General features: G+C 62.5%; 50 protein-coding genes and 2 tRNA genes (2 of these 52 only partly in view). 25 read left to right on the top strand and 27 right to left on the bottom strand.

Annotation, left to right across the window (positions count from 1 at the left end; genetic code table 11):
• Both MJ8_RS10180 and MJ8_RS10175 read left to right on the top strand, forming a co-directional pair.
• Positions 1-744: the 3' portion of an O-antigen ligase family protein gene (locus tag MJ8_RS10180; RefSeq protein WP_225248215.1), read on the top strand. The gene continues 549 nt to the left of window position 1, outside the view; only the last 744 of its 1,293 coding nucleotides appear in the window; its start codon lies off the left edge, out of view; the stop codon is at positions 742-744.
• The gene (locus MJ8_RS10175) at positions 741-1,685 is read left to right on the top strand and encodes an NAD-dependent epimerase/dehydratase family protein (protein WP_201414252.1); all 945 of its coding nucleotides are present in this window, start codon (positions 741-743) and stop codon (positions 1,683-1,685) included. The genes MJ8_RS10180 and MJ8_RS10175 overlap by 4 nt, the downstream gene beginning before the upstream one ends.
• A gap of 4 nt (positions 1,686-1,689) precedes the next feature.
• Here MJ8_RS10175 and MJ8_RS10170 read toward each other — a convergent pair whose 3' ends face one another.
• The 3 genes from MJ8_RS10170 to MJ8_RS10160 all read right to left on the bottom strand — a co-directional run bounded on the left by MJ8_RS10170 (position 1,690) and on the right by MJ8_RS10160 (position 5,355).
• A complete protein-coding gene (locus tag MJ8_RS10170) occupies positions 1,690-2,229 on the bottom strand; it encodes a sugar transferase (RefSeq protein ID WP_201414251.1) in 540 nt (179 codons plus the stop codon).
• A 3-nt stretch (positions 2,230-2,232) separates the two neighbouring features.
• A complete protein-coding gene (locus tag MJ8_RS10165; protein ID WP_263649653.1) occupies positions 2,233-3,144 on the bottom strand; it encodes a glycosyltransferase family 2 protein in 912 nt (303 codons plus the stop codon).
• 174 nt (positions 3,145-3,318) lie between these two features.
• On the bottom strand, positions 3,319-5,355 hold the full coding sequence (locus tag MJ8_RS10160) for a UDP-N-acetylglucosamine 4,6-dehydratase (RefSeq protein ID WP_201414249.1): 2,037 nt from the start codon (positions 5,353-5,355) through the stop codon (positions 3,319-3,321).
• A gap of 388 nt (positions 5,356-5,743) precedes the next feature.
• Here MJ8_RS10160 and MJ8_RS10155 point away from each other — a divergent pair, with 388 nt between their 5' ends.
• Together MJ8_RS10155 and MJ8_RS10150 are read left to right on the top strand one after the other, a co-directional pair.
• Positions 5,744-6,535, top strand: coding sequence for an ABC transporter permease (locus tag MJ8_RS10155; protein ID WP_201414248.1), 792 nt, complete (start codon positions 5,744-5,746; stop codon positions 6,533-6,535).
• 7 nt (positions 6,536-6,542) lie between these two features.
• Positions 6,543-7,265: an ABC transporter ATP-binding protein gene (locus MJ8_RS10150; RefSeq protein ID WP_201414247.1), complete on the top strand. Its 723-nt coding sequence runs from the start codon at positions 6,543-6,545 to the stop codon at positions 7,263-7,265.
• 37 nt (positions 7,266-7,302) lie between these two features.
• On the opposite strand, the gene MJ8_RS10145 is transcribed toward MJ8_RS10150, so the two are convergent.
• From MJ8_RS10145 to MJ8_RS10130, 4 genes are read right to left on the bottom strand one after another with little or no spacing between them, the layout of a single operon-like run.
• Entirely contained in the window at positions 7,303-8,217 is a 915-nt protein-coding gene (locus tag MJ8_RS10145; protein ID WP_201414246.1) for a lysylphosphatidylglycerol synthase transmembrane domain-containing protein, read from the bottom strand.
• Complete coding sequence (locus tag MJ8_RS10140; protein ID WP_201414245.1) at positions 8,204-9,193, bottom strand: glycosyltransferase family 2 protein; 990 nt, start codon at positions 9,191-9,193, stop codon at positions 8,204-8,206. Before MJ8_RS10140 ends, MJ8_RS10145 begins: the two co-directional genes overlap by 14 nt.
• Before the next feature lies 1 nt (position 9,194).
• A complete protein-coding gene (locus MJ8_RS10135; RefSeq protein WP_225248214.1) occupies positions 9,195-9,893 on the bottom strand; it encodes a class I SAM-dependent methyltransferase in 699 nt (232 codons plus the stop codon).
• Positions 9,890-11,626, bottom strand: a complete 1,737-nt coding sequence (locus tag MJ8_RS10130; RefSeq protein WP_201414244.1) for a hypothetical protein — start codon at positions 11,624-11,626, stop codon at positions 9,890-9,892. The genes MJ8_RS10135 and MJ8_RS10130 overlap by 4 nt, the downstream gene beginning before the upstream one ends.
• Before the next feature lie 574 nt (positions 11,627-12,200).
• Here MJ8_RS10130 and MJ8_RS10125 point away from each other — a divergent pair.
• Positions 12,201-13,025, top strand: a complete 825-nt coding sequence (locus tag MJ8_RS10125; RefSeq protein WP_201414243.1) for a class I SAM-dependent methyltransferase — start codon at positions 12,201-12,203, stop codon at positions 13,023-13,025.
• A 98-nt stretch (positions 13,026-13,123) separates the two neighbouring features.
• Positions 13,124-14,227 carry a rhamnan synthesis F family protein gene (locus tag MJ8_RS10120; protein ID WP_201414242.1) on the top strand — a complete coding sequence of 368 codons (1,104 nt, stop codon included), beginning with the start codon at positions 13,124-13,126 and terminating at the stop codon, positions 14,225-14,227.
• A 158-nt stretch (positions 14,228-14,385) separates the two neighbouring features.
• Here the strand turns inward: MJ8_RS10120 and MJ8_RS32270 are convergent, their stop codons facing one another.
• The 6 genes from MJ8_RS32270 to MJ8_RS10090 all read right to left on the bottom strand — a co-directional run bounded on the left by MJ8_RS32270 (position 14,386) and on the right by MJ8_RS10090 (position 21,018).
• A complete protein-coding gene (locus MJ8_RS32270; RefSeq protein ID WP_225248213.1) occupies positions 14,386-16,644 on the bottom strand; it encodes a class I SAM-dependent methyltransferase in 2,259 nt (752 codons plus the stop codon).
• Positions 16,641-17,624: a dTDP-4-dehydrorhamnose reductase gene (gene rfbD, locus MJ8_RS10110; RefSeq protein WP_201414241.1), complete on the bottom strand. Its 984-nt coding sequence runs from the start codon at positions 17,622-17,624 to the stop codon at positions 16,641-16,643. Before rfbD ends, MJ8_RS32270 begins: the two co-directional genes overlap by 4 nt.
• Entirely contained in the window at positions 17,621-18,754 is a 1,134-nt protein-coding gene (gene rfbB / locus MJ8_RS10105) for a dTDP-glucose 4,6-dehydratase (protein WP_225248300.1), read from the bottom strand. The genes rfbD and rfbB overlap by 4 nt, the downstream gene beginning before the upstream one ends.
• 14 nt (positions 18,755-18,768) lie before the next feature.
• The gene (rfbC, locus tag MJ8_RS10100) at positions 18,769-19,323 is read right to left on the bottom strand and encodes a dTDP-4-dehydrorhamnose 3,5-epimerase (protein ID WP_201414240.1); all 555 of its coding nucleotides are present in this window, start codon (positions 19,321-19,323) and stop codon (positions 18,769-18,771) included.
• A complete protein-coding gene (rfbA, locus tag MJ8_RS10095; RefSeq protein ID WP_201414239.1) occupies positions 19,316-20,206 on the bottom strand; it encodes a glucose-1-phosphate thymidylyltransferase RfbA in 891 nt (296 codons plus the stop codon). The genes rfbC and rfbA overlap by 8 nt, the downstream gene beginning before the upstream one ends.
• A gap of 221 nt (positions 20,207-20,427) precedes the next feature.
• Positions 20,428-21,018 carry a biotin transporter BioY gene (locus MJ8_RS10090; RefSeq protein ID WP_201414238.1) on the bottom strand — a complete coding sequence of 197 codons (591 nt, stop codon included), beginning with the start codon at positions 21,016-21,018 and terminating at the stop codon, positions 20,428-20,430.
• A 118-nt stretch (positions 21,019-21,136) separates the two neighbouring features.
• On the opposite strand from MJ8_RS10090, the gene MJ8_RS10085 reads away from it, so the two are divergent.
• Positions 21,137-22,045, top strand: a complete 909-nt coding sequence (locus MJ8_RS10085; RefSeq protein ID WP_201414237.1) for an MBL fold metallo-hydrolase — start codon at positions 21,137-21,139, stop codon at positions 22,043-22,045.
• Here the strand turns inward: MJ8_RS10085 and MJ8_RS10080 are convergent, their stop codons facing one another.
• Positions 22,046-22,831, bottom strand: coding sequence for a DUF1499 domain-containing protein (locus MJ8_RS10080; protein WP_201414236.1), 786 nt, complete (start codon positions 22,829-22,831; stop codon positions 22,046-22,048).
• A gap of 82 nt (positions 22,832-22,913) precedes the next feature.
• Positions 22,914-24,542: a fatty-acid--CoA ligase gene (locus MJ8_RS10075; RefSeq protein ID WP_201414235.1), complete on the bottom strand. Its 1,629-nt coding sequence runs from the start codon at positions 24,540-24,542 to the stop codon at positions 22,914-22,916.
• A gap of 190 nt (positions 24,543-24,732) precedes the next feature.
• Between MJ8_RS10075 and MJ8_RS10070 the strand changes: the two genes are divergently transcribed.
• Together MJ8_RS10070 and MJ8_RS10065 are read left to right on the top strand one after the other, a co-directional pair.
• Positions 24,733-25,089 carry a hypothetical protein gene (locus MJ8_RS10070; protein WP_201414234.1) on the top strand — a complete coding sequence of 119 codons (357 nt, stop codon included), beginning with the start codon at positions 24,733-24,735 and terminating at the stop codon, positions 25,087-25,089.
• Positions 25,090-25,213: 124 nt separating this feature from the next.
• Positions 25,214-25,603 (top strand): DUF427 domain-containing protein, encoded by a 390-nt coding sequence (locus MJ8_RS10065; protein ID WP_201414233.1) that lies wholly within the window; start codon positions 25,214-25,216, stop codon positions 25,601-25,603.
• Between the two features lie 161 nt (positions 25,604-25,764).
• On the opposite strand, the gene MJ8_RS10060 is transcribed toward MJ8_RS10065, so the two are convergent.
• The 3 genes from MJ8_RS10060 to MJ8_RS10050 form a co-directional block, all read right to left on the bottom strand.
• Positions 25,765-26,508 (bottom strand): polysaccharide deacetylase family protein, encoded by a 744-nt coding sequence (locus MJ8_RS10060; protein WP_201414232.1) that lies wholly within the window; start codon positions 26,506-26,508, stop codon positions 25,765-25,767.
• 134 nt (positions 26,509-26,642) lie between these two features.
• Positions 26,643-27,536: a glycosyltransferase family 9 protein gene (locus tag MJ8_RS10055; RefSeq protein ID WP_225248212.1), complete on the bottom strand. Its 894-nt coding sequence runs from the start codon at positions 27,534-27,536 to the stop codon at positions 26,643-26,645.
• A gap of 386 nt (positions 27,537-27,922) precedes the next feature.
• Positions 27,923-28,741 carry a glycosyltransferase family 9 protein gene (locus MJ8_RS10050; protein ID WP_263649652.1) on the bottom strand — a complete coding sequence of 273 codons (819 nt, stop codon included), beginning with the start codon at positions 28,739-28,741 and terminating at the stop codon, positions 27,923-27,925.
• A gap of 9 nt (positions 28,742-28,750) precedes the next feature.
• Here MJ8_RS10050 and MJ8_RS32265 point away from each other — a divergent pair, with 9 nt between their 5' ends.
• Positions 28,751-29,044, top strand: coding sequence for a hypothetical protein (locus tag MJ8_RS32265; protein ID WP_225248351.1), 294 nt, complete (start codon positions 28,751-28,753; stop codon positions 29,042-29,044).
• A gap of 222 nt (positions 29,045-29,266) precedes the next feature.
• Here MJ8_RS32265 and ppdK read toward each other — a convergent pair whose 3' ends face one another.
• Positions 29,267-31,948, bottom strand: coding sequence for a pyruvate, phosphate dikinase (gene ppdK, locus MJ8_RS10045; protein WP_201414230.1), 2,682 nt, complete (start codon positions 31,946-31,948; stop codon positions 29,267-29,269).
• Between the two features lie 213 nt (positions 31,949-32,161).
• Between ppdK and MJ8_RS10040 the strand changes: the two genes are divergently transcribed.
• The 5 genes from MJ8_RS10040 to MJ8_RS10020 all read left to right on the top strand — a co-directional run bounded on the left by MJ8_RS10040 (position 32,162) and on the right by MJ8_RS10020 (position 36,451).
• Positions 32,162-32,506: a VOC family protein gene (locus MJ8_RS10040; protein ID WP_201414229.1), complete on the top strand. Its 345-nt coding sequence runs from the start codon at positions 32,162-32,164 to the stop codon at positions 32,504-32,506.
• Positions 32,507-32,604: 98 nt separating this feature from the next.
• A complete protein-coding gene (locus MJ8_RS10035) occupies positions 32,605-34,017 on the top strand; it encodes a phosphomannomutase (protein ID WP_201414228.1) in 1,413 nt (470 codons plus the stop codon).
• 111 nt (positions 34,018-34,128) lie between these two features.
• Positions 34,129-35,112, top strand: coding sequence for a GDP-mannose 4,6-dehydratase (gene gmd / locus MJ8_RS10030; RefSeq protein ID WP_201414227.1), 984 nt, complete (start codon positions 34,129-34,131; stop codon positions 35,110-35,112).
• Between the two features lie 65 nt (positions 35,113-35,177).
• Positions 35,178-36,161 carry an NAD-dependent epimerase/dehydratase family protein gene (locus tag MJ8_RS10025; protein WP_201414226.1) on the top strand — a complete coding sequence of 328 codons (984 nt, stop codon included), beginning with the start codon at positions 35,178-35,180 and terminating at the stop codon, positions 36,159-36,161.
• Between the two features lie 215 nt (positions 36,162-36,376).
• Positions 36,377-36,451 (top strand) — tRNA-Gln (locus MJ8_RS10020).
• A 140-nt stretch (positions 36,452-36,591) separates the two neighbouring features.
• Here the strand turns inward: MJ8_RS10020 and MJ8_RS10015 are convergent.
• Positions 36,592-37,515 carry an acetamidase/formamidase family protein gene (locus MJ8_RS10015; protein ID WP_201414225.1) on the bottom strand — a complete coding sequence of 308 codons (924 nt, stop codon included), beginning with the start codon at positions 37,513-37,515 and terminating at the stop codon, positions 36,592-36,594.
• A gap of 119 nt (positions 37,516-37,634) precedes the next feature.
• On the opposite strand from MJ8_RS10015, the gene MJ8_RS10010 reads away from it, so the two are divergent.
• Positions 37,635-37,709, top strand: a tRNA-Gln gene (locus MJ8_RS10010).
• A gap of 80 nt (positions 37,710-37,789) precedes the next feature.
• Here the strand turns inward: MJ8_RS10010 and MJ8_RS10005 are convergent.
• Positions 37,790-38,299 (bottom strand): anthrone oxygenase family protein, encoded by a 510-nt coding sequence (locus MJ8_RS10005; protein ID WP_201414224.1) that lies wholly within the window; start codon positions 38,297-38,299, stop codon positions 37,790-37,792.
• A 252-nt stretch (positions 38,300-38,551) separates the two neighbouring features.
• Here MJ8_RS10005 and MJ8_RS10000 point away from each other — a divergent pair, with 252 nt between their 5' ends.
• Entirely contained in the window at positions 38,552-40,264 is a 1,713-nt protein-coding gene (locus tag MJ8_RS10000; protein ID WP_201414223.1) for an HAD family hydrolase, read from the top strand.
• Between the two features lie 31 nt (positions 40,265-40,295).
• Here the strand turns inward: MJ8_RS10000 and smc are convergent, their stop codons facing one another.
• From smc to MJ8_RS09985, 3 genes are all read right to left on the bottom strand, one after another.
• Positions 40,296-43,757, bottom strand: a complete 3,462-nt coding sequence (gene smc / locus MJ8_RS09995) for a chromosome segregation protein SMC (protein ID WP_201414222.1) — start codon at positions 43,755-43,757, stop codon at positions 40,296-40,298.
• A gap of 63 nt (positions 43,758-43,820) precedes the next feature.
• Positions 43,821-44,567: a DsbA family protein gene (locus tag MJ8_RS09990; protein ID WP_201414221.1), complete on the bottom strand. Its 747-nt coding sequence runs from the start codon at positions 44,565-44,567 to the stop codon at positions 43,821-43,823.
• A 154-nt stretch (positions 44,568-44,721) separates the two neighbouring features.
• On the bottom strand, positions 44,722-45,231 hold the full coding sequence (locus tag MJ8_RS09985; RefSeq protein WP_201414220.1) for a DUF721 domain-containing protein: 510 nt from the start codon (positions 45,229-45,231) through the stop codon (positions 44,722-44,724).
• Between the two features lie 32 nt (positions 45,232-45,263).
• Between MJ8_RS09985 and mutY the strand changes: the two genes are divergently transcribed.
• Positions 45,264-46,385 carry an A/G-specific adenine glycosylase gene (gene mutY / locus MJ8_RS09980; protein WP_201414219.1) on the top strand — a complete coding sequence of 374 codons (1,122 nt, stop codon included), beginning with the start codon at positions 45,264-45,266 and terminating at the stop codon, positions 46,383-46,385.
• Positions 46,386-46,395: 10 nt separating this feature from the next.
• A complete protein-coding gene (locus MJ8_RS09975) occupies positions 46,396-47,007 on the top strand; it encodes an HAD family hydrolase (protein WP_201414218.1) in 612 nt (203 codons plus the stop codon).
• A 54-nt stretch (positions 47,008-47,061) separates the two neighbouring features.
• Here the strand turns inward: MJ8_RS09975 and MJ8_RS09970 are convergent, their stop codons facing one another.
• Positions 47,062-48,195, bottom strand: a complete 1,134-nt coding sequence (locus MJ8_RS09970; RefSeq protein WP_201414217.1) for a site-specific DNA-methyltransferase — start codon at positions 48,193-48,195, stop codon at positions 47,062-47,064.
• A gap of 174 nt (positions 48,196-48,369) precedes the next feature.
• Between MJ8_RS09970 and MJ8_RS09965 the strand changes: the two genes are divergently transcribed.
• Complete coding sequence (locus MJ8_RS09965) at positions 48,370-49,059, top strand: HAD family hydrolase (protein ID WP_073987007.1); 690 nt, start codon at positions 48,370-48,372, stop codon at positions 49,057-49,059.
• A 20-nt stretch (positions 49,060-49,079) separates the two neighbouring features.
• Here MJ8_RS09965 and MJ8_RS09960 read toward each other — a convergent pair whose 3' ends face one another.
• The gene (locus tag MJ8_RS09960; protein ID WP_201414216.1) at positions 49,080-49,541 is read right to left on the bottom strand and encodes a cupin domain-containing protein; all 462 of its coding nucleotides are present in this window, start codon (positions 49,539-49,541) and stop codon (positions 49,080-49,082) included.
• A 109-nt stretch (positions 49,542-49,650) separates the two neighbouring features.
• Here MJ8_RS09960 and MJ8_RS09955 point away from each other — a divergent pair, with 109 nt between their 5' ends.
• The gene (locus MJ8_RS09955; RefSeq protein WP_201414215.1) at positions 49,651-51,213 is read left to right on the top strand and encodes a winged helix-turn-helix domain-containing tetratricopeptide repeat protein; all 1,563 of its coding nucleotides are present in this window, start codon (positions 49,651-49,653) and stop codon (positions 51,211-51,213) included.
• 41 nt (positions 51,214-51,254) lie between these two features.
• Here MJ8_RS09955 and MJ8_RS09950 read toward each other — a convergent pair whose 3' ends face one another.
• The gene (locus tag MJ8_RS09950) at positions 51,255-52,001 is read right to left on the bottom strand and encodes a hypothetical protein (RefSeq protein ID WP_201414214.1); all 747 of its coding nucleotides are present in this window, start codon (positions 51,999-52,001) and stop codon (positions 51,255-51,257) included.
• 128 nt (positions 52,002-52,129) lie between these two features.
• Here MJ8_RS09950 and thrC point away from each other — a divergent pair, with 128 nt between their 5' ends.
• The 4 genes in view from thrC to MJ8_RS09930 are tightly spaced (at most 14 nt apart) and all read left to right on the top strand, a layout consistent with a single transcriptional unit that may run on beyond the window.
• Positions 52,130-53,527 (top strand): threonine synthase, encoded by a 1,398-nt coding sequence (gene thrC / locus MJ8_RS09945; protein WP_201414213.1) that lies wholly within the window; start codon positions 52,130-52,132, stop codon positions 53,525-53,527.
• A gap of 14 nt (positions 53,528-53,541) precedes the next feature.
• Complete coding sequence (locus tag MJ8_RS09940; protein WP_041002362.1) at positions 53,542-54,834, top strand: M16 family metallopeptidase; 1,293 nt, start codon at positions 53,542-53,544, stop codon at positions 54,832-54,834.
• 13 nt (positions 54,835-54,847) lie between these two features.
• Positions 54,848-55,444: a GNAT family N-acetyltransferase gene (locus MJ8_RS09935; RefSeq protein ID WP_201414212.1), complete on the top strand. Its 597-nt coding sequence runs from the start codon at positions 54,848-54,850 to the stop codon at positions 55,442-55,444.
• A gap of 2 nt (positions 55,445-55,446) precedes the next feature.
• Positions 55,447-57,023, top strand: the 5' portion of a protein-coding gene (locus tag MJ8_RS09930) for an EAL domain-containing protein (RefSeq protein ID WP_201414211.1). It continues 1,312 nt past the right edge of the window; the window shows 1,577 of its 2,889 coding nt (coding positions 1-1,577); the start codon lies at positions 55,447-55,449; its stop codon lies off the right edge, out of view.

Raw genomic sequence — 57,023 nt, 5'->3', positions numbered from 1 at the left:
CTGGTCCTGGCGGCGATGGCCGGAGCCTTGGCGGTCGTCTACTCGGCGTCGCGCATGATCTGGGTCGCCGTGCCGATTGCCGGCATCGTCGTGCTTCTCGTCAATCGGCGCCGGTTCACCAACGCCAGTATGGCGCGGTTCGCGGTGATCGGCGTCGTGGTCGCCCTGGTGATCGCCGCCATCGGCTCCCGCGTCATCATGGATCGAACCGACTTCCTGGTCAGCGACTGGGATGCGCTGAACGCCAATGGCGACCATTCGACGGCGCTCGGCCTGCGCGTGGCGATGTGGGAAATCGGCTTTGCCGCGGTTCGCGAGATGCCGGTTTTCGGCCATGGCATCTCGGCCAGCCGGGCGCTGATGAAGCAGGGTTTTCACGAGCAGTTCGGTCTGAGCGCGGGCTTCAGCCATTTTCACAACGGCTTCCTGACCGCGATGGTGGAGGCCGGCCTGCTGGGGGCACTGGCCCTGGCATCGATTTTCATCGTTGCCGCATGGAACGCGGCAAGGACGCTGCGCCGCAGCGTCAATCCGGTGGAGCGATTCGGCGCGACGATGATCCTCGTCGCGGTCATTATCTATCTCACCGGCGGAATGACCGGCATCCTAGTCGGCCACGATATCCTCGACGCGACGCTGATGGTGTTCCTGATTTCGGGAACCTACCTTGCGTCCGGGCGGACGGTGGCGCCGACCGGCAAAGACGCGCCTGCGGTGGCGCCGGGCTCCAGCCGGCAACCATGAAGGTCCTGGTCACCGGCGCGACAGGCTTTATCGGGCGCCGGGTCGTCGGCCGGTTGCGCGGAGCCGGATTCGACATACGGATCGCTTCGCGCCTGCCGCAACGGCTGGCAGGCGCGGACGATGCCGTCGCGCTGCCCGGCGCTGGTGCGCCGCAGGAAGCCTTTCTGGCGCTGATGCGCGACGTGACGCATGTCGTCCATTGCGCGGCTCTCAACAATGACCGCGGTGCCGGCGCGGCCGACTTCCAGACGGTCAATGCGACGCTGACCGGACGGCTCGCCCAGGCAGCCGCAGCGCACACCGACGGGCGCTTCATTCATCTCTCCTCGATCCGCGCCGTGGTGGGCGCCGGCTTCAGCGGCACGATCGACGAAGCCACGACCCCTGCCCCGCAATGCGCCTACGGGCGCTCCAAGCGCGAAGGCGAGATCAAAATGCTGGAGGCTTTCGCAACGGCGGGGCGCGACGGCGCGACTGCGCTGCGGCTGCCGCCGGTCTATGGCGAAGGCATGAAGGGAAATCTGCGCGGCCTGATGCGGTTCGCGGCCACAAGCTTGCCATTGCCGACAGCCGCTCTGACGGCGGTTCGTTCGCTCGTCTCGCATGATGCCGTGGCGGGCGCCGTAGCGCATCTTTTGACCCGTCCCGCACCGCCGCGCCCGATCTATGTGCTCGGCGACGCTTCGCCGGTTGCGATGGCCGAAATCATCACCGCGTTCCGGCGGGGGTACGGCCGGCCCGCCCGGCTTCTGCCCATGCCAGCCTGGCCGTTCCGGATACTGGCCACGCTCGCCGGCAGACAGGCCGCCTGGCAGGCTCTGGTGGCGACGCAGGTCTGCGATTCGTCCTTGCTGGCCGCGGAAGGCTGGGAGCGGGAAACGGATACGCTCGGCCGGCTTGAGGAACTGGCACGACAGGGAAGCGGCCCGCCGCATCCGTGAACGGTCAACCTATGCGGAAGAATGTGCCCAGCAATATCTTGAGGTCCAGGCCGGTCGAGGCGGCTTCGACATAGGCCGCGTCGGTCTCGGCGCAGAGTCTCGGATCGGACATGTCGATCCCCTTGATCTGCGCCAGCCCCGTGATGCCTGGAAGTGCTGCAAGCACGCCCAGTTCCTTGCGCCGTTCGATCAGTTCCGCTTGCGTCGGCAGGCACGGGCGCGGTCCCACAAGGCTCATCTCGCCCCTGAGGACGTTCCAGAGCTGCGGCAGTTCGTCGATCTTGCTCGCGCGCAGCACCTTGCCGACCGCGGTGACCGAATCGGCCGGCGCCTCGTGCGTGGGCAAGGACGGCGTTGCGCGATACATCGTGCGCAATTTGAGGCACGCAAAGAGGTTTCCACCCCGTCCGACACGGATCTGCGAGAAGATGGCCGGGCCGGCCGATGTTGCCCGGATTGCCAGCATTGCGACAAGCAGGACGGGCGACGTCAGCGCCAACATCGGAACAGCGACCGCAAGGTCGAGAGCTCGCTTTGCCGTCATGGCTCAGATCCGGCGCCAGAGGAAAGCGACGTAGAGCCCGAGCGTGCCCATGAATGTCTGCCGGTAGACACCGCTTTTGCTAAGCAGGCCGAAGCGCCTGAAGACATTGCCCTTGCGCGCCCTGATGAACAGGCGAAGGCAAAGTGCTGCGTCGCGCGCGATGAGGTCGCGGTTGACGGCGAGGCCGCGCAAATTGCTGTCCGTCCAGGTGGCGAACTGGCCCTTGAACAGGCGTCCCAGCCTTGAAAGCCTCGCTTTCCACGAGACATTGGCGCCGACGAGATTTGCCGCGTGCTGGCGGTATCTGACCAGCGGTCGCGGCTCGTAGCGGACCTTGCCGCCGGCGGCGGTGACGATGAGATAGGCCCACCAGTCATGGCTGACGAACTCGGATCTGGCCGATGCTTTCGCCAGAAGGTCGCGCGCCGCGCGGTTGAAGAGCATGGTGTTGCCGCCGGCTATGCTTTGGACCAATGCATTTCGGAAGGACGGCGGGCGACGAAAGAGCGGCGAGTGGCCGACCGGAACGCCGGTCTGCGAGATGGTTGCCGTGCGCGAGCAGAACAGGAGCGGCGTTTCCATGTCCTCCCCCTCCATCCAGCGGATGCCGCTCTCCAGCCGATCCGGCTCCCAGATATCGTCCTGGTCGCAAAAGGCATAGTAGTCGGCCTCGATGCGCGGATCGACGATCATCGATCGGAAATTGGCGGCGAAGCCCCTTCGCGGGCCTTGCAAAAGCGTGAGGGACCCCTTGTTCCAGCGGGGCCGCCACGTCTCGACGATCGCGGTCGTGGCGTCCGACGAGCCGTCGTCGGAGACCCAGAGATCGACGCGCGGCCACGACTGCAAAGCCAAGGATTCCAATTGCTCGCCGATATAGGCCGCGCCATCCTTCGTGCCCATGAGAACGGCCACACGCTGATCTTTTCTGGTCACGGCTGTGGAATCATTTGACCGCAAGGTGCTTGAACGGGTTTCGATAGCCAATTGCGGACGCACGGCACAGGTCTAAAGCGCATAGCCGCTTTATGTCTTTGATTTTGTCAATGCCTTTATCCCGGAACCGGTTTCCACTTTCGGGAGACATGCCTAGCCGACCTGTCCGGCCGCTTTCGGCGTCGCCTCTTCGCGCAGGCCGCCAATGGCTTCGTCTTCTTCCGCCCTGTAGAGCCCGGCCAGGATGGCAAGGGCCGCGGCCTTGTCGCGATCGTGCATGGCGGCCACCAGCGCCGGCAAGACCGCCTCGATCCTGGGCCATTCGACGACGCCGGTCCTGAGGCCGAAGATCTTGGCGATGTCGAGCTTGACCACCTCCTCGCTCTCGGCGTGCAGCGTCTCGTGCAGCTTCTCGCCGGGCCTGATGCCGGTGAAGCGGATCGGAATATCGGTGTAGGGGCTTTTGCCGGCCATGCGGATCATGGTTTCGGCGACTTCGAGGATCGGCACGGGCTTGCCCATGTCGAGCATGTAAATGGCGTAGTCGTCCGCGCCCCGGCGCTGCTCGGCATCGGCGGCCGACATGATGACGAGATCGACGGCCTCGGCCACGGTCATGAAATAGCGGGTCATACGCCGGTCGGTGATGGTGACTGGACCGCCGGCCTCGATCTGCGCCTGGAAGATGGTCGCCACCGAGCCGTTGGAACCGAAGACATTGCCGAAGCGCACGGCGATGAACTTCGTGCCCGAATGACGCAAACTGGTGCCCCCGGCATGGCCGTTCACCGCCCCGGCGCGCGGCGGCGATGCCGCCTGGGCCTCATGCAGCGAGGAGACGATCTGTTCGGCCGCCCGCTTGGTGACGCCCAGCACCGAGGTCGGGTCGACGGCCTTGTCGCTGGAAATCAGCAGGAACTGCGGCACCCCGCATTCGGCGGCGATCTCGGCGCAGGCAAGCGTGCCGAAGACATTCGTCTCGATCGCCGCTTCCCAATTCTCCTCGAGCAGCGGCACGTGCTTCAGCGCCGCGGCATGAAAGATGATCGCGGGTTTGAACTCGGTGACGAGGCGCGTCATGTGAGGCCGGTCGGTGACGTCGACGATACGGCTGGTCAGCCGCTCGCGGTCGCCGTCATTGGTCTGCTGATCGAGCTGGAAGATGCCAAACTCGGAATTGTCGGCCACCAGCACCGCCTCGGCGCCCAGTTCCAGCGCGCGCTTGACGAGCACGCGGCCGATCGAGCCGGCGCCGCCCGTGACCATCACGCGCTTGCCGCCGACGAAGGCGCCGATGCGCGCGGTGTCGGTGGCGACCGCCGAGCGGCGCATGATGGTTTCCATCTCGACGGCATCGAGAACCAGCTTGCCGCCCTGCCCCAGTTCCGACAGGCCGGAAAACTGGACGACGCCGATGCCGCTGTGGCGGGCGACGCGCACCAGCTCGGCATAGTCCTCGATGTCGCGCTCGACCCCCTGGCCGAAGATCAGGAGGTCGAGGCTTTGCGTGCCCTTGACATAGTCTTCCAGCACCTCGACCAGGCGCGGCCTGAGCGCCACGACCGGGACGCCCTGGATCTGCGTGCCGAGCGGCGCGTCGCTCTCGGTGGCCATGATGCCGGCGATGGCGTATTCGGCGGGCTGGGCCGTTCGGGTGAAGCGCACGATCACGTCCGCCTCGCTCAACCGGCCGATGAACAGCGCCTGCTTGGTCGAGACGTCGCCGGCGGCGCGGCGCAGGATGCGCCAGCTCGCGCCGTCGCGCAGGAAGCGATAATAGAGCCTGGGCGCCGAGATGATGGTGAAGGAGACCAGGAAGAAGACGATGAACTGGCGCTCGTTGAGGCCCATGACAGGCTGAAAGAAGAAGCGGAAGCCAAGCGAGGCCAGATAGAGGACCACCGTAAGGCTGCCGCAGCCCTTGAGGATGTTGAAGAAGTCGGGCGTGGAGGCAAAGCGCCAGACGGTGTTGTAGAGGCCGCTGAAGCGAAACAGCAAATGGGCGATGAGCACGATGAGCGCCCAGCAGGCCAGCCCGCCGGAGGAGAACGCGTCGAACGACAGCCGCGACTGCGACAGGATGAGGCTAAGAGCCACCGCGACCAGGACCATGACGAGATCCTGGACCATGATGATGGCGCGCCGCATCCTCGGTCGAAGTTCCGATACGGCTTCTACATAGGCGGTCATTGGGTAGTACTGAACTCCAGGCGTGGGATGCTACCAGAATGGCGAAAAACCTCGTCCGCCGCCACTCTAGATTGCAAAACCCCCAAGCTCCGTCACCCGGCTACCGCATTAGCCCGGAGCGGGCGAGAGAGCCAGCGGTTTTTGGGGGATACCGATTGTGCGAATGATTTGATTACAAGCGCAATAACTCAGACCGGACTGTCAGTCGTTCCGAAAACTGTCGGGCACTCAACAGGGAAAGCTAATAAATGTCACGGTTTGACGATCCGGCTTCACTAAGCCGCAGCGCGCTGCCATAAGCTTGTCGCAATGGCTATGAAAGAGAGTGCACGGCGGTCGTGTGGGGCGAGGGACAAATCACCAGAACAGCTATTGTGGCACCACATCGATGATTTCGGTACTGAACGGCGCCCTCGACGACATCTTCGGGGCGATGAAGCTGCGAAGGGTATGGATTGCCCTCGCTCACGAAGATATTGGTGACCAGCACCGGCGAACCACGCTCGGACCACTCTGGCTTCTGGTCAACTATCTCGCCTTCGTAGGCACCTTCGTCTTCGTATTCCAGCCCGCCGGCAAGGATGCGGCGGGCTATTCCGCCTACGTCGCGATTGGCCTCATGGTATGGTTCTATCTCATGGAGGTCATAACCGTGAGCGTGTCGCTGTTCAAACGTGAGCAGAGTTTCATCGAAGGCACGACGCTGCCCTTGTTCGTCTATGTGATGCGGTTGACGGTGCAGTCAGCGATTCGGGCGGGCTATGCCATTGCCGGATGCATAGTCATTCTGCTGATCAGTGGACCGGCCCTCACGACGGCATGGCTGTGGTCGCTTGGGGGGCTGCTTCTGATTCTGCTGGCTACTCCAGCTATCATTGCAATCTTCGCGTTTACCGGCGCATTTTTCCCTGACAGCGAATTCATAGTCGGCAACCTGATGAGGGTTGGCATGTTCTTCACGCCGGTCTTCTGGGTCAACAACGGGCAAGACCCGATACAAACCTATGCATATAACTGGAATCCATTCACGAGCTTCTTGGAGGTTGTACGCCATCCCATCCTCAGCGACGAGTTTCCGGGACACGATTTCGCTCTAACCGGTGCCTTCACGCTGGCCGCATGGGTTATTGCATTGATGCTGCTTGGCAGATATCGCCGGCAGGTCGTCTTCATGATCTGAGTGTCCAATGGTTTCCATTAAGCTGGATAACGTCAGCCTGGTTTATAAGCTGCACGAAAAGCTAACCCTTTCTGCGCCAGACCGACGCATGAGCGATACGGGTGGCAGAATCGCCAGTTCCGGAAGAAAGCAGTTCGTCCAAGCACTGGACGGGATCAGTTTTGAGTTGAAGGCGGGTGATAGGTTGGGTCTGGTCGGTCCGAATGGAGCCGGCAAGACGACCCTGCTGAAGGTGCTTTACGGAATCTATGAACCCTCTGGGGGACGCATCGTCATCAATGGCAAAGTCGATGCCCTCTTCAATATCAACATAGGATTTCGCCCCGAAGCCACAGGCCGCCGGAACATCGTATTGAGAGGATTGATCAGCGGTTGGACCGAAGCCGAAATCGAAGAGAAGATGGAAGAGATCATCGCCTTCAGCGAGCTCGGCGATTTCATCGACCTGCCCTTCAAAGCATACAGCCAAGGCATGGCTGCAAGACTGGCTTTCGCTGCATCAACCGCGCTTGAGCCCGAGATCCTTCTGATGGACGAGTGGATCAGCGCTGGCGACGCTTCCTTCCAGGAAAAGGCCAAGCGACGCATGGACGAACTGGCGGAGAAGGCCGGCATTATCGTGCTGGCAAGTCACGATCAGAGCCTGATCGAACGTGTCTGCACGAAGACTTTGACACTTCGCCATGGCCGGGTGGAGTCGATGACGATGGCGGCAATGGAAGCCGCCTGAGAGGTGGACGCGTAACGGCAGTTGTCCCTTTCGCAGACTAGACAGATTTGGCGATCCATCTTTGATACCCGAACTCCAGAACTGCAAGGAGAACGTCACCCAAAAGGGTGACAACCCGATGTGTTATTGCAACCGTGGTCGAAGCAGCGGTTGGTATGCCGGCAGTCGAAAGACCTGCGATGAAAACTGCTTCTCTGACGCCTAAACCGCCAGGCGCCCCCGGCACAACGAAACCTAGCAACCAGCCGGCCGCGGATATTCCGATGGTCATCTTCCATTCGGTCGTTTGTCCGTAAAGCGATTGGACAAGGGCGGAGAAGATCAAGCCATTGGCCAGAAAGAAGAGGATATAGTAGGCAAGGCTGAGTGCAACCATTGAAATGGTGAGGCGTCTCTGGCGAGACCTAAAATATCGAGCAGCCGCGACGAAGGCGAGTAAAAATACAGCCGCCCCGGCGATGATATAAACCGAAGACGCAACATCGGGGTTAAATCCGTACTCCTCCCCGACCCTACGGACGAACGAATAGGAAAAAATCATCGCAACGCTTCCCGCGGCAAATATCATTAGGACGATTTCCATCATCTGCGCATAGGACAGCGCGTCCTTCGAAGCGTCATACCGAGACGCCACTACAAATCGACCGACGAGATGAATCACATTGGTTGGCAGATATTTGTAAACTTGAGTGCGCGCGAAAATGCGAAGCGCAAGGACCGGCGCGATTGCATTCTCTCCGACCGACGCCAAGAGACTGAACCAGGCCAGACCAACAAGCTGCAGCGACAAAGCGTAAACAATCGTGCCCGCCACGACTACAGCAATAAACTGCGGCCGATATATCACCTCAGATAATTGATCGGCGTAGCCGTAGACCGAGCGCGCTACAAAAATCGCTGCTACCACAGCAACAAGACCACCACCAACGCGAAGAATCTTAGAGCTTGACATGAGCGCCGGCCGGCTTCGCGACGGGTTGACTCTCCCAATTTGCAATCTCGGCGACGATATTCCTGTCGCGACTATCGCCACGTGTAGCAACAATCAACTCAGCGACCATACCGAAGAGCGTGAACTGCACCCCCACGATCATCAAGAGCGCGGAAACAAGCAGTAACGGACGTCCACCGATTGCTTCTCCACCAAACCATCGCACGCATAGAAAAAGAAATATCGCAAACCCTATCGCGAAGACAGCAACGCCCAGACCTCCAAATAGGTGGCCTGGACGCGAGTTGAACTTCGTGATGGTCACGACCGTAAGCAGATCCAAGAAACCCTTCAGCAGGCGACCGAACCCATATTTGGACTTCCCGAACCGGCGAGGATGGTGCTGAACCACAATCTCGGCGACCTTGAACCCCATTGCGTGAGCAAGGGCCGGAATGAACCGATGTAGTTCACCATAGAGGCGGACGTCATTGAAAACCTCTCGGCGGTACGCTTTGAAGCCACAGTTGAAATCGTGCAAGTCAACCCCGGAGACCTTCGCCGTTACCCTGTTGAAGAGCTTGGACGGCAGTGTCTTGCCAAGCGGGTCATGGCGCACCTGTTTCCACCCGGAGACGACATCAGCACCAGCCCGAACTTCCTTGAGAAAGCGAAGGATCTCTTTCGGGTCGTCTTGAAGGTCTCCGTCCATGGTGACGATGATGTCGCCCAAGGCATTTGATATGCCCATTTGTAGGGCGGCAGCTTTGCCGAAATTTCGCCGAAGGCGGAAACCCTTTACGGAGGGGGAAGCGTGAGTTGCACTTACGATTTCACTCCACGTATTATCCCGGCTTCCATCGTCTATGAAAACAATCTCCTTGAGTGAGGCTTCCGTCTCGTCGATACGCTCAAAGGCCGCCTTGATCCGAGCGGCCAACTCGCGAACGGTATCTTGCTCGTCCTTTACGGGTATCACTATCGAAACGCTTGGCATGTCAGTTCCTCCGGGTCAGCAAGGAGGTCTGGCTGGGAAAAGGCAACGCTGGCGCGAGCCCCCTCGTCACCCGCTCCTGTAGCCCACACGTATCGATAGCGTCGCGATATTCACGTCTGTCGCTATTGTCGAACAATATCACACCGCCTGGTGCAAGGCGGTCGATAGATTTTGCAAGGCATGAAATCCTGGCTCGACCATCGATCACAATAAGATCGAATGAACCATCAACCCGGTCAATTGATGAGACGTACCGATCAAAAGCACTTTCCTTATATCCTTTCCGGTTGGACCTCGCCCTGGAGGAAGGGGAAGCTGCCGTTGGCTCCACGACAAGCACTGAAATGTTGGAATAGGCTTCAAACATGCTGCTCATCGCTCGCGCGAACGGAGCGTCGTGCTCGACCGAATAGACCGAGCCGCATCGTTTTGCCAGCCAAACTGTACTGGCTCCGGCTCCGAACTCATAGACCTGGGCCAAGCCATTACGCGATGACAGAAAAGCTTCCACGGCATCAATCGCGGCGAATGTCCACCATGGCATATCCAGTTGAACAAGGTCAGCGCTATCGTAAATGCCGAATAGACTTCTCGCCCAACGAACATTGCGACTTTCTGAACGCTCCAAGCGCGCAAGCAGCCCGCTGCGCTCTGCTATCTTTCTAGCGAACCTCACCGAATTTACATAGGCAGTCTTCAAAGCTTCGATCCAATTTCAATTGGTTTCGGCAACTTTGCCCAACCAGACGGCGTAGCCACCCCCGCATATATCGATCGAGGATTTTGCTGGCTAGAGAGGATTTGGAGATCAACGTAGCCAGACCAGCCATAGTCATCACGTGCCCGCCCGAGAGCTTTCGCCACATCCGGCCGGTGCATCCCTCCCAAACCCAGGCCTATGACCGTTCCATCGTCATCGAAGAGAGCAATGCAGCTATAAGTGGAGATGAGATCGCTGCCAAGCAGTGGTGGCCGGTTGTCGGAACTGTCCGCCACCCAGCCGGAAACACGCGCCCACTGCGAGTCTTGCGTTTTGGATACGGTATCGATGTAACCTACTAAGCTGTCCGACTGGCTGGATATTCCTATCTGCATTCCGAGGGAAGGACAGCCAAAATCCCTTCCGTCGAAGGGGACATGATTGAACTTTTTCAGATAGTCCTCGAGAGCATAGTACTGATCCGGCACTGGCGTAACGTATTGCATGAGGTCGGGGTCCTTGACACCAAGGGACAACGCCAACGTTGCAATGTCTTTTCCTTCGGCCCTAGCGAGAGCCTCCGCCAGCCGCGGCGTGCCATTCACCACTATCAGCGCGGCTGCGGCGGCAAACATCGCGATCGAGAACCGGCGACCAAAAGCGGTCTGCCGGAAGAGGCAAAAGACTGCTCCAAACAATCCCACCCAGAAAAGCGCAGGAATGGTTGCATACCTGCTCGCTAAGGCTGCCGCATCACCCCACACATTTGATCTACCAATTGCCGCCAGCCCACTCGTCATGACCGCATATGCTATGATCGCAACGCAAAAGGCTGATCGAAAGCTGCTCTCGTCAGGCCGTAGAATTCTAAATCCCGCAATCAGGGAGGCTATCACAATTGCGATGATGCCAAGTGGAATAGCGGCGGACTCGGAAGTTACGATGCCGCCACCGATGAACGTGAAGCAGAACAGAGCAATCTGCATCGGATTGAAATTGCGAGCACCATGTTGCGTGGGGACATGCTGAAGCAAAGCGATCATAATCAAGTAGGCTACGCCTAGCACGAAAATCGCGATACCAAGCCGCCTCGTCTTGTCCGAGCAGAATCCTTGGATCCCGATTGCGCACAATGCAGTAAGGCCTGTGCTGTAGAATTGCGCAGCAATGGCAGCCAAAGCTACGGCAATGAGATAACCGTACGGCTTCTGGTGTTCGGCCGATTGCCAAAAAACCAGTGCAGCCAGCACGGTGAAGAGATTTGCACCGATCCAGGCAACCCCGCTCATGCCAAGAAAGAAGTTGTGTGCAGCGAATGGACTGAACACAAAAAGCGATGTGGCTATCCCTATAACAAATGCTTCAAGCTTGGATTTCATGGAGAACGAGAGTGCATACGAAAGAGCGACAGCGATAATAAGCGAGAAGACAGCGGTAATAGCTGAGAGACCGAAATTGTCCCCGTTGGAAAGACGGAAATTCAAGAGATAGAAGAGCTTTGCACCGGCGACGATATGCTCGTTCGATCTTGCATAAAGGTCGGATATCGCTGGGAACTCGTCGAGCGCTCGGACCATTGGAGAGAAAATGTCCCAATAGTCATTATCAGGAACACCTCTCGCCTGCGCCGTCAGGATGAGCGCTACTAGGAAGAGCGTGATCGGCCCAACGGAAGCAACTAGGGAGACGGGAGTTGAACGGCTGATAGAATCTGTACGAGCGTCGGTCGACATCAATTCAACACCGTTGACCCTGAATAGCTGCATCTTGCCTTGGCGTAGTTGGCACCTCGCACAGCACGCTGAATTGCGCAACCCAGCAATCGACGGTTGGCATGCGGAGCAACAGGAGGGGAGGGTGCGAAGCTCTACAAGCGGCGGTCGCAACGCATCGATACTCACCCGCTTTTGAGTGGTTGCGGCATTGCCGCAGTTATTCTCCGAAGCCGAAAGTGACACCTATCTCAAGCAGCCACTGCCGTAGGCCTTCTCGGGCCTCACTCTCTTCTTAGCTTTAGCGACCGAGCGCGGCAAGGTCATCAAGCTGAAGACTGACAGCGTACCGGCCGGATGCTCGGAAGCTGACGCCACGCATTCGATATATGACCACTGAGATGAACCGCTCGACCGATGATGTCCTCGCTACCAATCAGTCTTCCAGTTTCAGCCAAAGTCGTTCAGCATCGGTTTCGGCTGCATCCCTTTCGGACGATGACAAAAAAGTTGATTGTCTTCAGGCCCTTCTAGCGAGTCCCTTTGTCGGCGCTGCACTTGCGCGCGCGTACCTGTTGCGGCATGCTCGCAGCCCATGAACAGAGACGAAATACTGCTTTCGATGTTTGATCCGACCGGCTTCGGTTTGGAAGTCGGCCCGAGCTATAATCCGTTTCTGCCGAAAGCCAAGGGCTACAATGTCGAAACGATCGACCATGCCGACGCCGCGACATTACGTGAGAAGTACCGCGACAATGCATTCCAGATTGAGGAAGTGGACTATATTTCCGATGGTCGCAGCATGGCTGAAATCATCGGAGGGACAGAGCGATACGACTTTGTTTTTGCTTCACATGTGATCGAGCATGTCACTGACATCGTGCGGTTTCTACAGGACTGCGAAACGCTGTTGAAGCCCTCCGGCAGGCTCGTGCTTGCAGTGCCTGACAAACGCTTCTGTTTCGATGTATTGCGCCCACTGACTACAGTCGGACAGGCGCTGCAAGCTTACGCGGAGAAGCGTCAGCGCCATCCTGCCGGTGTCCTATACGATCATTTTTCCTATTTCTGCGAGAAGGACGGGCACGGCATATGGGTTACGCCCGATCTGAATGGCGTCGACCTAGTGAAAAGCTCCGAGGAAGCCCGGCAGATTTTCGAGATGGCGCAGTCGACGCCTGACTATCACGACGCGCACGCTTGGCAGTTCACGCCGTCATCCTTCCGATTCCTAGTGAAGAAGCTGCGAGACCTCGGCTACATCAAATCAGGCGAGGCCGGCTTCCACAAGCATGCCATCGGTGAGTTGGGCATGCACGAATTCTATGTCACTCTGTCGAAGTCTGCGGCGCGCCTGCCTGTCACCGATATGGCTTTGATCAAGCAGGCCGAGGCAGAGCTGCGGGAAGTGAGGCTTTAATTGCCGAGCACCGCAAGAGTTTGGTTTAGGCTGCGATTTGCCTAGCATTCAGACCTCAGATAGAGACCGGGCCTTAATTTTAGGGAACTTCCGCACATATGGGTCTTTACTCAAATGCACGCGCTCTGGCGTTTTCGGTCGCCAAACGCATCGTCAAATTCTTGTACCATGACATCAAGGTCTTGCGGGCGCTCTGCTGTCGGCCGTTTCCATCGCGCCCGTCTATAAAGTCCGTCCACGAGGGAGCGCGCGCGCATCCTGGCGGAATCTATGCGATTTTCCTGCTCTGGCAGCCGAAGCGATTTTCCTGGTACGTGCAAAACGCGCTCGAATCGCTGAATGAAGCCGGCATTAATATCGTCGCTGTGATCAACCATGACTTGAGTGAAGATCAACTCGCCTATCTTAGCGGGCATACACGATCTATCATCATCCGAGACAATTCCGGCTTTGATATTGGCGGCTACAAGGATGCCACGACCTACCTTGCGAAGAGCAACATCGCCCTGTCGCGGTTGCTTTACCTCAACGACAGTACCTATTTTTTCAAGGGTGGGCTTACTGATCTCTTTAGACGCATGATAACGTCAGAAGCAGACATAATAGGCACATTTGAAAACTGGGAGTTCACCTATCACATCCAGTCGTTTTGTTTTGCCGTCAGCGGCGACCTGTTCCGCAGTGAAAAGTTTCAGCGATTTTGGACCAGTTATCTCCCGGTAAATTCTCGTTTATGGGCGATCCAAGCCGGAGAAATCGGCCTCTCCCGCGCCATGATCCCGATTGCTTCCAGCATCGACATCATCTACAAGCCAAACGCTTTGCGGCCTGCTCTCTCGACGTTGAGCAAGGATGATTACACCGGTCTCATCAAACTATACCCCGGCGCGATCCGGTTCCCACACACGCATTTTCTCCGCTTACCCAAGTCGGCATGTGTTGACGAACTTGTCTCAAGAATTGGGCTGCGCTCCCAGATCCACACTGGAGGATTTCTTTACCGAAAATATCTGGCCTGCCCCATCGTGAAGCGTGATCTTCTTTACCGCCGGCAGTTTTCCGCAGACGAAATCGAACAGGCCCTTCTGGAAACCGGCCATGAGGGCCATCTCGACGAAATCATGACCGATTTCAAACGGCGGGGAGACTCGCTGCACCTGTCCGTACTGAGCAGGCTCAAGGTTGCAAACGGTATCCTGTGAAAAGGAAAGACAAATGTTGAAGATACCGAGGCGACTGTTCAAATCGGGCAAGCCGAAAAACTACCGCAGTTGACGAAAGAACAAATCGATTTCCTCGCCGTGAGCTGGCTTCTTGGAGCAGGCTACGACTTACAGCTTAGGAACGCTTTGCACCGTGCCTAGCGGGACAAGATAGCTGTGAACTCATTTCGGTTCCGCGGTGTCGCATGCACTCTTGACGGGCGCAGTGGCGAGTAACCGAGTTCGTACAATGCCTGGATGTCGCGCAGAAAGCCCTCCGGTGTGAACTGCCAAGCGTGGACGTCGACATAGCCACCATCCGCTTGCTCGTATTCACCAATCGCAGTCCGCACGCGGTTTACAATTTCTGAAGACTGCAGCGGGATACCATGGTCACCCTGCCAGTGGCGAACACAATCATTATGTACAGTGAGCGCGCGATGTTCGATGACGCTGGCGAGGCGGTGTGTTCCGCGCTTCGAAAAGTGCGCGTCCAAAATATCTGCGATCGTGGATTCGGGGATGAAGTGATCGAAGCAATATCGCTTATCCGGGACGATCACATAATATTTTCCACCGTCATCCAGGACATTCGCCACCTGCTGAAGATGGCGGATCAAGTCGGGCTGGTGTTCGATACAATGACAGCTGATTGCCGCAGCGAACGTATCGGAAACCGCTGATAGATCCCCCTCGGCCGAAGTGTAGTGAATTTGTGGAACAGCCTTTATCGGATACCCGATTTGCTCGGCCCTAGCGACCAATTGCTGGCTGTCAAGAACGTCGAAATACCTAACATGCTCGCCAGTTACTTGCGGGTTGCAGAATGGGCCGATTTCGAGGATGGAGCGATTTGATTTCACTTCAGCCAAAAAGTGTTCGCGTAACGATATGCGTGCGCCTAACCGCCCCTCTTGTGCGCCATGTTTCACAAAATGATCACGGAGATGTTCGTCGCTCATATGAGCGAGGTCGGCATAGTTATTTCGATAGAAATCGACATCCAGATAAATGCCCATCGTCGCCTTACTGTCCTGGGCTATACTTCGGTCCTGAGACCTTTTGTCAGCCGTCTTCAGCCTTGATTGCGAAAGGGCCGACCAAATTTTGGCGAGATATCGGTTACCTGTCAGGGTGAGGCGATGAGAATTCAGCTGCGCTTCATGGAGCGCATGTAGCGAAACAGTCCGCCCCGAAAAAAGCGTGGCCTTGCTTGAAAGTGACGTAAGCATTCGCACGAACGATCCATAACGCCACATGCGGGAACCGCGAATCAATTCGATTTCATGCTTCAATGCGGCGATATCTTCGGAGCGTGCCACGAGAGCCGCATTCGTTTTTTCCAGTTCCGTTCCCATTGCTTGAAGGTCTGTGTTTGCCTTTTTCAGCTGCTTCCCTGTCGCCTGAAGGTCCGCATTAGCCATCTGCAGCGCATATGCTCCGGCCTGAACTTGCGCCTGCGATCCCGCAAGATCGCGGGTGAGGGTCTCGATGGCCTCAGCTTGCCGCTCGATCAATTCTCGATTGCGTACAATCTCCTCCTCCATCGTCGTCGACTTTAACGACCACGGGTTTTCAGCTTGCCCAACAGCGCTCAAAGCTGTGCCCTCAAGATGAAGCATGTTTTGCTCAACGGCGGCGATCTTGCCGCTTATATGACGGCGGCCCAGGATATTCTCCTGGGAAGGGCGTTTGGTCACGACACAAAGGGAGTTCAGGAACTCGACGGAGTGAATGGACGCCAGCGAATGTTCATCGAATGCGACCCCATAGCCATCAGCGAACGCTGCCAGCGCTTCCGTTCGACTACGGTCCAGGCCCCAATGCTCGTGATTGATCAGGTCGAGCAATCTCTTGAAGAACGACATCGAGGACAGCGGGTCATAGATGCCACCTTCGAAGTCCTTCCAGTAGCTGGTATGCAGATCCTCGATAACGAATGTCCCACCGTCCGCAAGGTGAGAAAAATAGCGCGCGAAGCTTCGCACAATATCGGAAGACCTGTGCGACCCGTCGTCTATAATGATGTCGAACGCATCGGATCTCCCGATGATTCTTTTTTCGACCTCGTCGGTGTTAGCGTCACCGACGACAACGCTAATCTTCTTCTTTCGAAAAGTCAGCTGGCCGCAATTCTGATTGATATCGCAGCCAATAATGACCTTTGCTCGCGGAAAGTATTTTCCCCATATTTCAAGCGAGCCGCCATTCTGAATACCGATCTCGAGGACCCGAACCGGCCGGTTTCGATATTTCGAAAAAATTCGCCCGTATTCGTTCAGATAGATCGACCACTTGTCCGAAACCTTGCCCTCATGGGAATCGTAGAGCCGGTGAAGCGATCGCCTATCGACATTCGTTGATTTCGCGTCCGCTTCGGAGCTATGATTCTTCGGCAAGCTGGTCGGCTTGTTCATTGCTGAATGTTGTCCTTGAGCGGCATCGAACCGCTTGGCGCTGGGCTCGACAACGGGTTCAAGCTGCCGTGTCCCAAGCAAAGACCGAAATTCCGCTCATTGTCCAATAGGCGAGCAACCACGCTATCCGTCGCCTCCCGCCACTGCGGCGCCTGCCACCCGAACACGCCCGCGAACTTCGCGCTCGACAGCCGCGAATTCTGCGGGCGCCTGGCCTTGGTCGGATAGTCGCTCGTCGCGATATCGCGCACTTTGGCGTGCGGGCCACCAAACGCCTTGCTTGTGTCGAGGATGTGACGGGCAAAGCCGCTCCAGTTGGTCTCGCCCTCGCCCGCCAGGTGATAGACGCCGAAGGCGGCGAAATTCCTGTCGGCTCCCAGCCTCGCCGCCGCATGCAGGATGGCGTCGGCGATGTCGAGCGCGGATGTCGGATTGCCCCATTGGTCGGCGACGACCGCGATCTCGTCGCGGTCCCCGGCCAGCCTCAGCATCGTCTTGACGAAGTTCTTGCCGAAGGGGCTGTAGACCCAGGCCGTGCGCAGGATGAGGTGGCGCGGGTTTGCCGCCGCCACGGCCGCTTCGCCGGCGAGCTTGGAGGCGCCGTAGACGCCGAGCGGCGTGGTCGGGTCGGTCTCGACATAGGCGCCGTCCCTGGTGCCGTCGAAGACATAGTCGGTCGACAGGTGGATGACGGGAACGCCGAGCCTCGCCGCGGCTTCGGCCACCTTGCCGGCGCCGGTTGCGTTCACCGCGAAGGCCAGGTCCTTCTCCTCCTCGGCCTGGTCGACGGCAGTGTAGGCGGCGGCGGAAACGACGATGTCGGGCCTTGCCGCTTCCAATGCCGCGAACACCGTGCCGGGCCGCGCAAGGTCGAGCGCCGGCCGGCCGACGGCGACGACCTCGACATCGTCGCGGCCCCGCGCCGCCTCGACCAGGCTCGCGGCAACCTGACCCTCGCGTCCGGTGACGGCAAGCCTCACGTGGTCACCTTCCTGCTCTCAGCCTTGTCCCCGGCCGGGCTGCTTTCGATCGGGCCATGCTGGCTCTTCGCGACTGAACCGTGGCCCAGCCGCTCGCCGGCGTAGCGCTGCTCGCGGATCGGCCCCCACCACCATTTGTTGTCGAGATACCAGTCGACGGTCCTCGCCAGGCCGCTGTCGAAATTCTCCTTTGGCGTCCAGCCGAGCTCGCGCGCGATCTTGGAGGCGTCGATCGCATAGCGGCGATCATGGCCGGGGCGATCCGTGACGAAGGCGATCAGCTCGCGATAGCGCTTGCCGCCGGCGCGCGGGCGCCTGAGGTCGAGCAGATCGCAGATCGCCTCGACCACGCCGAGATTGGTGCGTTCGGAATTGCCGCCGACATTGTAGCTCTCGCCCGGCCGCCCTTTGGTGGCCACCAGTTCCAGGGCCCGCGCATGATCCTCGACGAACAGCCAGTCGCGCACATTGGCGCCGGCGCCGTAGACCGGCAGCGGCTTCTCGTCGAGCGCGTTGAGGATGACCAGCGGGATCAGCTTTTCCGGGAAATGATAGGGACCGTAATTGTTCGAGCAATTGGACAGCACCACAGGCAGGCCATAGGTCTCATGCCAGGCCCGCACCAGATGGTCGGAGGCCGCCTTCGAGGCCGAATAGGGCGAGGACGGCGCATAAGGCGTTTCCTCCACGAACATGCCGCCGTCGAAAGGCAGGTCGCCGAAGACTTCGTCGGTCGAAACATGATGGAAGCGGAAGCCGGCTTTGCGCTCCTCGGACAGGCCGCGCCAGTATTCCAGCGCCGCATTCAGGATGCGGTAGGTGCCGACGATGTTGGTCTCGATGAAGGCGCCGGGCCCGTCGATCGAGCGGTCGACATGGCTCTCGGCGGCGAGGTTCATGACGATGTCGATGTCGTCGCGGCGCAAGATTTCCAGCACCGCGCGCTCGTCGCATATGTCGGCCTGCTCGAAGCGGTAGTTATGCGCGTTCTCGATCGGCCGCAGCGATGCGAGGTTTCCGGCATAAGTGAGCTTGTCGAGATTGGTGACGCGGTAGGCCGGATTGGCGCACAGATGCCGGCACACGGCCGAGCCGATGAAACCGGCGCCGCCGGTGACCAGGAAATTCATGCCGCCGTCCCTTCTCACGCGAACACCTCCGCCAAGCCGAGCAGCGGCGCGTTGCGATCCTTGTCCGAAAGCTGGAAGCCGCCGGGAAGCGACGGCCATTCGATGCCGATCGCCGGGTCGTCGAAGCGGATCGAGCGGTCATGCTCGGGCGAGTAGGTGTCGGTCACCTTGTAGAGCACCTCGGTATCCGGCACGAGCGTGACGAAACCATGCGCGAAGCCTTTCGGCACCAGTATCTGGTTGCCCATCTCGGCCGACACCTCCAGCGCCACCCATTTGCCGAAAGTGGACGAAGAACGGCGGATGTCGACCGCTACATCGAAGACGCTGCCCCTGACGACGCGCAGCAGCTTGTCCTGCGCGCGCGGCGGCAGCTGGTAGTGCAGCCCGCGCAGCACGCCGGCCACGGCGGAATAGGAATGGTTGTCCTGCACGAAAGCGAGGTCGATGCCGGCTTCGGCGAAGCGTTCGGCGTTCCAGGTCTCGCTGAAAAAACCGCGTGCATCGCCATGCCGCTTGGGCACGATCTCCAGCACGCCATCGAGGCCGAGCGGCCTGACCTCAAGCACCGCGTTCCTCCATCAGATCGGCCACCCGCCGACGCAGATAGGCAGCATATTCGTTCTTGCCGAGCCGCGCGGCGCGCTCCAGAACCTTGTCGGCACCGAGCCAGCCCTGCTCGAACGCGATCTCCTCGGGGCAAGCGACCTTGATGCCCTGGCGATGCTCGATCGTGCGCACGAAGGACGAGGCCTCATGCAGGCTGTCATGCGTACCGGTGTCGAGCCAGGCATAGCCGCGGCCGAGCTGATGTACCTGCAGTTCCCCGCGCTCGAGATAGACGTTGTTGACCGCCGTGATCTCGAGCTCGCCGCGCGCGGAAGGGCGGATCGTCGAGGCGATGTCGACGACCCTGTTGTCGTAGAAATAGAGGCCGGTGACGGCCCAGTTTGATTTCGGCTTCTGAGGCTTTTCCTCGATCGTCAAGGCCTTGCCGGTCGCCTTGTCGAACGAAACTACGCCGTAACGCTCCGGATCGTCGACATGATAGGCGAACACCGAGGCGCCGCTGTCACGGCGAGCCGCAGCCCGGCAGAGATGCGACAGGCCTTCACCGAAATAGATGTTGTCCCCGAGAATCATCGACACGTTGTCCTTGCCGATGAAGTCGCGACCGATAATGAAGGCCTCGGCGAGGCCGTTGGGTTGCGGCTGCTCGGCATAGGACAATTCCAGCCCGAATTCGGAACCGTCGCCCAGCAACGCCTGGAAAACCGGCAAGTCGCGCGGAGTTGAAATGACCAGGATCTGGCGAATCCCCGCGAGCATCAGCACGCTTAGCGGGTAATAGATCATCGGCTTGTCGTAGATCGGCAGTATCTGCTTAGAAACCGCTAATGTAAGTGGATAAAGGCGCGTCCCGCTTCCACCTGCAAGGATAATTCCTTTCAACAAGCTCTCCTTGAACTACCGCGGCCCCCGCCTCGACGCCAAGTTGCCCGTGCTTAGGTTTCGGGCGCCGGCTTGTCAATGTCGGCTTCGACTGCTTCCCGACGCTACTTCACCCCTTTCTACCATCCGGCATGCGGCAGTTTCGAGCGAAATCCGACCGCGCCACAAAAAAGGGCCGGCGAGCGCTTGCCGCCCGCCGGCCCTTTTTTTGCCGATCTGGCTCAGCCGCGCTTGAGCAGCGACCACACGGCCGGCACGAGGCTGGCGGCCAGGGTCACCTTGATCAGGTCGCCGACGATGAAGGGCAGCACGCCGAACTGCCAGGACTTTTCCGGCCCGATGAGGATCGCCAGCCAGGTAAAGCCCATGGCCATCATGATGACTTCCGCCGTCAGCATGGCGCCGAACAACTTGAAGGGATTGCGGTCCCAGCCGCGATCGGCGGCCCAGCCGGCGATCGCCGCCATGACCACGAAGCCGGCAAGATAGCCACCGGTCGAGCCCAGCATATAGGCGATGCCGAGGCCCTTTTCCGGCGTGCCCTGGAAGACCGGCAAGCCAAAAGCACCCTCGGCGAGGTAGAGAAGCAGCGTCGCGACGGCCAGGCGCAGGCCGAATGCCGAGGCGATCAACAGCACGGCAAGCGTCTGCAGCGAAATGTCGACCGGGCCGAGCACCACCTTGGTCTTGGCCGAAAGCGTCAGCAGCAGGGTTCCGGCAAGCGCCAGGAAAAGCTGGGTCGCGAGCCGAGCAGCGCCGCGATCCGGCAGGGTGAGAGAAACAAGCGGACGCATCGTGGTTGCAGTTGCCATGGTCTTCCCCATTTCTGGCTGATTTGCTGGACGGCTGATTTGCTGGCTTTGATTTTCCTATATTGGCTTCCGCATCGGGCGGCAATCATTTTGCCGCATTGCAACGGAGCACGCCGGCATGGCCCTTGAATTCGACACCAGCTTCGATCCCTCCTATGGCCGGGCGGTTGCGGTTGCGCCGGATGTGCTGCGCATCACCGCCAGAAATCCGAGCCCCTTCACCTTCCACGGCACCAACAGCTATCTCGTCGGCTGCGACACGCTGGCAGTGATCGACCCAGGGCCGGAAGACGACGCCCACCTCGAAACGCTGCTCACGGCGATCGCCGGCCGGCCGGTCAGCCATATCTTCGTCAGCCACACGCATCGCGACCATTCGCCGCTTGCGGCACGATTGAAAGAGCTGACCGGCGCGCCGACGCTCGCCGAAGGCCCGCATCGGCCGGCCCGCGCTTTGCGCATCGGCGAGGTCAATCCGCTCGACGCCAGCGCCGATCTCGCCTTCGTTCCCGACGTCGCGCTGGCCGACGATGCGCTGACCGAGGGCGACGGCTGGGCCATCCGCACCGTGCTGACGCCCGGCCACACCGCAAACCACGCCGTTTTTGCCCTGGAGGGAACCGGCACCCTGTTTTCAGCCGACCATGTCATGGCATGGTCGACCTCGATCGTCGCGCCGCCCGACGGCGCCATGGCCGACTATATGAGTTCCCTCGATAAGCTCCTCGCGCGCGAGGATGGCTTGCTGCTGCCGGGCCATGGCGGACCTGTGACCGCACCGGGCAGGTTCATGCGCGGCCTGAAGACCCATCGCAAGATGCGCGAAAGGGCAATCCTCGAGCGCATCCGGGCCGGGGACCGCACCATCAAGGAAATGGTCGCGGCGATCTATCGCGACACCGACCCGCGACTGCACGGCGCCGCGGCGCTTTCGGTGCTTGCCCATCTCGAGGATCTGGTCGCGCGCGGCCTCATTGCCACCGAAGGCGATCCGGCGATCGACGGTATTTTCAGCCCTGCCGGATGATCACTCGGCCGGCGCCGCGCCGACCTGCCCGGCGACCTCCTGATCGAGCTCGGCAAGGAAATCCGTGATGCGGGCGGCATTGTCGCCGAGGTCGTAGCGGCCGTAGCGCGAAGCCGAGCGCATGTCGACGATCACCTGATCGCCGTCGTCGGTGACGCGGATGGCGACGTCGGCCGGCAATCCGAGCACGAAGCCCTTGGCCAGCGCATTGATCGTCGCCTCGCTCTGCCCGTTGATGTCGGGATAAGGCGCCGTCAGTTGCCAATCGCGGCGGTCGAGCACAGTTTCGACAGCGTCGACCACGGTTTCGAAAGGCAGATTGTAGCTGCGGCCGTTGACCAACGGATAGGCATCGGCCTGCAGGCTCTGTTCGCCCGGCGTCGGCGGCAACAGCTCGTTCATGTCGGCGGTGCGGTCGCTTGTGTCCAGCGCCGGCGGATCGTCGAGATCGGTCGAGATGTCGCGCAGCGGCGGATAGATCGTCGCCCAGTAGACCGCGACGCCGTAGGGGGCCAGCACCAGCAGCGCCAGCAGCGCGCCGACGCTGAGGTCGCGACCGCCGCGATCGCCGAAACTCCAGACCCGCGAGAGGGCCAGGCCCGCCAGCAACAGGGCAAGCGCCGCCAGCAACGCCACGACCGCCAGCACCCACAGGAAAGGCGGCGTGTCGACGAGGCCCAGCCTGTAGGCGGCGACGACGGTGAGCAAGAGGACGAGAGAAAATGCCCCGACCCGCCGCGACCAGCCGGCCGCCCTCGACGTCTGTCGTTCAGGAATTGTAGCCATCGTCTGCCGCATTACCCCAGTCCGAACCGAGACTTAGAGGTTTTTGGCGCGGGCTTGAAGCCGAAAGATCGAACATTTTTCGTCAATCCGTCGGCAGGCGGTAGTCCTTGAACTGGGCGCGCAAACTGGTCTTCTGGATCTTGCCGGTGGCGGTGTGCGGAATTTCGCCGACGAAGGCGACGTCGTCGGGCATCCACCACTTCGCCACCTTGCCGCTCATGAAGGTGAGGATGTCGTCCTTGCTCGGCTTCCTGCCGGGCTTGCTCACCACGACGAGCAAGGGCCGCTCGCCCCATTTGGAATGCGGGATCCCGATGGCTGCCGCTTCCGCCACGTCCGGATGGCCGACGGCGAGGTTCTCGAGATCGATCGTCGATATCCATTCGCCGCCGGACTTGATGACGTCCTTGGCGCGGTCGGTGATCTGCATGTAGCCGCTGGCGTCGATATGGGCGACATCGCCGGTGTCGAACCAGCCGTCGGCATCGAACTGCTCGGCGCCGGCGCCGCCATAATAGGCGCGGGCCACCGCAGGGCCGCGCACCTTGAGATGTCCGAAGGTCTTGCCGTCCCAGGGCAGCGCGTTGTTGTCGTCGTCGGTCACCTTCATCTCGACGCCGAAGGGCGAAAAACCCTGCTTGGCCTGGATATCGAGCCGCGCCTCGCCGGTCAGCGTCTCATATTGCGGCTTCAAGGTGCAGAGCGTGCCCAGCGGCGACATCTCGGTCATGCCCCAGGCATGCACCACCTGCACGTCATAGTCGTCCTGGAATTTTGCGGTGATGGCGCGCGGACAGGACGCCCCGCCGATCACGACCTTCTTCAGATAAGGCAGCTTCTTGCCCGTCTCCTCCAGATATTGCAGCAGCATCATCCAGACGGTCGGCACGGCAGCGCTGAACGTTACCTTTTCGGTATCGAGCAACTCATAGATCGAGGCGCCGTCCATCTTGCAGCCCGGCATCACCAGCTTGGCGCCGATCATCGGCCCGCTCTGGCCGAGCCCCCAGGCGTTGGCGTGAAACATCGGCACGACAGGCAGGGCGACATCGCGCGTCGACAGGCCCATGGCGTCGGGCATCGCCGCCATCATGGCGTGAAGGACGTTGGAACGATGGCTGTAGAGAACCCCCTTTGGGTCGCCCGTCGTTCCTGAGGTGTAGCACATGCCGGCGGCGGTGTTCTCGTCGAAGGTCTTCCAGGCGAAGGCGCCGTCGGCCTCTGCCAGCCATTCCTCGTAAGCGACGGCATTCGCCAGCGACGTCTGGGGCATATGCGCCCGGTCGGTCAGCACGATCACCCGCCGCAGCGATCGGACCGCGCCGGCGATCTTTTCCAGGAGCGGCACGAAGGTCAGGTCGACGAAGATCGCCTTGTCCTCGGCATTGTTCATGATCCAGGCGATCTGCTCGGGAAAAAGCCTCGGATTGAGCGTGTGATAGATCGCGCCGATGCCCATGATGCCGTACCAGGCTTCGATATGGCGGGCCGTATTCCAGGCGAGGGTCGCGATGCGGTCGCCGAGCACGAAGCCGTCACGCTCCAGCCGCTGCGCCACTTTGAGCGCCCGGCGATGGATTTCGGCAAAGGTGGTGCGCACGATCGGACCTTCGATCGAACGTGACACGATTTCCCGGCTGCCGTGCTGGCGTTCGGCATGGTCGAGCAGCTTGTGGCAAAGCAGCGGCCATTCCTGCATCAATCCAAGCATCAGTTCCTCCCCTGTGCGCTTTCGCGTCATCTGTTTCACGCATTGTGGAACGAACCGTCGGTTTGTCCAGCCGTCATAAGTCGAAGCTCACGGATGGATCGAAGAACCGGGAAAACCGCCATAATCCGGCCATCGTCGCCGTTAAGTTTCATTAATGGGCTGGGTGAAATTGGCGAATGGAGAGATTCGCATGGACGCGCAGCTCGACGATAAAGCCCTCGAAAGCACGCTTGCCGAAAGTCTGGATGATCTGACGCCGGACACCAAAACCGTTTCCGAAGATGAATTTGCCGAGGTCGTCGGCGGCGCGCTCGAGGCCGTCGGCGGAACGCTGCTGTTCAAGATGCGCGTTGAAAACGGCACCGAGGGCGAACATGTCGCCGCCGCCTGCATCGGCGATGCCGGCAACCGGCAGTTCCTGCTGCTCACGCTGCCGACCAGCGGCGGTGCGCTGAAGGTCGAGACCGCGGCGCGCAGCACCAATCCCGTCGCGGGCATTGCCGCTGCCTATGCCGGCCTCATGGACGCTTTCAAGACGGCCGCGTGACGACTGAAAAACAGACGTTCAATGAATGGTGATGGCGCCAAGCGAGGTTGCGCGCTTGCGCGATATGCTTGGCCGACACATGTAAGTCTTCCCGAGAGCGTTTCACCTTTCCAGGAGACCATTCATGGACAAGCCCACCAACCCCGCCCCCGGCTTCCAGCGTAACCCGGACAAGGTGATCACCGTCGAACCCTATCGCGGCAGCGTCACCGTGCGCGCCGGCGACACGGTCATTGCCCGCTCGACCCGGGCCAAGGTGCTGTTGGAACCGCCCTACCCGGCTGCCTTCTACATCCCCTTCGACGACATCGACTTCAGCAAGCTCTCCGGCACCGAGCACTCCACGCATTGCCCGTACAAGGGCGATGTCAGCTACTGGAGCGTCCAGCCGGCCGGCGAAGCCGGCACGAACGCGATGTGGGCTTACGAACAACCGTTCGACGAGATGACCGAAATCCGCAATCACGGCGCGTTCTACACGAACAAGGTGACGGTCGAAGCCAAACCGGGCTGAGTCTTTGTTGACCTGCCGGAGGCGCCTTGAGATTCAGGTCAGGTCGAGTCGAGAATGGTGGGTTCCGAGAACCGGAGCGGAACGCACTTTTGGGTACGTGGGCACCGGCAGCGCAGGAAGCCGCCATTCGCAGGCCGGCCTCACCTGAATATCATGGCACCTCAGTCCGTCGTGCCGTCGTTGCCGACACCCTCGGCGTCGTCCAGGCGCACGAAGGTCATGCCCTTCTGTTTCAAGGCGAGCAGACCCTGAACCACGCCTTCGCCGGCCGCATGGGTCGGCTGGTTGATGTGGGCGATGATGACGTCGCCATCCTTGGCGGCGCTGATGCGTCGCGCCGTTTCCTTGGCGCCGAGCAACGAGCCGCCATCGCCATTGATCGAGAAGCCGGCGATCTTGAAGCCCAGCTTGCGGATCATGGCGATCGCCGAAGGGCTGTATTCGGCAGTGGCGCCGCGGAACCATTTTGGCGCCGGCCCGCCTGCCCCGGCAAGGGCGGCGGCGCCGGATTCGACCTCGGCCTGCACGGCGCCTGGACTGCCGGCGCTGCGGATACCGTAGATCTTTCGCGGCGTATCGACCGCCGGAATGTGGCGGCCGCCATGGTTTTCCAGTTCGAACAGGTCGGGATGCGCCCGCATGATCTCGACAGCCTCGGCATTGCGCTTCAGCCAGATGCCGGTCACGAAGATTGTCGCCGGTATCTTGTTGTCGACAAGCACCGAAAGGATCCTTGTGTCGGTCTTGCCGCCGCAGGCATCGAGCGTCAGTGCGACGCGACCGCCGCCTTCAACGCCCTGCGGCTTCAGATGCAACGTCGGCTCGAGCAGCGTCGCGGCATTGCCCGCCGACGCCGCGAACAGCAACAGTGCCATCGCGCAAAGGGAATTTCGAAGCAGGCCCATCATCCGTTCCAAACCGTCACGTTCGCGCATTCTCCATGCCGCGCCAAAAACGTGTCTCTACAAGATCGGCATCTAGGCGAAAATCGGGACGGCAGACAGTGCAAAAACAGCAATCGCGAAAATTTGCTTTCGCCTTACACGGCGGCTTCCAGGGCTATCTCCGTGCGCGCCAAGAGCTCCAGCGCGGCCTCGACGACCGGATCGACATCCAAGCGCCAGACACAGCACGCCTTGTTGGGGTCGGGCCGTTCGCAGAGGTCACCGCCGACGCAGTCGCAGGGCATGGCCGGGCGCACGGCGATGCTCGGCGCGCCGACCGGTCCCCAATGAACCGGGCTCTGCAGGCCGAACAGGCCGACGACGGGAGTGCCGACCGCAGCAGCCATGTGCATGGGGCCACTGTCGTTGCCGAGAAACAAACGCGCCAGCTTGAACAACGCCGGCAAGGTCTCAAGCGGAAGCACGCCGACAAGGTTGACGATCCGAGCCTTCGCAGACGCCAAGATCTTTTCGACCACCTCGTTCTCGTCCGGGCTGCCGACCACAGCGACGTCCAGACCGGTTTCGGCCGATATCCGGTCGATTGCGGCGGCAAAGCGCTCGGGCTGCCAGCGACGCCCGGGGAAGCTTGCCCCGGCATGCACAACGACGAAGGCGTTCGGCCGAAGGTGGAACTTGTCCAGGAGCGCCAAGGCTTTCGTCGTCTCCAGCGGCAGCGGCCGGATGTCGGGACCCCGCACGCGCAGCTCTATGCCAAGCGCCTCCAGCGGCGAAAGATAACGATACAGAAAGTGCTGCCCGCCATAGCCGAATGGCTTCGCCTTGACGTTGACAGGTTGACGCTCGAACCAACGCGAGGGTCTTTCGGACGGGTGATATCCAACGCGAATCCGGGCACCGACCAGTCCTGAGATGAAGCGCGACGTCTTCGTATCGGTTATATCGACGACCATATCGAAATGGTTCCGACGCAGCTCAAGAAGCGTGAGAACAAGCTCCTGCGCGCGCCGCAACGGCGTGCCACGCATATAGGAACGGCGGAATGTCACGACCTCCGTGGCGACTTCGTTGGCCGTGAGGAAGCTGGCGAAGCGGCCGTCGCAGAGAAAGACGATGCGAACGCCGGGATATTCGAGCTGCAGGTTCCTCGCCAACGCTGAGGAAAGAACGAGATCGCCAATGTGCTTCGTTTGCAGGATCAGGATCGACCGCAGAAGGTCGGAGCCCAGCTGCGACACCTGTGTCCGGGCGCCCGACGGGTCGGAGTCCACAAAGCTGGGCTGAGACGTCGACATGTGGAGCCGCCATGCGCGTGTTTCACGTGGCTCTCATATACAAGACGGCAAGGCCGTGGACCAGACTCCTGGAATTGCTCCGAGAAGCGCGACGCGGCCGACGGGCGTTCCCGCGGAGATCAAACCGCGGCTTCCAGGGCTATCTCTGTGCGCGCCAGGAGCTCCAGCGCGGCCTCGACGACCGGATCGACATCCAGGCGCCAGACACAACATGCCTTGCTCGGATCGGTCCGGCGGCACAGGTCGCCGCCGACGCAGTCGCAAGGCATGGATGGCCTGAGCGAGACGCTCGGCACGCCGACCGGTGCCCAACGGACCGGATTGGTCAGGCCGAACAGGCCCACCACCGGCGTGCCTGCCGCGGCCGCTATATGCATGGGCCCGCTTTCATTACCGAGAAACAACCGCGCTTCCTTGAGCAGCGCCAGCAGGGTTTCCAGCCGCAGCATGCCCGCCAGGTTGACGACAGACGTCTTTGCCGCCGCGATGATCTTGTCGGTCGCCTCGCCCTCGTCCGGCCCGCCGACCAGAACCACCCGCAGGCCGGTTTCCCGCGCGATCCTGTCGATTGCTTCGGCGAAGCGCTCCGGCTGCCAGCGCCGGCCCACAAAGCTTGCGCCGGCATGAACGGCAATAAAGGCGTTTGGCTGAATTTTGTGCTTGGCAAGCAGCGCCAGCGCGCGCGTCGTCTCGAAGGGCAACGGTCGAATGGCCGGAGCCCTGACGCGCAGGGCGACACCAAGCGCCTCCAGCGGAGACAAATAGCGATAGAGATAATGTTTTTTGCCGAATCCGTAGGGTTTCATCCGGACGTTGGCGGGTTGGCGCTCATGCCAGCGCAAAGGCCGTTCCGTCGGAGAATAGCCGACCCTGACCGGAGCGTTGACCAGTTCGGAAATGATCCGCGAGGTCTTGGAATCGGTGATGTCGATCGTCATGTCGAAGCGGTGCTGCCGCAAAGCCCGCACCATGCGGAAGAGCTCGCGCCCTCGCTCGAGCGGCGAACCCCGCATCTTGGCACGGCTGAAGGGGACGACCTCGGTGGCAATGCCGTGACCCGTCAGGAAGCCGGCGAAATGCGCCTCGCAGAGAAACACGATTCTGACGCCGGGATATTGAAGCTGCAGGTTCTTGGCCAGCGCCGAGGCAAGGACGATGTCGCCGATGAACTTGGTCTGCACGATCAGAATCGATCGGAAAGCGGTGGGGGAAATCTGCAGCATGGTTTCTGGCACCAATAAATCCGGTGTCGGAAACTCCCCTGAAACGGTGTCGAGATTCAGGGCCGTCACGCGCACGTTTGCGTGACATTGCATACAAAACCGTAAGGTATCGGAACGCTGCTCGCCCAGGGCATTTCAGGCATTCACCCTTTCTCGGAAACGGTGAAATGCCCATCTTCTTGTTTTGACGCAATTCCGGACGGAAAACCGCTCAGACTTTCCTGGAACTGCCCTGGCCCGTCAGGCCCGTTCTGCACCCTTCCCAGCCGCTACCGCAGCTTGCGCGGCTGCAAGCCTGGCGATCGGCACGCGGTAGGGCGAGCACGACACATAGTCGAGGCCGACCTCCTCGCAGAAACGGATCGAGGCCGGATCGCCGCCATGCTCGCCGCAGATGCCGAGCTTGATGGCGGGCCGCGTCGTCCTGCCTTTTTCGGCCGCGATCCGCACCAGCTCGCCGACGCCGTCGACATCGAGCGACACGAACGGATCCTGCTCGATGATGCCCTTCTGCCGGTAGGTTTCGAGGAAGGACGCGGCATCGTCGCGAGAGATACCGAAAGTCGTCTGCGTAAGATCGTTGGTGCCAAAGGAGAAGAATTCGGCCGCTTCGGCAATGACATGGGCGCGGATCGCCGCGCGCGGCAATTCGATCATCGTGCCGGTGAGGTAATCGATCTTGGTGCCGGTCTCCTGCATGACGCTTTGCGCCACCGCATCGATGCGCGCCTTGACGTATTCCAGCTCTTTCACCAGGCCGACCAGCGGCACCATGATTTCCGGCACCACCAGCGCCCCGGCCTTGCAGCCGGCCTCGACCGCCGCCTCGAAGATGGCGCGCGCCTGCATCTCGGCGATCTCCGGATAGGAGACGGCGAGCCGGCAGCCGCGATGGCCGAGCATCGGATTGAATTCGTGCAGCGCCTCCGTGCGCTGCCGGAGCTTGTCCGCCGAGACATTCATCGCGGTCGCAACCTCGGCAAGCTCGGCCTCGGTCTTGGGCAAGAATTCGTGCAGCGGCGGGTCGAGCAGGCGGATCGTCACCGGCAGGCCGGCCATGATCTCGAACAGTTCGAGGAAATCCGAGCGCTGCATCGGCAACAGTTTGTCCAGCGCCGCACGCCGGTCCTTCTCGGCGTCCGCCAGGATCATCTCGCGCATGGCGACGATGCGGTCGCCGTCGAAGAACATGTGCTCGGTGCGGCAAAGCCCGATGCCCTCGGCGCCGAAAGAGCGCGCCATGCGCGCATCGAGCGGCGTTTCGGCATTGGTGCGCACCTTCATGCGGCGCGCGGCGTCGGCCCATTCCATGATAGCGGCGAAGTCGCCGGAGAGCTCCGGCTGCAGCATGGCGACCGCCCCTTTGAGCACCTGGCCGTTGCCGCCATCGATGGTGATGATATCGCCCTTGCGGAAGGTCTGGCCCATCGAGATGAGCGTGCCGGCCTTATAGTCGACGCGCAGCGAGCCGGCGCCCGACACGCAGGGCTTGCCCATGCCGCGCGCCACCACCGCGGCATGGCTGGTCATGCCGCCGCGCGTGGTGAGGATACCTTCGGCGGCATGCATGCCGTGGATGTCTTCCGGGCTGGTCTCGATGCGCACCAGGATCGCCTTGCGCCCTTGCGCCTTGGCATCCTCGGCATCGGCGGACGAAAAGACGATCTCGCCGGTGGCCGCACCCGGCGAGGCCGGCAGGCCCATGCCGATGACGTCGCGCGCCGCCTTTGGGTCGATGGTCGGATGGAGCAGTTGGTCGAGGGAGGCCGGATCGATGCGAGCGACCGCCTCCTCCTTGGTGATCAGCCCGTCCTTCGCCATCTCGACGGCGATCTTCAGCGCAGCCTTGGCGGTGCGCTTGCCGGAGCGGGTCTGCAGCATCCACAATTTGCCGCGCTCGATGGTGAATTCGAGGTCCTGCATGTCGCGGTAGTGCTTTTCCAGCCGGTCGGAGATATCGACGAAAGCCTGGAAGGCGTCCGGCATAAGCTTCTGCAGCGAAGGCTTGTCGGAGCCAGCGGCGATGCGCGCCGCCTCGGTGATGTTCTGCGGCGTGCGGATGCCAGCCACCACGTCCTCGCCCTGGGCGTTGACCAGAAACTCGCCATAGAGCTGCCTCTCGCCGGTCGAGGGATTGCGCGTGAAAGCGACGCCCGTCGCGGACGTGTCGCCCATATTGCCGAACACCATGGCCTGGACATTGACCGCCGTGCCCCAGCTTTCCGGGATGTCGTGCAGGCGCCGATAGGTGATGGCGCGGTTGTTCATCCAGCTTGAGAACACGGCGCCGATCGCGCCCCAGAGCTGTTCGTGCGGGTCCTGCGGGAACGGCTTGCCGAGTTCCTCCTCGACCTTGGCCTTGTAGAGCGAGATCACGCCCTGCCATTCCGCGGCCGTCAATTCGGTGTCGAGTTCGTGGCCGAGGCTTGCCTTCTCGTCCTCCAGGATTTCCTCGAACACTTCGTGGTCGAGGCCCATGACGACGTCGGAATACATCTGGATGAAGCGGCGATAGCTGTCATAGGCAAAACGCGCATCGCCGGAATCAGCGGCCAAAGCCTCGACTGTCTCGTCGTTGAGGCCGAGATTGAGCACTGTATCCATCATGCCAGGCATGGAAGCCCTTGCACCGGAGCGGACGGATACCAGAAGCAGCTTCGACGGATCGCCGAAGCGGCGGCCGGTGATGCGTCCGATGTGGTCGAGAGCCGCGAGGACATCCGCCTCGAGCCCATCGGGATATGCGCGGCCATTGGCGTAATAGGCGTTGCAGACCTCAGTGGTGATGGTGAAGCCGGGCGGCACCGGCAGCCCGAGGCTGCACATCTCGGCCAGGTTGGCACCCTTGCCGCCGAGAAGGTTGCGGTCGCCGGCCCGGCCTTCGGCGGCGCCGTCGCCGAAGGTGTAAACCCACTTGGTCATGCTTGCCCTCCAGTTCGTGGAAGATAGAAACAGCCGGGCCACGGCCCGGTTCCCCGCCTTCGCAACCGAGCGATAGGATGCTGCACTGCGAAAGGCAAGGCACGGACCAGCCCTCGCCGCTACTACAATCGATTAAGCAAAGCTGCGTCAAAAAGACTTGCCGGAGTGGCCGCTGCAATATAGAACATAACGGGAACATAGTGGAGTAGCGTGATGAAACTCAACGGAAAACTCGACTATCTGGAACTGCCGGCGACGGGCGGCACACTGGACAGCGTCAAATCCTTCTACAGCGCCGCGTTTTCATGGTCGTTCACCGATTATGGCCCGACCTATTCCGCCTTTGCCGAAGGCCTCGACGGCGGCTTCCAGGCAGATGCCGGCGAAGCGCCGGCTAAGCCGCTCCCGGTCATCTACTCAAAAAACCTCGAGGAAACGCTGGACGCGGTCGAAAGCGCCGGCGGCACCATCGTAAAGCCGATCTTTTCCTTTCCGGGCGGCAGGCGGTTCCACTTCACCGATCCGGCCGGCAACGAACTGGCCGTTTGGGGACACTAGGGAAGTCGAGATTTCAGGTTGTTTTGCTGTTGACAGCCAGGGGGCAGCCGGGCTCATTCCAGTGAACGGCGGCAACCTCCAACAGCAAAAACAGACTGATGAAATTCGGCTCAAGCGGTGTTCGGGGTCTGGCTTCCGAATTGGTCGGACGGCCAAGCGGACTTTATGCCGAGGGTTTTGCGCAGCGCTTGCGGTCGACTGGCTTTCGGCAAGGCAAGGTCTTCGTCGGGCGCGATCTGCGCGACAGCAGCCAAGCGATTGCCGAAGACTGCATGGCGGCGCTGGCCGCGAGCGGCTTCCAGCCGGTCGATTGCGGCCCCATTCCCACACCTGCGCTTGCCTTCCATGCCCGCCTGCACGGCGCCGCGGCGCTGATGGTGACGGGCTCGCATATCCCCGCCGACCGCAATGGCATCAAGTTCTACGGGCCGAAGGGCGAGATCGACAAGGCGGACGAGGCCGCGATCACCGCTCATGTCGCCGAGCTGTCGGATCGATATCCCTGGCCGCCGACCTATGCGGACTGGCAAGCCGGCCATGAACAGGCGCTCGCGGCCTTTCGAGCCCGCGTCGGCGGCATCCTGCCCCCTGGCGCCCTTTCTGGAATGAAGCTCGGCGTCTACCAGCACAGCACGGTTGCGGCGGAACTGCTGGTGGAGGTCCTGCGAAGGGATGGCGCGGATGTCGTTCCCGTCGGAAAAACGGAGGTTTTCGTGCCCGTCGACACGGAGGCCGTCGGCCCCGACACGATGGCGAAGGTGAAAGACTGGGTGCGCGAGTTCAAATTCGACGCCGTGCTCTCCGCCGATGCCGATGCCGATCGGCCTCTCATCATCGACGAAAATGGCGAATTGTTCCGCGGCGACCTGATCGGGCTGGCCACCGCGCTGTTCCTCAAGGCCGACGTCGTGGTGACGCCGGTCACCTCCAATTCAGGGATCTCCGAGGCTTTCGGATTCTGCGTCAGGAGAACGAAGGTCGGATCCCCCTTCGTCATAGAGGGAATGGACGCGGCGCGGCAGGCAGGCGGCATCGTCGTTGGCTTCGAAGCCAATGGCGGGGTGCTTCTCGGGTCGGATTGCCTGGTGAACGGCAGGATCTTGTCCGCGCTGCCGACGCGGGATTCATTCTTGCCCATCCTGGCTGTGCTGGGCACGATGGCATCGACGGGCAAATCGCTGTCCGGCCTGCGCGAAAGCTGGAACCTTCCGGTCTGCGCCAGCGAGCGGCTCGAGAACTTCCCCGTCGAGAAATCGCGCGGCTTGATGTGCAAGCTCTCCGACCGTGACGCGCTGCGGCGGTTCCTCGCGCCCTTCGGCACCATCTCGGATGTCGATGAGACCGACGGCCTTAGGGCACGGATGACCAGCGGCGAGATCATCCATCTGCGGCCTTCCGGCAACGCTCCCGAATTTCGTTGCTACGCCGAGGCCGCCAGCCCCGACAGGGCGAGCGAAATTGTGGCAATCGCATTGGGACGGGCGCGGGATACAGCACTGGCAGATGATTGAGAAGCCTTGTAACGAAATCGGCGTCGGCTACTGCCGCAGGCTTGGGGCGCGGCCCGCTCTAGAGCAGCGGGGACTGGCGCCCCAGATCTCGCTCGATCCCCGAGAGCAGCGATGACAAAGACAGCGTTGATAACCGGCATTACCGGGCAGGATGGCGCCTATCTGGCCCAGTTCCTGCTTTCAAAGGGTTATAGCGTCCACGGACTGGCTCGACGGTCGAGCACAGCCGAGGTCAACACCGCACGCCTGAAATGGCTGGGGATCGAGAACGACGTGCGGATCGCGGATGGCGACCTCATGGACCTGTCGGGTCTGACCCGGACCATGCGCGACGTAAGGCCGGACGAGGTCTATAACCTTGCCGCACAGTCATTCGTCAAATCCTCATGGCAACAGCCGATACTGACCGGCAACGTCACCGGGATCGGCGTCACCAATGTTCTCGAGGCGCTGCGCCTCGAGATCCCGGGAGCGCGTTTCTATCAGGCTTCATCGTCGGAAATGTACGGCCTCATCCAGGAGCCGATGCAGTCGGAGACCACGCCCTTCCATCCCCGCTCCCCCTATGCGGTGGCGAAGGTCTATGGTCACTGGATCACCGTCAACTACCGCGAGAGTTTCGGCCTCCACGCTTCGAGCGGCATCCTGTTCAATCACGAATCGCCGCTGCGCGGGATCGAATTCGTGACACGCAAGGTCACTGACGCCGTGGCGCGCATCAAGCAGGGCCTGGCAAGGGAGCTGCGGCTGGGCAATATCGACGCCAAGCGCGACTGGGGCCATGCCAGGGACTATGTCCGTGCCATGTGGCTAATGCTGCAGCAGGATCAGCCCGACGACTACGTCGTCGCCACCGGCAGGACGACGACAGTGCGCGACATGTGCAGGATCGCCTTCGAGCATGTGGGGCTGAAGATGGACGACCATCTCGTCATCGACCCTGACCTTTTCAGGCCGGCGGAAGTCGAAATCCTGCTCGGCAATCCGGCCAAGGCCAAGGCAAAGCTTGGATGGGAGACGACGGTTTCGCTTGAAGAGATGATCCGCGAAATGGTGGATGCCGATCTCGTGCGCCACTCGGCCGCCAGGCGTTGAAAGGAAGCTCTTGCGTTTCCGGGTCCGTGACTTGACGCAATGCATCCGCCTACGGACGATGCGTCATGGTTCGTGACACCAACATGCGAATTTTGCTGACCGGCGCCAACGGTTTCGTCGGCCCCTATGTGGCCGCCGCACTGCGCAGGATTTGCGGCGATGACGTTGCCGTTGTCGCAACCTCCAAGGATGGTGGTCCGCATCCCGCTTTCGGCCAGGTCGAAGAGTTGGACGTGACCGACGCGGCCGCGGTCCAGGGTGCCGTTGCCCATCACCGGCCCACCCACGTGATTCACCTGGCGGCGGTCGCGGCCCCGGATGCCGCCCAAGCCGACCCCCGGAACACGTGGCGCATTCATGTGGACGGCGCGCTCAGCCTGGCCAATGCCATCCTCGACAAGGCTCCGGACTGCTGGCTGGTCCATGTCGGGTCGGGCCTGGTCTATGGCGAAAGCGCGAAAACCGGGCAGCCGCTCGACGAAAGCACGCTGCTTGCTCCGATCGACGATTACGCCGCGACCAAGGCCGCGGCCGACCTCGCGCTCGGCGCACTTTCACGCCGGGGGTTGAAGTGTCTCCGGATGCGTCCCTTCAACCATACCGGCCCGGGTCAGACCGAGGCATTCGCCGTGCCGGCCTTCGCCATGCAGATCGCGCGGATCGAAGCAGGCTTGGCTCCGCCGGTCATCCGTGTCGGCAATCTCGATGCAAGGCGCGATTTCCTGGATGTGCGCGACATCGCCAACGCCTATGCCCGGGCGGTCTCGAACAGCCGCGACCTTACCCCGAACACCATCTTCAACGTTGCATCCGGCGTGTCCTGGCGGATGGGTGACATCCTCGATCTGCTGCTCGCGCAGAGCAGCGCCAAGATCGTCACGGAGCAGGATCCCCTGCGGCTGCGACCAAGTGACCTGCCGTGCATCGTCGGCGAGGCGACCCGCGCCCGGACCTTGCTCGGCTGGGTGCCGGAGCATCCCTTCGAAGATACGCTTGTGGCCGTTCTGGAGGATTGCCGCGCACGCGTGGCAAGGGCACAGGTGGGATGATCGCCTGCTTCCCGAGAGCCTGAGGTGAACCGCCGCCGTGCCGGCACAGCGGCGAGTTGCCACACAGCGCGTGGCTTGCGCTCCACCGCTGGCGACAGGCGGCGAACCGGCCGGAATGACGGCCAGCATCGCCGCCGATTTAGTTGATCTCCCGGCATTGAGCTTTCCACCGGCTCGTCCTATAAGGCCGCGCGCAGCGGGCACGGCCCGCCTGCTGGGGCGTCGCCAAGCGGTAAGGCATCGGTTTTTGGTACCGACATTCCCAGGTTCGAATCCTGGCGCCCCAGCCAACTGCCATCACGCAAATCTGGCCAGCCGGACGGAGCCAAATGCTTGCCACCGGCGCGGCGGCTTGGGCTTGCGCTCACGGAAACGGCACCCCTACCTTTTTGGCGCAATTCCGGACGGGAAACCGCTCACGGAGTTGCTCTCAGCCGGCGGAGGCCGGCTTCGGAAGCCATCGCTTTTCGATAAGGCAAACCATCGTGTAGGCAGGGTCAAAGACATTGCCGACGTGATACCGGACAACTTGGCCCATCAGATGAGACGCGGCCTCGGCGGACAAGCCATAGTCGCTGGTCAACCAGTTGAGCATGTCCGTTGTCGCGTGCTGCAGGGCCTGATCAAGCGGCCGCGCGTTGCCGACTGAGAAAATATGGGTCTCGTTCTCACCGCGAGGCCATGCCAGCCGCCTGTTTTTCTCCACGGTCAATCGAAACTCGATTTCAAAACAGGTTTCGATACCGGTTCCGACGATCTCCCCATCGCCCTGCGCCGCATGACAATCGCCGGCGAAGAAGAGCGCGCCCTCCACGGCAACAGGAAACCAAACGGTCGCGCCGGGCCGAAACCCGCGGTAATCCATGTTGCCGCCATTCTCTGCGCTTGTCGCGGTGGAGAAAGCCTGGCCCATCGATGGCGCCACGCCAAAGCAGCCGATCATCGGCTCGATCGGCAAAATGAAGTGTTCGAGACCTGGGGGCGGCTCCTGCAACATCACACTTCGCGATTCCAGATCGATCCGCCAGGTAACTGTATCTCGTGCCGGCAGTCCACGAGCAGCCTCCGGCTCAACGACGTTTGCGGCCAGTGACGAGATCGTCCAGCCGGAAGAACGGATCGGGTCCATGCGCAGGATATCCACGCGGAGCGCATCACCAGGCTCGGCTCCCGTCACGAAGACCGGACCGTTCATTGGGTTTGGACCTTGAGCCGGTCGGGCTCCGTTCTTGTCGAAGCCCCGAGCGTCGAGCGTCTCCGTGATCACGACATCGCCGGATGCAATTGTGAGCGCCGGTGCAATCGTGCCGAGGACATTGTGCCAAGTGGTGTTGATGAGCTTGTGCGTTGCCATGCAATGGCAGTAGCGAAGGCGTCGCAGCGCGGCAAGTGGGCGGATCGGCTCTTCGTGGCCAATGAGCTTTGCGCCGCCTCGTGCTATAAGGCCGCGCGCAGCGGGCACGGCCCGCCTGCTGGAGCGTCGCCAAGCGGTAAGGCATCGGTTTTTGGTACCGATATTCCCAGGTTCGAACCCTGGCGCCGCAGCCAACTTCGAGAAGATATCGACCTGACCACCGCTCCTGTCGTCTGAAAACCTTGCACGGGTCGGTCGAGCAGCCGAACGAATGTCAGGCGCCTCGGATGGCGATTGCTGTGGTCAGCAGAATCAGGCCCAGTATCGCCAACCCTGCACGGATGACGTGCGAGAGTTCCCACTGGTTGCGGAGTACGGTCCACTCCTGCGTTTGCGAGGGCCGGCTGCCCGCGGCGCCTTCGGTTCCGAAGAAGCGTTTCGCCGGCGAGGTCAATTCCACTTCCTGCAGCCAATGCTTGTTGACCGGCTGGGTCATAAGCCAGAAGACAAGCTGCATGGCGAGGAGCGCGACCAAGGCGCTGGCGATCAGCCAAAACCGGACAGACCCGCTCGACGTCAGCATCAGCGCGAATGTGGTGACGATCCCGCCTACCTCGGCGACGCCACCTCCGATCGTAAAACCCGGATAGTAGATCCGTTGAACGACGAAATATTCCTGCCTGCCGAGCCGCAATTTGCCCGGCAACTCCAGCGCGTGGGCGAGCGCCATAGCCATCGCACCCGCCACGAGGACGACGGTCAGGACCTCCAGACAGACATACATCGGATCGGCCTCTCACTCCGGTCTTAGCGCGTGTGCAGAAGCAATCTCGTTAAGACCGAACGTCATCCTGCTGACAGGGTTCCCACCAGCGCACGCTTCTATTCCGCTGGGCGGCGCGGTTTTATGCGTCGTGAACTGGGCGAGACTGGGCAATCGCCGCGAAGCGGAGCCTCAGCCTAAACCTTTTCCGGCGGCAGGCGTTGTTCGTTGCAGGCGGGCCAGGACACAACAGCCAGCGGAGAGGTTCAACCGATGTATTTCATGGCATTGGCCACCGACTATGACGGCACGCTGGCGCATGACGGGCTGGTCGCGGCCAGCACGATCTCGGCGCTGGAGAAGCTGAAGAAATCCGGGCGAAAGCTCATCCTGGTCACCGGGCGCGAGCTGCCCGATCTCAAGGAGGTGTTTCCCGAACTTTCCCTGTTCGACAAGGTCGTCGCCGAGAACGGCGCACTGATCTACACGCCGGCCAGCGAGGAGGAGCGCACGATCTCGCCCTCGCCTTCCGCGGATCTCGTCGACAGGCTGAAGAAGCGCGGCGTGAAGCCGCTGTCGGTCGGCCGCTCGATCGTCGCCACATGGGAACCGCATCAGGCCACCGTGCTCGACGTCATCAAGAAGCTCGGCCTGGAGCTGGAGATCATCTTCAACAAGGGCGCGGTGATGATCCTGCCTTCCGGCATCAACAAGGCGACCGGGCTGGCGGCGGCGCTCGACGACCTGAAACTGTCACCGCACAATGTCGTGGCAGTCGGTGATGCCGAAAACGACCACGCCTTCCTCAGGGCCTCGGGCTGCAGCGTTGCGGTGGCCAACGCATTGCCCGCAGTCAAGGAAACCGCCGACCTCGTCACCAAGGAGGCGCGCGGCAAGGGCGTGGAGGAGCTGATCCGCAGACTGATCAAGCACGATTACCTGCTGGCCAAGAAACGTTTGGGCGGTGTGTTGCTCGGAACCTCGCGCGGCAAGGACATTTATCTGTCGCCGATGGAAACGGTGCTGATCGCCGGAAGCTCGGGCATCGGCAAATCGACCTTAGCCACGGCGCTGACCGAGCGGCTGGTCGAAAAGGGTCTGCAATTCTGCATTTTCGACCCCGAGGGCGACTATGACGGACTGAAAGGCGCGGTGCCGCTGGGCAACGGCTCGACCGCGCCGAACAAGGAACAATTGCTGGAATTGGTCGAGAAACCGCAGACCAATGTCGTGGTCAACGGCCTGGCTCTGAAGGTCGACGAGCGGCCCGACTTCTTCGCAGAATTGCTGCCCGGCCTCGGCAATGTCCGCTATCGCACGGCAAGGCCGCATTGGCTGATCATCGACGAGGCGCATCATCTGATGCCCAAGCGACGCGGAGACACGCGATCCGTGCTTTCGATAGAGCTGCCCGGCACTGTGCTGATCACCGTCCATCCCGAAGCGATCTCGACCGATGCCCTCGGCCTCGTGACGGCGGTGATCGCGCTTGGGCCCAAGGCGAAGGGCGTGATCAAGACCTTCTGCAAGGAAACAGGGCTCCAGGCGCCAAAGGACATTCCATCGCCCAAGGGCGACCGGGTGCTGTTCTGGCGCCCGCACGACGGCAAGAAGCCGATCACGGTCAAGGCGATCGAGCCCGACCAGTCGCTGAAGCGGCACAGCCGCAAATATGCCGAAGGCGAGCTCGACGAGGCGGGCAGCTTCTATTTCACCGGGCCGAAGAAGGCGATGAACCTCAGGGCCCATAACCTCATCATCTTCGCGCAGATGGCGGAAGGCATCGATGACAAGACATGGGAGCACCATTTGCGCGCCGGCGACTATTCCAAATGGTTCCGCCAACAGATCAGGGACAAGGACCTCGCCCGGGAAACGGCGGAGGCGGAGAAGAACAGGTCCTTGTCGGCCGACGAAAGCCGCAAGCTGGTGATCGAGGCCGTGCGGAGGCGCTACACGGCGCCGGCGACCGCTCCGGAAAAGTAGGATTGGTCGTGCAATCCTGAGAAAGGCGAGCTCAGCTCGCCTCGCGCATCGCCTCGGCGGCCTGCAGGTCGACCGAGACCAGTTGGCTGACGCCCTGCTCGGCCATGGTGACGCCGAACAGCCGGTCCATGCGCGCCATGGTGATCGGATTGTGGGTGATGATGACGAAGCGCGTTTCGGTCGTCTTCGCCATCTCTTCCATCAAATTGCAGAAGCGCTCGACATTGTGATCGTCGAGCGGCGCGTCGACCTCGTCGAGCACGCAGATCGGCGCCGGATTGGTGAGGAACACGGCGAAGATCAGCGACATCGCCGTCAGCGCCTGCTCGCCGCCGGACAAGAGCGTCATGGTCTGCGGCTTCTTGCCGGGCGGGCGGGCGAGGATTTCAAGGCCCGCTTCCAGCGGGTCTTCCGACTCGATCAGCTGCAGCTCGGCCGTGCCGCCGCCGAACAGGTGCGAGAACAGCCGCTGGAAATGGCCGTTGACCACCTCGAAGGCCGACAGTAGCCGCTCACGGCCCTCGCGGTTGAGGCTCTGGATGGCCTGGCGCAGTTTTCTGATCGCCTCGATGATGTCCTCGCGCTCGGAAACGATGGTCTCAAGCCGCTCGGACAATTCCTTCTGCTCTTCCTCGGCGCGCAGATTGACGGCGCCCAGCCGCTCGCGCTCGATCTTCAGCCGGTCGAGTTGGCGTTCGATCTCGGCCATGTCGGGCATCGGATCGTCGGCTTCGAGCCCGGTATGCTTGATGACGAGATGCGGCGGCGTGTTCAGCGCCTCCTGGATGCGAGCCTCGACTTCGGCGCGACGCTCGTCGGCCGCTGTCAGCCGCTCCTCGGCCCGGACGCGGGTTTCGCGCGCCTCGGCGAGCGACTGGATGGCGGCGGTCGCGGCCTTATCCAGCTCTGCCTGCTGGTTTTCCGCTTCCTGCAGGCGGTCGCCTGCTGCCTTGCGCAGCGCTTCGGCCTCGGAAAGCTGGGTTAGGAGCGCGCGGCGCTTGGCGTCGATCTCGTCCGGCGCGTCGGCCAGCCGCTCGCGCTCGGCTTCGGCCTCGGCCTTGCGCTCGCCGAGAGCGGCGATCTGCGTCGAGGCGTTTTCGGCGCGCTCGACCCAATTCCTGCGCTCGGCGCCGATGGCGTCCAGCCGGCGCATGCGCGCCTCGGCCTCGCGGCGCAGCCCTTCATGCACGGCGCGCGCATCGGCAAGCGTGGCGCGGTCGCGCGAGACATTGGCGGAAGCCTGTTCGAGCTGCAGTTGGAGATCGCCTAGATCCGGCGCGTCCTTCAGCATCTCCTCGGCTTCGAGGAGGGCAGCCTGGGTCTCCTCATGGCTTTCGACGATGCGAGCGCGGGCTTCGTCCAAGGCTGCGCGGCGGCTCACCAGCTCGCCGCCGGCCTTCTCGGCCTCGGCCAGCGCGTTGCGGGCGGCATCCAGCGCATGCTGGGCCTCACGTCCGGCCTGGCGCGCATTGCGCTCGGCCTCGCTTGCCTGGCGCATCGCCTGTTCGGCGCGCGCCAGCGCTTCCTCCGCCTCGCGCACGACGCGCGTCGCCTGCACGGCTTCGGCATCGAGCTCGGCCAGGCGATTCTTCTGCGCCAGCCGCTGGGCGGCGGCGGTCGGGGCGTCGGCGCTTGCGGTCAGGCCATCCCAGCGCCACAACGCTCCATCGCGGCTCACCAGCCGCTGGCCGGGCGCCAACAGCGCTTGAAGGCGGCGGCCGTCGGCGGCATCGACGATGCCGATCTGGGCGAGGCGGCGCGCAAGCTGCGCCGGCGCGCGCACGACGCTGGCAAGGCTCTTCACGCCTTCCGGGAGCGCCGCATCTCCAGGCTGGATCGCGCTTTCGCCCCAATGGACAGGAGCGCTGCGGTCGAGCGGGACATCGAGGTCCTCGCCCAAGGCCGCACCCAGCGCGGTTTCGTAGCCGCGCTCGACGCTGATCTGCTCAAGCACCGATGGGAAAAGATCGCCGCCGCTGGTGGCGTTGAGGATCTTCGCCAGCGTGCGCGCTTCCGTCTCGATCCGCGCCAGTTCCGCCCTGGCGTCCTGCAGCGGCGGGCGGGCGGCGCTTTCGGCCGCGCGCGCCTCGGCGACGGCCTGCTCGGCGGCAATAGTGCCGGCCTCGCTCTCTTCCAGCCGGGCAAGCGCATCCTCGACCAGAAGCCGCTTTTCGGCCGGATCGGGCAGGCCGGAAATGCGCGCGACGATGTCGGAGAGCTCGCGATCGACCTCGGCGAGTTGGCGCGCAAAGCGGTCGCGTCGCTCCGCGGTCTCGTGCAGCGTGCGCTCGATCTGATGACGCGAGGCGGCCGCCTCGGCGCGCTCGGCGGTCAGCGCGGCAAGCCTTGCCTCGCTTTGCGACAGCGTCGCGCCGGCCTGTTCGAAGGCCGCGCGCGTCGTAGCCTCGCGTTCGGCTGCGCCCGCATTGTCCGAATTGAGCTCGGCTTCCTCGGCGCGCAGGCGCTCGAGGACGTCGGCATTGTCGCGCACCATCCGTTCCTCGCGGGCGATGTCGGCGTCGAGCTGCTGCAGGCGGCGTTCGAGCTCGGTCTGGCGCGCGCGGATGCGGCCGGCCTCTTCCTCGATCTGGGTCTTGGCGATCGACAGGCGCTGGAAGGCGGCTGCGGCGGCGGCCTCCGCGTCGCGAAGATCCGGCAAGCGGTGTGCGGCGATGCCCTGCTCCCTGGCGGCCGCCATCTGGGCGGCTGCGCGGTCGCCGACCAGCGTGGTGGCGACGGCGAGCGCCGAACGCGCTTCGCCTTCCTGGGTCTTGGCCAGCGTCCAGCGCAGATGCAGAAGCGTCGCTTCCGCCTTGCGGATGTCGGCCGACAGGTTCTTGAAGCGCGAGGCCTGTCGCGCCTGGCGCTTCAGGCTATCGATCTGGCCCTCCAGCTCGCCGACGACGTCGTCCAGCCGTTCGAGGTTCTGCTCGGCAGCCTTGAGCCGGAGCTCCGCCTCGTGCCGGCGGGTGTGCAGGCCGGAAATGCCGGCGGCTTCTTCCAGCAGCGCGCGGCGGGCTTGCGGCTTTGCCTGGATCAGCTCGCCGATGCGGCCCTGGCCGACCATGGAAGGCGAGCGCGCGCCGGTCGACTGGTCGGCGAACAGAAGCTGCACGTCCTTGGCGCGCGCTTCCTTGCCGTTGATGCGGTAGAGCGAGCCGGCCTCGCGCTCGATGCGGCGCGACACCTGCAACTCATCGGCGTCGTTGAATGCGGCGGGCGCCGTGCGGTCGGTGTTGTCGAGGAAAAGCGTGACTTCGGCCGTGTTGCGCGCCGGGCGCGTCCCGGAACCGGAGAAGATCACGTCGTCCATGCCGGACGCGCGCATATTCTTGTAGGAGCTTTCGCCCATCACCCAGCGCAAAGCTTCGACGAGGTTCGACTTGCCGCAGCCGTTCGGCCCGACAATGCCGGTCAGCCCGCGTTCAATGACGAACTCACCGGGCTCGACGAAGGATTTGAAACCGAGGAGACGAAGGCGCGAAAATTTCATTCGCGCCGCCCTACACTACAGGCCATGACGCCGAAGCCGGACCGCTTCGGCGCGGCCTGGATGTCAGAGCAGAGGGTCGATGATGGCCGACATTTCCTCAATCGACATCGCCCCTTTGTAGGTCTTTCCGTTGATGAAGAAGGTCGGCGTCGAGTCGACCTTGAACTCGTCCGCTCCGCGTTTCTGGACTGCTCTCACATCGTCCAGAAGTTTCTGGTCCGTCAAGCAGGACTCAAAGGACTCCTGTGTAAAACCGGCCAGCTTCGAGATCTGCAGCAGCGCTTCCTTGGTGTTGTTGACGCCGACCCAGCTTGGCTGCTGCTTGAACAGCACATCGACCATGGCGAAATAGTTGTCCTTGGAGCAGCGCGCCAGCATGAAGCCGGCCTCGGCGCTCGGGTCGAAGGGGAATTCGCGCAGGATGTAACGCACCTTGCCGGTGTCGATATACTTCTTCTTCAACTCAGGAAAGGTCGTGTCGTTGAAATGCGCGCAATGCGGGCAGGTCATCGAGGCGTATTCGACGATGGTGACCTTGGCGTCGTCCTTGCCGAGCTGCTTGTCGGGCAATGCGCCGGGCTTGAGAAGTTCAGCCATGTCGACGGTGCCCTGCGCCTCGGGCACCTGAACCGCGGCCGGGGTGGCAGCCGGCTTGGCCGGCGTCGACGGGTCGGCAGGCTTCACGTCGGCGGCCTTGGCCTGCTCGCCGGAGTCGCTGCATGCCGCGAGCAGCGCGACCGCGGGAACGGCGGCCAGCGCGGTCAGAACGTTTCTGCGGGACAAGCTATTGCCAAACGGGGCACGGTTCATGCGAATCACCTGATATCGGTTGGATTTTGCAATGCAAGGGCTAGAAAAGGCGAGAGTTGGCGCGAATTAAGGCATCGCGATCCCCAATCCAATCGCGAAACTTGATCGTCAGTATCACGAATGCGCGAGATTGGTGACGCATTCATGACGCTTCTTACGGCCCTTTGCGCTTCCTTTCACCCATAATCGTGGCGCCAAGCCGCTCCAGCGATGCGCGCAGGCCGTCATCCTCGATCTTGCCGACCAGATGCGAAAGCTTCGACTTCTCCGCTTCGCTCAGTGGTCGCGGCGCCGGCTTTGGCCGCGCCTTCTGCGAAAGCACCGGTTTCTGCAGGATCTTGATGCGGCCGATCGCATTGAAGCCCAGGAAGGCGTTGACGCGGTTGATGACCTCGCCGGCCTCATGCTGCAGATGCAGCGCCGCCATGCCTTCGCAGGCGATGATCAGTGTCGCCGGCTCGAACGGATCGTCCTCGTGCAGGCGGCGCGGCCACTGGATCTTCTCCGGCCGCGAATGGGTGGCCAGGCGCGGCCCGGCGATCTCTTCCCAGGACTGCACCAGCCCGATCGAGATGCCGGCGCGCTTCCTCAGCACCGGATCGAGGATCTCGGTGGCGAGATCGCTCACCGGAACGGGATTGCCGAAGGGGCTTTTCCCTGCCATGTGCGTTCTCCAGTCCCAGCTTCATCCAAGCAATGGCACCGCTAGACCAGACCCGCAAGGCATCACAGAACGCCGCGTCCGAGGACACGGGCATCGCTGCCCGCCTGCTCGCCTGGTACGACGCGCATCACCGCGACCTGCCCTGGCGCGTCACGCCCGGCGCGTTCGCGCGCGGGATCAGGCCCGATCCCTATCGCGTCTGGATGTCCGAGGTGATGCTGCAGCAGACCACGGTCGAGGCGGTGAAGGCCTATTTCCGCAGCTTCGTCGAGAAATGGCCGACGGTGGAGGCGCTGGCGGCGGCGCCGGCTGAGGACGTGATGAAGGCCTGGGCCGGGCTCGGCTATTATTCCAGGGCGCGCAACCTGAAGGCCTGCGCCGACCTAGTGGCGCAGCGAGGCGGCCGCTTTCCCGACACCGAGGCGGGCCTGCGCGAACTACCGGGGATCGGCGCCTACACCGCGGCGGCGATCGCGGCGATCGCTTTCGACCGGCCGGCCGCCGTCGTCGACGGCAATGTCGAGCGGGTCGTGACCCGGCTTTATTCGATCGAAACGCCGCTCAGCGAGGCCAAGCCGCAAATCCGCGCGCTGGTCGAAAAGCTGGTGCCGCGGACCCGGCCCGGCGATTTCGCCCAGGCGATGATGGATCTCGGCGCGACGATCTGCACGCCGAAGCGGCCGCGCTGCATGCTGTGCCCGGTGCGCGAGGATTGCAGCGCCATTCTCAGCGGCGATCCGGAACGTTTCCCGGTCCGCCTGCCGAAGGACGACAAGCCGTTGCGCAAGGGGGCCGCCTTCGTCGCCGAGCGCGACGACGGCGCCATCCTGCTGCGCAAGCGGCCGGAGAAGGGCTTGCTCGGCGGCATGACCGAGGTGCCGACCACAGGCTGGACGGCGCGGGTCGACGGCGCCACGACGGCCGAAGCCGCGCCCTTTCCAGCCGACTGGCGTCTCGCCGGGCGGATCGGGCACGTCTTCACCCATTTCGCGCTCGAACTCGATGTTTTCCATGCCCACTTCACTGGCGACGCGCCCGCAGGCCATTTCTGGTCGCTGGCCCATGAAATTTCGGGGGAAGCGCTGCCCACCGTCATGAAAAAGGTAATCGAGGCGGCCATACCGGGCGCGACCAAGAGACGGAGCTCGCACTGAAAGGCATGCAATGACCGAAATCCGCCATATCGTGTTCGACATCGGAAAGGTGCTGATCCATTACGATCCGGACATCCCGTTCAGCCGCCTGATCCCGGATGCCCGGGAGCGGAAGTGGTTCTTCGACAATGTCTGCACCAGCGCGTGGAATCTGGAGCAGGATCGCGGCCGGACCTGGGAAGAAGCCGAGGCGCTGCTGATCGCCGAGCATCCTGATCACGCCGAGAACATCCGCAACTTCCGCCGCCATTGGCACGAGATGGCGCCGCACGCCTATGCCGACAGCGTCGCGCTGCTGGAGGGCCTGATCGAGGACGGCCACGACGTGACGCTGCTCACCAACTGGGCTTCGGATACGTTCCGCGAGGCTCGGGCCCGTTTTCCGTTCCTGGAAAAGCCGCGCGGCGTCACCGTCTCCGGCGATATCGGCCTGATCAAGCCGGACCGCGCCATCTACGACCACCACGTCGCTTCGTTCGGGCTCGATCCCGCGGCATCGCTGTTCATCGACGACAGCCAGAAGAATGTCGACGGCGCCAAGGCCGCCGGCTGGCAAGCGGTGCTGTTCACCGATGCCGGGACGCTTAGAGCGGACCTTGAACGGCTCGGGATTGCGGCTTGAACTGAATCGGTTGCGGCGATCCGTTGAAGTCTTGATTCAAGAGCGGGCAGCCGCTCAGGCCCCTGCCCGCTCCATGCCGAGCCTCGCGATACGGCGCAGCTCGTCGATCGGGGTGAGGCCGCCGCTGCGCTCATAATGCCAGAAGGTCCAGCCGTTGCAGGCGTCCAGGCCTTGCACCTCGGCGCCGATCTTGTGGATCGAGCCGGCGCTGTCGCCGATCGCCAGCGTGCCGTCGGCGCGCACCTTCGCCGCCCAGCGCTTCTTGGCGTCGTAGAGCGTGGCGCCCGGCGCCACCAGGCCGTTGTCGATCAGGCTAATGAAGGCGACGCGCGGTTCGGCGCGCTTGCCCGAAAGCACAGTCAGATCGGCGTCTTCCAACGGACGCACCGCGGCGATGCGCTCATTGGCGGCGTCGATATAGGCCTGCTCGCGCTCGATGCCGACGAAGTGGCGGCCGAGGCGCTTGGCGACGGCGCCCGTGGTGCCGGAGCCGAAGAAGGGATCGAGCACCACGTCGCCCGGCTTGGTCGAGGCCATCATGATGCGGGCCAGCAGAGCTTCCGGCTTCTGCGTCGGATGCAACTTGTTGCCGTTCTCGTCCTTCAGGCGCTCTGCGCCGGTGCAGATCGGGAACAGCCAGTCGGAACGCATCTGCAGATCGTCGTTCGAGGCTTTCAGAGCCTCGTAGTTGAAGGTGTAGCCCTTGGCCTTCTGGTCGCGCGAAGCCCAGATCATCGTCTCATGCGCGTTCTGGAAGCGGCGGCCGCGGAAATTCGGCATCGGGTTGGTCTTGCGCCAGACGATGTCGTTGAGGATCCAGAAGCCGAGATCCTGCATGCGGGCGCCGACGCGGAAGATGTTGTGATAGGAGCCGATGACCCAGATGGTGCCGCTGGGCTTCAGCACGCGGCGCGCAGCGAGAAGCCAGGCGCGGGTGAAGGCGTCATAGGCCTCGAAACTCTCGAACTGGTCCCAGTCGTCGTCGACGGCGTCGACCTTGGACTGGTCAGGCCGGTGCAGGTCGCCGTCGAGCTGCAGATTATAGGGCGGATCGGCGAAGATGACGTCGACCGACTTTTCCGGCAGCCTGTCGAGCGCGGCGACGCAATCGCCCTTCAGGATCGTGTCCAGCCATTCGGACTTGAGGGGAGCGGGGGAAAGCTCGTCGAGAAGACGCACGGCTGACATCGAAACACCCAAAGGAACGCGTTACGGTTTTACTCTCCGTTATGGTTACCGATCAGCGTAAACATTCGGTGAAGGCCTGCGGCCCGGCTGCGGAGGTTTGCGTGGACCGGCCCATTGGTGTATGCCGCGCCGCTTGAGCCCATCGGGCCCTCCCCCAACGTTTTCGGATTGCCCATGCCCCAGCCAGATCTTGTCATTTTCGATTGCGACGGCGTGCTCGTCGATTCTGAAATCGTCGCCGCGCGGGTCGAGGCAGAGCTTCTGACATCGGCCGGATTCGAGATCTCGGCGGAAGAGATTTTCGAGACCTATGCCGGGCTGACCTTCAAGGACATCATGCTGCGGCTCGAGGAGAAGTCCGAGATTCCGTTCCAGGCCTCACTGATCGACCGCGCCGAGGAACTGGTCGACCGCAAGCTGCGCAGCGACGTGCGCATCATCGACGGCGCCCGCGAGGCGGTGGCCGCCGTCACGGCGCCGCGCGCCGTCTGCTCCAATTCGCGCACCGAGCGGGTCGAATTCATGCTGGAGAAGGTGCGGCTGTTGCCGTTCTTCGCCGGCCGCATCTTTTCGGGGCTGGACATACCCAGCAAGAAGACCAAGCCCGCGCCGGACGTGTTCCTCTATGCCGCCGAAAAGCTCGGCGCGAACCCGAAGAACACCTTCGTCATCGAGGATTCCGTGCACGGCATCGCCGGCGCCAGGGCGGCCGGCATGCGCGTCATCGGCTTCACCGGCGCCGGGCACAGCTATCCGGGCCATGCCGATGCGCTGACCGAGGCGGGCGCCGAAACGGTCATCCGGCGCTGGGCGGAACTGAGCAGCACGATCGCCGCGCTGTCGGAGTGGTCGGAAGACGCCTAGATTAGAGCCGAAGATCGCGCCTATGCGCGCGTCGTCAGCGTCGACAGTTGGTCGGTGTCGTAGCGGTTTCGCAGCTCGGCGAGCGCTTTCGGATCCGGCGCCCCGTGCGCCGCCAGTTCGGCAAGCTCTTCGAAATAATGTTCGTGGCCGGGCGGAGAGACGGTCATCAGCACGCGCGCCGGTCTTTCGCTGACATTGGTGATGTCGTGCGGCACTCCCGGCGGGATGAACAGGAAGGTTCCTGGCGTTGCACGGATCGTGCTGTCGCCGACGTGCCATTCACACTCGCCCTCGAGCAGGTAAAAGGTCTCCTCCTGCACCCGGTGGACATGCCGCCCGGTGGCGAACTTCGGCGGGATCGTCCAGTCGAACATGCTCGTATGCCTGGTATTTTCATCGGTGACGAGGAAAGCCATGGGGTGGCCACGCAGCATGACGCCCTTCTTCTCGTCGGGCATGCGGATGACGGCATCAGCGCTCATGTGATCCTCCTCTGACAGGGCGCTTGTTTGCGGCAAGCGTTGAAACAAGATCGGCCGCTCACGCCAGAAAGTCGTGAATCCGTTGCCAAAAATTTGCTAAAAGACTCCCATGACAGTCAGTGGCGACGTTTACCGCTTTGGCTCTTTTCACCTCGATCCGGAGGTGGGCATTCTCTTTCATGAGGCCGAGCCGACCATGCTCGGGCAGCGCGCCGTCGCGCTGCTGCGGCTGCTGATCCAGAACGCGGGCCAACCCGTGTCCAAGGATGCACTGATCGAAGCCGGCTGGGGCGGATCGGCGGTTGCCGATAACAATCTGACGGTTCAGATCGCAGCCTTGCGCCGGACACTGGCCGACGCGGCGAATGTCGCGGACTGGATCGAAACACTGCCGCGCCGTGGGTACCGCTATGTCGGACCAGCCGTCGCCGCCAATGTTCCCGATGCCGCGGCCACCACCGGCGGCGCCTCGGCGCCGAGCTTGCCTGATAAGCCCTCGATCGCCGTCCTGCCGTTCTCGAATTTGAGCGGCGACCCAGAGCAGGAGTATTTTGCCGATGGGATGGTCGACGACATCATCACTGGCCTGGCACGCGTCAAATGGCTGTTCGTCATCGCGCGAAACTCGACCTTCTCATACAAAGGTCGCGCCGTCGACGTGAAGCAGGTCGGCCGCGAGCTTGGCGTTCGCTATGTGCTCGAAGGCAGCGTGCGCAAGGCCGGCGGTAGCGTGCGTGTCACCGCGCAGATGATCGATGCTTCGACCGGCGTACATGTCTGGGCCGAGCGCTACGACCGCAGTTCCGACGACATCTTTGCGCTCCAAGACGAGATCGCCCTGGCAGTGGTTGGCGCGATTGCGCCGAGTGTGCGGAAAGCCGAAATCGAACGTGTCAGGCGCAAGCGCCCCGACAGTCTCGATGCCTATGATCTCGTGCTGCAGGCCCAGCCTGACGTGGATTCAGGCATGCCGGAGCAGGTGACCAGGGCGCTGGCGCTTCTCGACCGTGCGATCGCCCTCGAGCCGGCCTATGCGCTGGCGCATGGCAATGCCGCGATGTGTCATCATTGCCTGTTCCTTCGTGCCGGCCTGCAGGAGGTCAACCGCGCGTCTTCGATCCGCCACGCGCGGGCGGCCCTTGTCCATGGACAGGATGATGCGCTAGCCCTGACATGGGCGGGTTTTTCCATCGGAATGGATGCGCATGATCGCGCCGCTGCGTTCGCAGCATTGGAAGCCGCCCTTGCCATCAGCCCGTCATCGGCGCTGACCTACATCCTTGGCAGCGTCATTCTCGGATGGAGCGGTGAAGCGGAACGAGCGATAGAATGGAGCAGGCAGGGTTTGCGGCTGAGCCCGTTCGATTCCTGGGCCTGGGCCGCATTCGACGCCCAGGCGATGAGCCATTTGTTGCGCGGCCGTTACGACGAAGCTTGCCGTGCGGCCTACAAGTCTGTCCAAGCCAATCCCGCGCATAGCATCACCTATGTGCAATTGGCCGCCGCGCTGGCCAAGCTTGGCCGATTGGACGAAGCAAAGGCGGCCGCCGCTCGCGTGCGCGAGTTGCAGCCGGCTTTTCGCTACAGCCGTCAGTTTGCAGGCGTCAATTGCGCGCCCGCGCTCGCGCAGGCCCTTGGCAGCGCGCTACAGGCAGCTGGATTGCCGGAGTAGCTGCCCGTCAAGCCAGGATCGGGCGTCGATGAGCGCAGATCTTAATTCGTCGCCGGAGCACGCTTCTTCCGCTTGCCTTTCGACTTGTCCGTGGTGGCGGCCGGCGTGTTCTCGTCATAGCCGGCATAGGCCTGGTAGTCGCGCGCGGTCGGCTCCGGCACCACGACATTGTTGTCGACGAAGACGAACTGGGTGGCGGCCGAGGGGTCGGTGACCTGCACCTGATACGGATGCAACTGCGAATAAAGCACTTCGTCGCCATGCTGGACCGCGATGCGGATAGGCATGGTGACGGTGCCGGGCGCGAACATCGGCCCCGGCACGACCTTGCCGGCCACAGCAATCTTCATCGACATCTGGCCGTTGGCATGGGTGCAATCGCGCGTCACATCGGTGATCGAGGCCTGGTAGATGATCTTCGATGGATCGTGGTCCGGATCGATCGGCTGACCGTTGGGGCCGGTCTGGGCAGCCGCGGCGGCCGCCTCGGCCTCGGCCTGCGCCGCCGGATCAAGCTTCTTCTTCTTGGGCTTTGCCGTGGCGCCCTTGGCATAGGTGTTGAAATAGGCGGTGCCGTCGCGCAGCGTCACCTTCGGGCAATAGGCGCGCAATTGGCTGGCGAGAATCTTGGGATCCTGCGGCGGGGGCGGCGCAGTCGGATCGGTCTTCTTGCCGAAACCGAGGTTCAGAATACCATTGTCGCTCGATTGGCAGCCGGCGGCGGCAAGCATAAAGCCCGCAAGCGCCAGACCCGCGACAAGTCGACGGTTGACCGAATAAAACGCCATGAAACTGCACTTCCCTCTCACAAAGCCGGTGACGTATAGCAACCGCGCGGCAAAAATGCGACTGAGCCGGCTCGGAAAATTAACCAATTGCCGTGGATGACGCGACCGGCAGCAATGGGCCTTTGACGATGCAATATGTGAGTACCCGCGGGGAAGCGCCCGCGCTCGGATTTTCGGACGCGGTGCTGGCCGGCCTGGCGCGCGACGGCGGGCTTTACGTGCCGCGCGAATGGCCGCAATTTTCCGCCGCCGACATCCGCGCTATGCGCGGGCTTGCCTATCCCGAGCTTGCCATTCGCGTCTTGACGCCGTTCCTCGGCGGCGAGATCGCGGCGCCCGTCTTCGAGCGCTTGGTGCGCGAAGCCTATGCCACGTTCCGGCACGAGGCCGTCTGCCCGCTGGTGCAGACAGGGAAAAACACCTTCATCCTCGAGCTGTTCCACGGCCCGACGCTGGCCTTCAAGGACGTGGCGATGCAGTTGCTGGCGCGGCTGATGGACCATGTGCTTGCCGAACGCGGCCAACGCGCCATCATCGTCGGCGCGACCTCGGGCGACACCGGGGGTGCCGCGATCGACGCCTTCGCCGGCCGCGACCGCACCGACATCTTCATCCTTTTCCCGCACGGCAAGGTCTCGCCAGTGCAGCAGCGGCAGATGACGACGTCGAGCGCCGCCAACGTCCATGCGCTGTCGGTCGAAGGCAATTTCGACGACTGCCAGGGCCTGGTGAAGGACATGTTCAACGACCACGGCTTTCGCGACCAGGTGTCGCTGTCGGGCGTCAATTCGATCAACTGGGCCCGCATCATGGCCCAGATCGTCTATTATTTCTCGTCCGCGCTGTCGCTCGGCGCACCGGACCGGCCGGTCTCCTTCACGGTGCCGACCGGCAATTTCGGTGATATTTTCGCGGGCTACGCCGCCAAGCGCATGGGCTTGCCGATCGAGCGGCTGATCATCGCCACCAACGACAACGACATCCTGGCGCGCACATTGGCAAGCGGCGAATACCGCACCAAGGGCGTGTTCGCCACGACCTCGCCGTCGATGGATATCCAGGTGTCGTCGAATTTCGAGCGGCTGCTGTTCGAGGCGGCCGGCCGCGATGCCGAGACGGTCAGGCGCTACATGAACGGTCTGAAGCAGTCGGGCGCCTTCACCATCGAGGAAGGCGAGCTCAAGCGCATCCGCGCCGAATTCGACGCCGGCCGCGCCACCGTCGAGGAGGTCGCCGCCACCATCCGCGCGACGCTGGAGGCGAGCAATTACCTTCTCGATCCGCACACGGCGGCGGCCGTGCATGTCGCCGCTTCCCACGCCTCCGGTCCGGTGCCCATGGTGGTGCTCGGCACCGCGCATCCGGCGAAATTCCCGGCCGCGGTCGAGGCCGCGAGCGGCGTGACCCCTGCCCTGCCCGCATGGCTAGGCGGCTTGATGACAGCCGACGAAAAATACACGATACTTCCATCCGACTTGAAAATGGTGGAAGATTACGTGAGCCGCCACTCGCGGGCGGCGCGTTAAGGAGTACTTGCCATATGGGTGTTGAGGTAAGCCGTCTGTCGAACGGCCTGACAGTCGCCACCGAAACCCTTCCAAGCATCGAATCGGTTGCCTTAGGGGCCTGGGTCAAGTCCGGCGCCCGCAACGAGCGCGACGAAGAGCATGGCATGGCCCATCTGCTCGAGCACATGGCGTTCAAGGGCACCAAGCGCCGCAGCGCCTTCGAGATCGCTTCGGAGATCGAGAATGTCGGCGGCGAGATCAACGCCGCCACCAGCGTCGAGACGACCTCCTACTACGCCAGGGTGCTTTCCGACGACGTGCCGCTGGCGGTCGACATCCTGGCCGATATCCTGCAGGAGTCCGAATTCGATCCCGACGAGCTCGAGCGCGAGCAGCACGTGATCCTGCAGGAGATCGGCGCCGCGCACGACACACCCGACGACATCGTCTTCGACCGCTTCACCGAAACGGCCTTTCGCCATCAGACCATCGGACGCTCGATCCTGGGCACGCCGGAGACGGTCAAGTCCTTCACTTCCAGCCAGTTGCACGACTTCATCGAGCGGCAATATGACGCCGAGCGGATGGTCATCGTGGCGGCCGGCGACATCAAGCACGACAATTTCGTGCGCGAGGTGGAAAAACAGCTGGGCGGCTTCCGCGCCAAGGCGGCGGGCAACATCCCGCAATATGCGCAATATGTCGGCGGCGATTTCCGCGAGGACCGCGACCTGATGGACGCGCAGATCGTGCTCGGCTTCGAGGGCCGCGCCTACCATGTGCGCGACTTCTACGCCTCGCAGGTGCTGTCGATGATCCTCGGCGGCGGCATGTCGTCGAGGCTGTTCCAGGAGGTGCGCGAGAAGCGCGGCCTCTGCTACTCGGTCTATGCCTTCCACTGGGGATTTTCCGACACCGGCATCTTCGGCGTGCATGCCGCGACCGGGCAGAGCGACATCGCCAAGCTGGTGCCGGTGATCATCGACGAATTGCAGAAGGCCGGCGAGAGCATCCAGCAGGAAGAGCTCGACCGGGCGCGCGCGCAATATCGCGCCGGCCTCATCATGTCGGCCGAAAGCCCGGCCAGCCGGGCCTCGCAGATTGCCAGGCAGTTGCTTCTGTTCGGGCGGCCGATCGCCAAGGAGGAATTGATGGAGCGGCTTTCGGCGCTGACAGTCGACCGGCTGACCGACCTCTCCTCGCGGCTGTTCTCGACCAAGCCGACGCTCACCGCGGTCGGGCCCGTGGGCACGCTTGCGCCCTACGAGGCGATCCTCGAATCGCTTGCGGGTCCGCAGACGACCGCCCGCCGGCTCGCCGTCTGACCCTACAAGCGCCGTGTTCGCGCTCCCTTTCTTTCGCCGCGACCTGCCGGCACTGAGAGGCGAAAAGGTCACGCTGCGCGTGCCCCTCACCAACGACTACCGCGAATGGTCGGCGGTGCGCGGCGAAAGCCGCGCCTTCCTGGAACCCTGGGAACCGCGCTGGCAGCCGGACGAGCTCGAGCGCACGGCGTGGCGGCTCCGCATCAGCCGCTACCGCGAGGATTACGCGCAAGGCACGGCCATCGCCTTCTTCATCTTCGAAAAATCGAGCGGCAAGCTCGCCGGCGGCATCACGCTCGGCAACATCCGCCACGGCGTCGCGCAGAGCGGCCATATCGGCTACTGGATCGGTGAGCGCTTCGGCGGCCGCGGTCTGATGACCGAGGCGGTCAAGCTGGTGTCGCGCTTCGCCTTCGATACGCTCAGGTTGCACCGGATCGAAGCTGCCTGTATTCCCGAAAACGCCCGGTCGATCCGTGTGCTTGAAAAAGCCGGATTCCGGCGCGAAGGACTTCTGCGATCCTATCTCAGGATCAATGGCATCTGGCAGGATCACTATCTCTACGCCCGGATCGCGGACGATCCGCCGGGCGATGGAACGAAGGGCTGACTGTGACGAATTCTCCGCGATTAGCGTCGCTGTTCGCCCTCATCATGATGATCGTCGCCACGCTTTTTTCGGCGATGCCCGCTTTCGCCGTCGAGCCGATCAAGATTGCGCGCGACGACAAGGCGCTGGACCTCTCCGGCGCCGTGGAGATCTACCGGAATCAGGGCGAGAATTTCCAGGTTTCGACCGCGCCCGGCCCCGACGGCATCGTGCGGCGCATCGAGGTCGAGGCCAATGACGCGCGCTCGAGCGGCGACTGGGCCGTCTTCGCGCTCGCCAACACCACCGACCAGCAGCTCGACCGGCTTATCGTCGCGCCGCATTTCCGCCTGGTGAACTCCGGCATCTTCTGGCCCGACCTCGGCTCGACGCGTATCGCGGCGATCACGCCCAGCGAAGGTTTCGCGCTCGACCGCCAGACAAGTCCCGACGCCGACGTGTTCCGGGTGACGCTGAACCCCGGAACGGTGGTGACCTTCATCGCCGAGCTCGCCTCGCCGAAGCTGCCGCAGGTCTATCTCTGGGAGCCGGATTCCTACAAGGATTCGGTCAATTCCTACACGCTGTTCCGCGGCATCGTCATCGGCATCTCGGGCCTTCTGGCGCTGTTCCTGACCATCCTGTTCGTGGTCAAGGGAACCTCGATGTTCCCGGCGACCGCGGCGCTTGCATGGGCGGTGCTCGCCTATATCTGCGTCGACTTCGGCTTTCTCAACAAGATCATCGAGATATCGCCCGGCAACGAGCAGATCTGGCGGGCCGGGACGGAGGTGGCGCTCGCGGCAACCTTCGTGGTGTTCCTGTTCGCTTACCTCAACCTCAACCGGTGGCACGGCCATTTCAGCTATGGCGCGCTGGTCTGGATCCTCGGCCTGCTTTTGATCGCCGGCGTCGCCATCGTCGATCCGGCGGTCGCCGCCGGCATCGCCCGCATCTCCTTCGCTGCCACCGCGCTCACCGGCCTCGGCCTGATCATCTTCCTCGGCATCCGCGGCTATGACCGGGCGATCATGCTGGTGCCAAGTTGGGTCATGGTGCTGCTCTGGCTATGCGGGTCGTGGATGGCGATCACCGGCATGCTGGACAATGACATCGCGCAGCCCGCGCTGGGCGGCGGTCTGATCCTGATCATTCTTCTGATCGGCTTCACCGTGATGCAGCACGCCTTCGCCGGCGGCGGGGCGCATCAGGGCCTGTTCTCCGACCTCGAGCGGCAGGCGCTCGCCGTCGCAGGCTCGGGCGACATCGTCTGGGACTGGGACGTGCTGCGCGACCGCGTGGTGACGAAGCCGGACATCAGCCTGCAGCTCGGCCTTGCGCCGAACAGCCTCGGCGGTGCCGCCCGCAACTGGCTGCCGGTGCTGCATGCCGACGACCGGGACACCTTCCGCACCACGCTCGACGTCGTGCTGGAGCACCGCCGCGGCAAGGTGGCGCAGAACTTCCGCCTGCGCGGCGCCGACGGCCATTATCACTGGTTCTCGCTGCGCGCCCGCCCGGTGATCGGCTCCGACGGCGAGGTGATCCGCTGCGTCGGCACCATGGTCGATGTGACCGAGCAGAAGAAATCCGAGGAAAG

Source organism: Mesorhizobium sp. J8 (assembly GCF_016591715.1).
Taxonomy (GTDB): Bacteria; Pseudomonadota; Alphaproteobacteria; order Rhizobiales; family Rhizobiaceae; genus Mesorhizobium.
This window is presented reverse-complemented; position numbering and strand designations above follow the sequence as displayed.

Coding starts and splice junctions, on each gene's coding strand:
- MJ8_RS10175 (WP_201414252.1), top strand. CDS start 741: ATGAAGGTCCTGGTCACCGGCGCGACAGGCTTTATCGGGCGCCGGGTC.
- MJ8_RS10170 (WP_201414251.1), bottom strand. CDS start 2,229: ATGACGGCAAAGCGAGCTCTCGACCTTGCGGTCGCTGTTCCGATGTTG.
- MJ8_RS10160 (WP_201414249.1), bottom strand. CDS start 5,355: ATGACCGCCTATGTAGAAGCCGTATCGGAACTTCGACCGAGGATGCGG.
- MJ8_RS10155 (WP_201414248.1), top strand. CDS start 5,744: ATGATTTCGGTACTGAACGGCGCCCTCGACGACATCTTCGGGGCGATG.
- MJ8_RS10150 (WP_201414247.1), top strand. CDS start 6,543: ATGGTTTCCATTAAGCTGGATAACGTCAGCCTGGTTTATAAGCTGCAC.
- MJ8_RS10145 (WP_201414246.1), bottom strand. CDS start 8,217: ATGTCAAGCTCTAAGATTCTTCGCGTTGGTGGTGGTCTTGTTGCTGTG.
- MJ8_RS10140 (WP_201414245.1), bottom strand. CDS start 9,193: ATGCCAAGCGTTTCGATAGTGATACCCGTAAAGGACGAGCAAGATACC.
- MJ8_RS10130 (WP_201414244.1), bottom strand. CDS start 11,626: ATGTCGACCGACGCTCGTACAGATTCTATCAGCCGTTCAACTCCCGTC.
- MJ8_RS10125 (WP_201414243.1), top strand. CDS start 12,201: ATGAACAGAGACGAAATACTGCTTTCGATGTTTGATCCGACCGGCTTC.
- MJ8_RS10120 (WP_201414242.1), top strand. CDS start 13,124: ATGGGTCTTTACTCAAATGCACGCGCTCTGGCGTTTTCGGTCGCCAAA.
- MJ8_RS32270 (WP_225248213.1), bottom strand. CDS start 16,644: ATGAACAAGCCGACCAGCTTGCCGAAGAATCATAGCTCCGAAGCGGAC.
- rfbB (WP_225248300.1), bottom strand. CDS start 18,754: ATGAATTTCCTGGTCACCGGCGGCGCCGGTTTCATCGGCTCGGCCGTG.
- MJ8_RS10090 (WP_201414238.1), bottom strand. CDS start 21,018: ATGGCAACTGCAACCACGATGCGTCCGCTTGTTTCTCTCACCCTGCCG.
- MJ8_RS10085 (WP_201414237.1), top strand. CDS start 21,137: ATGGCCCTTGAATTCGACACCAGCTTCGATCCCTCCTATGGCCGGGCG.
- MJ8_RS10080 (WP_201414236.1), bottom strand. CDS start 22,831: ATGGCTACAATTCCTGAACGACAGACGTCGAGGGCGGCCGGCTGGTCG.
- MJ8_RS10075 (WP_201414235.1), bottom strand. CDS start 24,542: ATGCTTGGATTGATGCAGGAATGGCCGCTGCTTTGCCACAAGCTGCTC.
- MJ8_RS10070 (WP_201414234.1), top strand. CDS start 24,733: ATGGACGCGCAGCTCGACGATAAAGCCCTCGAAAGCACGCTTGCCGAA.
- MJ8_RS10065 (WP_201414233.1), top strand. CDS start 25,214: ATGGACAAGCCCACCAACCCCGCCCCCGGCTTCCAGCGTAACCCGGAC.
- MJ8_RS10060 (WP_201414232.1), bottom strand. CDS start 26,508: ATGGGCCTGCTTCGAAATTCCCTTTGCGCGATGGCACTGTTGCTGTTC.
- MJ8_RS10055 (WP_225248212.1), bottom strand. CDS start 27,536: ATGCGTGGCACGCCGTTGCGGCGCGCGCAGGAGCTTGTTCTCACGCTT.
- MJ8_RS10050 (WP_263649652.1), bottom strand. CDS start 28,741: ATGACGATCGACATCACCGATTCCAAGACCTCGCGGATCATTTCCGAA.
- ppdK (WP_201414230.1), bottom strand. CDS start 31,948: ATGACCAAGTGGGTTTACACCTTCGGCGACGGCGCCGCCGAAGGCCGG.
- MJ8_RS10040 (WP_201414229.1), top strand. CDS start 32,162: ATGAAACTCAACGGAAAACTCGACTATCTGGAACTGCCGGCGACGGGC.
- MJ8_RS10035 (WP_201414228.1), top strand. CDS start 32,605: ATGAAATTCGGCTCAAGCGGTGTTCGGGGTCTGGCTTCCGAATTGGTC.
- gmd (WP_201414227.1), top strand. CDS start 34,129: ATGACAAAGACAGCGTTGATAACCGGCATTACCGGGCAGGATGGCGCC.
- MJ8_RS10025 (WP_201414226.1), top strand. CDS start 35,178: ATGGTTCGTGACACCAACATGCGAATTTTGCTGACCGGCGCCAACGGT.
- MJ8_RS10015 (WP_201414225.1), bottom strand. CDS start 37,515: ATGGCAACGCACAAGCTCATCAACACCACTTGGCACAATGTCCTCGGC.
- MJ8_RS10005 (WP_201414224.1), bottom strand. CDS start 38,299: ATGTATGTCTGTCTGGAGGTCCTGACCGTCGTCCTCGTGGCGGGTGCG.
- MJ8_RS10000 (WP_201414223.1), top strand. CDS start 38,552: ATGTATTTCATGGCATTGGCCACCGACTATGACGGCACGCTGGCGCAT.
- smc (WP_201414222.1), bottom strand. CDS start 43,757: ATGAAATTTTCGCGCCTTCGTCTCCTCGGTTTCAAATCCTTCGTCGAG.
- MJ8_RS09990 (WP_201414221.1), bottom strand. CDS start 44,567: ATGAACCGTGCCCCGTTTGGCAATAGCTTGTCCCGCAGAAACGTTCTG.
- MJ8_RS09985 (WP_201414220.1), bottom strand. CDS start 45,231: ATGGCAGGGAAAAGCCCCTTCGGCAATCCCGTTCCGGTGAGCGATCTC.
- mutY (WP_201414219.1), top strand. CDS start 45,264: ATGGCACCGCTAGACCAGACCCGCAAGGCATCACAGAACGCCGCGTCC.
- MJ8_RS09975 (WP_201414218.1), top strand. CDS start 46,396: ATGACCGAAATCCGCCATATCGTGTTCGACATCGGAAAGGTGCTGATC.
- MJ8_RS09970 (WP_201414217.1), bottom strand. CDS start 48,195: ATGTCAGCCGTGCGTCTTCTCGACGAGCTTTCCCCCGCTCCCCTCAAG.
- MJ8_RS09965 (WP_073987007.1), top strand. CDS start 48,370: ATGCCCCAGCCAGATCTTGTCATTTTCGATTGCGACGGCGTGCTCGTC.
- MJ8_RS09960 (WP_201414216.1), bottom strand. CDS start 49,541: ATGAGCGCTGATGCCGTCATCCGCATGCCCGACGAGAAGAAGGGCGTC.
- MJ8_RS09955 (WP_201414215.1), top strand. CDS start 49,651: ATGACAGTCAGTGGCGACGTTTACCGCTTTGGCTCTTTTCACCTCGAT.
- MJ8_RS09950 (WP_201414214.1), bottom strand. CDS start 52,001: ATGGCGTTTTATTCGGTCAACCGTCGACTTGTCGCGGGTCTGGCGCTT.
- thrC (WP_201414213.1), top strand. CDS start 52,130: ATGCAATATGTGAGTACCCGCGGGGAAGCGCCCGCGCTCGGATTTTCG.
- MJ8_RS09940 (WP_041002362.1), top strand. CDS start 53,542: ATGGGTGTTGAGGTAAGCCGTCTGTCGAACGGCCTGACAGTCGCCACC.